Origin of the sequence: Cytobacillus gottheilii (assembly GCF_900166665.1) — a bacterium.
Classification (GTDB): domain Bacteria; phylum Bacillota; class Bacilli; order Bacillales; family Cytobacillaceae; genus Cytobacillus; species Cytobacillus gottheilii_A.
Window position 1 is genome coordinate 1,685,718 of record NZ_LT800494.1, and the last position, 57,671, is coordinate 1,743,388.

Genomic DNA, 57,671 nt, shown 5'->3' on the forward strand with positions numbered 1-57,671 from the left:
CAAGATTATTTCTTTATATTTGATCCAGATCGAGTTGAACAAGTTTTAACGAACTTAATTGATAATGCGATGCGGCACACGCCAGAAGCGGGTACGATCACGGTTACATCTGATGTGGATGAACGTGGTTTGTATATGGAGGTAGCAGATTCAGGATCAGGTATACCGGAAGAAGATTTGCCGTTTATCTTTGAAAGGTTTTATAAAGAAGACAAAGCCAGAACACGCGGAAGGTCTGGTACAGGTTTAGGCTTAGCTATTGCAAAAAATATAATTGATGCACACAAAGGTCATATAACCGTACAAAGCAGGCTTGGACACGGTACGACATTTTCTATTTTTATTCCGCGAAATATTGAATAAATGCTAAAAATATGCCGATTGTTCTTGATTCACAAGAAACAATCGCATATGATAAATAGGAGAAAGGAAGGATATGGAACTGCAATCCTTCCTTTTTTTTATGACAAATACTATATTTATAGTGTAACTTTTTTTCTTTATATTACGACTATATTAATGAACGGGGAGGGGAATCGATGGACTCCGTTTTTGATGAATTATACAGTAAATATCATCATGACGTTTTTCAATTTTTATTTTATATGGTAAGAAACAAGGAATTGGCCGAGGATCTCGTGCAGGAAGTATATATTAGAGTGCTTAAATCGTATGATAAATTTGAGGGGAAAAGCAGTGAAAAAACGTGGCTCTTTTCAATTGCCCGTAACGTTGCAATCGACTCTTTCCGCAAGCAAAAAGGCTGGAAACAAAGATTGATTGACACCTTCGATTGGTCAGCACATCAAGTGAAGGATGATCAGCCTATTCCTGAAGATATCTTCATGCAAAAGGAAGAAGTGCGTGTGATGTATAAATGTTTAGGATATTGTACAGTGGACCAAAGATCGGTTATTGTGATGAGATATATACAAGAATTATCAATATCTGAAACTGCGGAGGCTTTGAACTGGACAGAAAGCAAAGTCAAAACTACACAGCATAGAGCGTTAAAAGTGCTAAAAAAGCACATGGAAGAAATATTGGCAAAGGAGGGTGTGGACATTGCGGAAGAATGATCATAATGATAGGGATATTGAAGAGTTATTAAAACAAATGCCAAAAATAAAAGATCAGCGTGGAAAACGGGAAGTATACCAGAACGTGATGATGAAGATGAATCGTCGTAAACGGCAAACTTGGCTTATTCCTAGTGCAGCTGCCGCTGCCGCACTGCTTCTCATGGTGATTCTTATTCCCGGTATGATGGGGGGACAGGACACGGCTGAAGATTCTTCAAGCGGCTCACAGGAATCGGCGCAATATAGTGCTGTCAGCGAAGAATCTGCAGAACGATCATCTGAAAACTCGCAAGATGACGCAGAGTCAACTTCTGACGATTCAGCAGTGCTCGACTCATCTGAAAAGAAAAATGAAAGCACTCAAAATGACTCATCTGATTCGGAAGCAGAAGTAGATATCCAAAATGATTTTACAACAGCTGTATATGAAGAAGATCTGCAGGAAAGTGAAGTGCTGACATATGTCATTCCTGATAAAAACATTAATAATATAGTTCCTGTTAGTGTAATAGTGCCTAAAGAAGAAGGTAAAACTAAATTTGATTTATACAAAGAAACAATGCCCAAATTAACAGAAGAACAGTGGGGATTATCTGAATTTTATCCGCTAAATGCAGATTTAACTTATGATCAGAATCAGAACATCTTAAACGTTGATATGCCTTCTGATCATCAATATCATTTTACTTCTGTTGCTGAGGTCATAAATAATTTCTTTATCAATATATTTAAAGAATTTAACCTTCAAGAAATAAAGTTAACTACAGATGGAAATCCTGGAGTTGACTTAGGGAATTACGGTGAAATCTCAGAATTTACTCCTAACAATTCATCTAATCAATATGCTTTCTATTTATTTTATCCAGATCAAGATATGGAAGAGCCATTTCTAGTTCCGTATACACACGACGAGAGGCCGCAATCCATAGAGGAAGCTTTTAATGCAATGAGACAGGAAATCGAGATTGACCCTCCATTGATGGCATCAATACCAGCAGATATTAATTTTCAGACAGATGTTCATGATCACACAGTGGTGATTACATTTAGTGATGAATCAGAAATAGAGGATAATGAAGAAACAGCATATATGATTGAGGCATTATTACTGACTGCTAAGGAATTTAATTATCAGGCTGTCAAACTTGAGAATGCAGATGTAGATACAGTGGGAAGATTTAACCTTACCCAGGAGCTTCACCCGCCTGTAGCACCAAATCAAAAAGAGTTGCCTTAAAGGCTGGGACATAAGTATTTAACACAACCACAGAGCCGAATGATTAGGAAGTAAATCTTTCTAATCATTCGGTTTTTTATTTGTTATTAATATTTCTAAACATGAGTGAAATGGGCGGAGGGCCCTCGACTCCTGTGGGCCATAGAGGAAAGGGTGAGACCCCGCAGGAGCGAGAGCGACGAGGAGGCTCAGCTTCCTCCCACGGAAAGCGAGGGGGTCTGTAGCGCAGGTGGAACGGGCTTGTGTATACACCCAAACCTTGAAAAAGAACATTCGTATTTTAGAAAGATTATTTTCGTTTTGTCCCAGCCACTTTATTTTAAAAAAAGTTTGTATAGTCATCCCTAAAAGGGACACATACTAATTCACGTGTCTTCGCTGTGAGTCTCTTAATGCTAGGTTCTAAATTGGTACATGCCATCATAGGCTGTGAAAGAGAGTTTTAGAATAAAAGGCTGCTGCACATAAATAAATATTTGGTTTGAAATTTTGTGCGTAAAGCTTTCTGAATAAGCTGCAGTCAAAATTAGGAGGAAAAAACATTGAAGGATTATATAAAGCGTTTATTAATCGCTGGGGGTTTGGCGCTTTGTGTTAGTTTGCTGTTTCTTGGAGGAAAGACAATAAAAGCTGAAACATTTAATATTGCGAATGAAACTTCCCACTGGATTTGGCCAGCTGATGGGATTATAACAGATACTTTTGGGACAAGAAACGGAAAGCATAAAGGAATTGACATAGCAGCTGAGTCTGGAGCGCCAATATATGCTGTTGATTCAGGTACGATCACAAGGTCCTATTATTCAGGTTCTTACGGCCATGTTATTTTTATAAAGCATGGGAATGGCACAGAAACGGTTTATGCTCATTTACAAGAGCGTTTAGGGATAGAAGGAAGCGAAGTAGAACAGGGAGAAGTAATTGGCAAGATGGGCAGTACCGGAAATTCTTCTGGTGTACATTTACATTTCGAAGTACATAAAAATGAATGGACCTATGAAAAACAGAATGCACTTGATCCCTTTTTAGCTTATGGTCATGAATCATTAGGTGACTCAGTCGAAGTTTTTGGAAGAGAGGACAATTCTTCCGATACAAGGACAGCAGCTGTTCTAAATGAATTTGGTTCAAGAGGTCAAAATTATAGTGAAAATGAAGTAAAAGAAGATGAGGAAAAAGAGGAAAAAACTGAAAGCGATGAAACGATGATCCATAAGGTCCGCAGTGGAGAAACGCTTTGGGATATCGCTGTTCAGTATAAAATTGATGTAGAGTCTATTCAAGAAGCAAACAAGCTTGTTTCAGATCATATTGTGCCTGAACAGAGTTTAACGATCCCTAAAATTGATGCTGCAAGGGTTTACTTGGTGAAGAAAGGCGACACGTTGTCTTCGATAGCTGAAGAGACGAGTCTTACAGTTCAAGAGTTAAAAGAAATGAATAAGTTAAACAGCGACACGATTCAAATAAATGAAAGAATTATTATCTCTAATTAAACATCTATCCTCCTGCTCGCTGTCTGTTTTTAAACAGAGCAGGAGTTTTTTTAGTGAGAAAATGATCTTCCTCGTTGCCTGATTTTTCTGATAAGCGTATAATGATGTCTAAATTAAGGGGGAGATTGGATGCTCACGGATTATCACAATCATTTGGAAAACGGTACACTATCATTAGACTATTTAACAAAGTTTACGGATCAGGCTAAAGAACTTGGAATAGAAAGCTTTGGTATATCAGAACATGCCTATCATTTTTATCAGACAGCAGATATTCTGCAGAATCCATGGGTGAATGAAAGACGGTATTATGATATGAAAGACTATGTATCGTTATTTCAGCAAGCGTGGAACAAAGGAATAGACGTAAAAATGTCAATTGAAATGGACTATACTCCAGGAAAGCATAAAGAAATGGAGCAATTTATCAAAAGTTATGATTTTGATTATGTGATTGGCTCCATTCATTGGGTAGGAGATTTCGGCATTGATTTAGCTGAGTACAGAAAAGAATGGGACAGAAGGGACGTTGCACAAGTCTATAGAGGTTATTTTGACCAGGTTATAACATTGGCAGAGTCGAATTTATTTGATATCGTCGGTCATCTGGATCTGGTGAAAATATTTAAATATGTACCAGATGATGAAGAATTTTTACTGCAGCAATATGAACGGGCCACAGATGCATTAGCCAATTCAAAGACATGTGTGGAAATCAGTACTGCTGGATTAAGAAAACCTGTTGGCGAATTATACCCAGATCCAAGGCTCTTGAAAAAATGCTTTGAGAAAAACATCCCGATTGTTTTATCTTCAGATGCTCATTTTCCTGAACATGTTGGCAGTAACTTTGACCAAGCCCTTAAGCTTGCAAAAGAGACAGGCTATACATCTATAATGACTTTTTCCAAAGGAGAAAGAAAAGAATATCCAATAGGGTGAGGAAAGTATATTGGAAAATATGGCTGATGAAATACCGAAACAAGTTATAATTATGTATAAATTTTAATGCAAGTACGCTCAATACATTGAACATTCTACAACTCTTTTTGAAATCCTCAAATCAGCTGATGGAAAAGAATTAACCTATTCATTGGAAATAATTGAGAATGATTTGGAGATTAGAAATGCAATTTACAATAGGTAATTGCAAAGAGAAGTTATTTGAAAAATTAGTTAATTATGGTTTTTATGATAAAATGGTTGTATAGGAGGTGAGTATTGTGAATAAAAGGAATAAAAAGTTAATGATGATATTTCTGATGGGGGTCCTTGCAACTGCATTTGTATTACCATTGCTAAGTTCATTAGGTGTTCCTTCATACAGTGTTGTATTAGTGGCACTATTTGAGGAAGGAAGTATGTGGGCGTTAGCTCTTTCGCTAGTACTAATCCTCTCGACTACTCTAGGTGTAATGAAGGGTATTAAAAATTATGCCTAAAACGGCTAAACTAAATAGGTCAGAAAAAAACGCTAAAATAATACATTTTAGCGTTTTTTTTTATGTTAATCGTATGAGTTATTTATCTTGCATATTTCAATAAGATTTGTAACGGTATTTCTTTTTTCTGCATCAAAACTGAATCATTTTTACACAAGGTGGTTCTAAATTTGTACTCAAATATAAATATGTGTTCCTTAATTATCAATTGTATATCAGCTATTGCAGCAAAATAGAATTGATGGAAACAATGTCCTCTAATTGAGTTAAGGCTGATAATGTTTGTTCCTCGATTGGTTTGTCAAAAGATAATACCATGATCGCTTCTCCTCCAGCCTGTTTCCGGCCCACTTGCATCGTGGCAATATTGATTGATAGGTCACCGAGTATTTTACCAACAGAGCCAATGACACCTGGTCGGTCCATATGCTGAATATACAGCAGATTTCCTTCTGGTAGAAAGTCGATATTAAAGCCATTCAGAAACACAATACGGGGACCATAATGATCAATATAAGTCCCTCTGACAGTAAAGGTGAAATGATCTCCTTTTGCAGTTACAGTTATACAGTTTGAATAGCCAAAAGCGTCCGCTGAAATCTTCTCTCCGATTGTTATGCCCCGTTCCTTCGCCGTTAAAAGTGCATTTACTTCATTTACGTACGCATCAATTCTATTCTTGAAAAAACCAGCAATTAAAGCTTTCGATAAGTATGGAGTTTCTAGGTCAGTGGCGGAGCCTGAATAGGTAATAGACAGTTCATGAATACCGGTTTTTACACATTGTGACAGAATTGTGCCCATTTGTTTGGCAAGTTGATGAAATGGCTGCAGTTTATTGTATAAATCCTTTGAGATGGCCGGCAGGTTGATTGAATTAGAAACAGGCATATCTTCAAGGAACATTCGAACTTCTTTGGCGACTTGAGTTGCTACATTCAATTGTGCCTCTTTTGTTGACGCCCCGAGGTGAGGGGTGGCAATGACTTGATCATATTTCAGGAGAGGATGTTCACCAGGCGGCTCTAATTCAAAAACATCAAGCGCGGCACCTGCTACATGCCCATTGCCGATATATTCAGCAAGTGCAAGTTCGTCGATAATGCCTCCGCGGGCACAATTTAAGATATATACTCCTTTTTTCGTCGACGCTAAGCTTTCACGGTTAATAAGTCCTTTTGTCTCTTGAGTGAGCGGTGTATGAACGGTGATAATATCAGATGATTGAAGTAAGGTCTCTAGTGGTGCGGATTCAACGCCAAGCTTAGCAGCTCGATCCTTTGTTAAAAAAGGGTCAAAAACAGTTACAGTCATCCCAAATGCTTTTGCACGTCTGGCAATCTCGGTTCCAATTCTGCCTAACCCGACAATTCCTAATGTTTTTCCATATAGCTCAGTTCCTACAAAAGTATTGCGTTTCCATTCCTTATTTTTTACTGATGCATAGGCTTGTGGAATATTTCTCATTAAGGAGGCCATCATGGCAAATGTATGCTCTGCAGTTGAGATGGTATTTCCATCAGGTGCATTCACCACGACGATCCCTTTTTTTGTTGCAGCGGGGACGTCAATATTATCAACGCCAACTCCAGCACGGGCGATGATTTTCAAGTTTGTCATCTGACTCAATAGCTGTTCAGTAACTTTTGTAGCGCTCCTAACGAGTAAGGCATCAACTTTTTGGAGGTTAACGGATGGGTCATCTGTTTTCTTTTGAATAATTTCAAGACCAGGCATATCTAAAAGCGGTTTGAGTCCTTCTTCACTTATTGCATCTGATACTAATACGGTGTACATAAGCTCCCCCTGCATCGTGCGATTTTTTTGACTATTTTACAAGATAGCTAATAGTCTGTCAATTTATATTATGTACCGATGTAAAAAGGAAACGCTTTAAAGAGTTAAAATATTTTGAACTGAGATTTATTCCTTCACAACTACAATATTTTTCAGTATAATGTACCTGTATAACAAATTAATATGGTCTATCTTCGGGGCAGGGTGAAATTCCCGACCGGCGGTGATAAGCGAAATGCTTTAAGCCCGCGAGCCTGATTGTATCAGTATGCTGCATTCTAACGCACGCATAGCTAGTACGCTAAATTGGGCAGGATTTGGTGTGAATCCAAAGCCGACAGTACAGTCTGGATGGGAGAAGATGGAGGTTCTGCAAGCGTTCAAAAAATGCAGGTGTTTTGAACGTTTATTAAAGCGTGCCTTTTCTCCCTCAAGTATATACTTGGGGGTTATTTATTGCCGCTTGTTTTGCTGAACCTTTCTTCTTTAGGAGAGATAGCCTAAAAAGGAGAGAGGAAAAAATGAAAAAATTGAATGTAAAAGCTTTTGTAGCTATTGGAATGCTGAGCAGCATCGCATATGTATTAATGCTGCTGAACTTCCCGCTGCCGCCATTTCCAAACTTTCTAATGATTGATTTCAGTGATATACCTGCACTAATCGCTGCATTAATCTTTGGTCCACTGGCAGGTATTTTGGTTGAATTGTTTAAAAATATCTTAGACTATTTTATGACTGGAAGTGCAACAGGAGTACCTGTTGGTCATATTTCAAATTTCTTAGCAGGAATATTATTTGTTCTTCCGGCCTACTATATTTTCAATCGTCTTAAATCGAAAAAAGGAATGACGATCGGACTTATCTCAGGTTCTATTATCATGGCAATCATGATGAGTGTTCTCAATTATTTAGTGATACTGCCAGCGTACACATTCTTTTTAAACGCTCCTGCCATGTCTGCTCCTGAAATGCGGACGATGATTGTCACGGGGATCTTGCCTTTTAATATCGTTAAAGGATTATTAATAGCAGCCGTATTTATGCTGATCTACTCTAAAATGAGTGTATGGATAACCAAGCAAAATCAAAATGCGCTTAAAAGTGCGGTTTAAATAATACAAAAAAAAGCAGCCATAGCTGCTTTTTTTATTTTTTGGAAAAGAAAAATCCCCTTTCAAAAGAAAGGAGATCTTTCAAAAATATTCTATTCGTATTTTAACGGATCTCCCTCAAAGGAATCATCCGCCACTTTAATCGAATCAGTTGGGCATCCTTCAAAAGCATCCATCATATCGTCCATTAGAACATCGGGAACTTCAACTGTTCCTTGGTTATCATCTAATGTAACAAAGGCAATGCCTTCATCATCATAATCATAAATATCTGGAGCAGCTGCTCCACAAGCTCCGCATGCGATACATGTATCTTTGTCAACGATTGTATACTTAGCCATAAAAAAAACCTCCTGAATAAATTAAAAAAAGAAATAAATCTTGTGCTTCTGCTCGCTGCAGAATCTCGTCCCTCATTCCTATTGTAAAACTGAAACATCAACTTTTCAATAAAAAGATGTTGAGAATACTTATCACAGAAGGGTTTTCCTGATTTATAAACGAATAAAACGCTTACATTGAACAAGCCATTTTCTTTCATGATACAATGAACTTAAACGGTAAAGATAGAACTGTTCACTTTTTAATCTATACGAATTTGAAAAGGGGATACAATACAATGTTTGGGTGTTATAAAAAATATGTGATTCTATATTGTCTTCAGCGAATAGCAGATGAGCGTACAATCTATTCTGTTTTTCATTTATTAAATGGCAAAAAATCCTCCCAAACCATTCAAGATGCCTTTCTTTTTCAGCTTACACCCTTTTTTCGTGTCTACCCTGCTATGACAAGGCAGCAATTCGATCAGCACCTTGCAGAAATGAGAAAAGAAAAATGGATTTTAGAATATGAGCCTTCTCAGTATCGTCTTACGGATCAAGGTATAGACACTTTAAAAGAACAATTAACAAAACAGCCTCTGCCTCAAAATTTAAACGGCTGGAAATTTCATCAACTTTCTGTAGTGTTTTGGGAAAGGTTATCCTTGCTTGTTCAAGTTGTATCAAATCTCATGTCCAACAACTTAAGCTATTTGCCAATTCAGCGCAAAAAGGAGACACATGTATGGCTTAAACAGTTTTTACAAGAAACCAAAATGGATAGACATATCCTTGCCCAAAAAGTTTATGATGAATTAGTTGACTGTTTAGAAAACAGCTCGAATATTCGGCCACAGCTATTGATCAGCAGACTGACTGGCACTGATGCGATTGGTCTTACGAAGGAACAAGCAGCAGTCCGGTTTTCAATGGATCAGGATTATTTTGATCTCCATTTTCAAAGTATCCTGCATTCTATGCTTGCTGTGATAAAAGAGAAACCTGTACCATTTCCGTTATTAAATAAAGTAATCCAATATACAGAAACAGAATTTACGATGACCCATTCAGCGCAAAAAACGGAAGAGCTTTTGCAAAATGGATTTACTCTTGAAGAGATAGCGCTGTATAGAAAATTAAAAAAGAACACAATAGAGGATCATGTTGTCGAACTTGCACTGAGTAAACCACAATTTGAAATAGAAAGCTTTGTTTCTGCTGATATTGTGGATGACATACTGGAGGCGGTAAAGAAGGTGAACACAAAACAACTAAAGCATATTAAATCCATTGTTCCGCACGCACAGTATTTTGAAATACGATTAGTGCTTGCGGTATATGGAGATGCACAATGAAGCTCGAGGAGATCTTAAAAGAGCGTTTTGGATACAGCAATTTTAGAAGCGGGCAGAAGGAAGTCATTTCATCCCTTTTGGCTGGGAAGAATACGCTGGCCATGCTGCCGACAGGAACAGGTAAATCACTTTGTTATCAGCTCCCTGGGTATATGCTAGAAGGGCAAGTTCTAATCGTTTCCCCGTTGCTATCTTTGATGCAGGATCAGGTTGACCAGCTGAAAGTAAATGGAGAAAAAAGTGTCATCGCCATTAATTCATTTTTATCTTTTGATGAAAAGCTAACCGCAATGAAACAGCTAAGCAGGTTTAAGTTTATTTTTATCTCACCGGAAATGATGCTCACCGAGCAGGTTTTGGCTAGGTTAAAGAGTTTAAAGATTGCCCTGTTTGTGATTGATGAGGCTCATTGTATTTCGCAATGGGGTCATGATTTCAGACCGGATTACTTAAAGCTTGGCTACGTCCGCAAGCAGCTGCAAAACCCGCTGACGATCGCTTTGACAGCAACGGCCACAAGTGAAGTACGTGGGGATATCATTCGGACACTTTCTATTCAGGAAAGCGAACAGATTATTTATTCTGTAAATAGACCTAATATTACAATGGCAGTTGAACACTTTCACCATTATCGGGAGAAGAGGGACCGTTTAATCCAACTGGTGACAAAATTAGAAGGTCCCGGGATTATTTATTTTTCAAGTAAAAAAATGGCAGAACAAATGGCCGCTGATTTAAGATTGCAAGGCATAGGGAATGTTATGCCATACCATGGGGGTCTAGAGCAGGAGACAAGAATGCTTATTCAGCAGCAATTCCTCCATGGACAGCTGGATCTTATTTGTGCGACAAGTGCCTTTGGAATGGGGATCAATAAAGAAAATATCCGGTATGTCATTCATTTTCATATGCCAATGCAGTTTGAATCATATGTACAGGAGATTGGCCGAGCTGGGAGGGATGGTCAACCTTCTATTGCATTTATGCTCTATACTTCTGGAGATGAAACGCTTCAGCACCAGCTCATTGAAGGGGAACTTCCCGATGAACCTCAAATAACTCTTCTTGAAAACTGGCTGCAAGAACATAAGACAAATCCTCAGAACCTAGCAGGATTAGAAGAAGAATTATCATTGATTTGCGGGTTTAATGAGATTCAATTAAGACTGACCTTTGATTATCTAAAGAATTATTCGCTTGGAAAGAACATTTCTTCCGTCTGTGATGAATTCAAACTTTATATAAAAAAACGTCTAGAGAGTAAAAGAAGGAAAATTGAAGAAATGGTCCGTTGGATTTCATCGGAAAAATGCAGAAGAATACAGCTTCTTGAGTATTTTGAAGAAATGCCGAAAATACAAAACAGTGATTGCTGTGATCACTGCGGCTTTTCTATCACAACGTTTGAGCGAACAAACTTCCCCCTTCATAAGCAAAGAGATAATGAAGAACAAAGCTGGAAGGAAAGATTGGCAGAAATATTGCTAAGGAAACGAGAGGAAGAACGTTGAAAAATCGCCAAAAAGATATATTAGAGGAAATTACAGACCGTGAACTTATTTTTCACCTCTATTTAACGCAAATCATTTTGTTTGTCATATCCGTAGTATTAGCATGGCTATTTTTTGATCATTACAGTGAAATAACCGCCCTTTTTAAATGGGATTTTAAAGAAATTGTTTTGTTTGGCGGTGGTGCAGGTGTTCTTGTTGTACTTATTGATTCAATACTTATGAAAATTCTTCCACAATCTTATTATAATGACGGAGGATTGAATGAGAAAATTTTTCGCGGACGTTCCGTTTTGCATATCGCCTTCATTTCACTTGTTGTGGCAATTAGCGAAGAAATTCTATTCAGGGGTGTTATACAAACTAATTTTGGATGGATCGTCTCAAGTGTTGTTTTTGCACTCATTCATTTTCGCTATTTATTTCACTGGTATTTATTTTTAAATATTGTGGCACTTAGTTTTTTTATTGGGTATATTTATGTTATAACAGAAAATTTATTTGTGACTATTTTCATGCATTTTTTGATTGATTTTCTTCTTGGGGTCATTATTAAGTATGGAAAAAAACATGAATAATTCAGTATAGGCAGGGATGATTTATGAATAGAGAGGGTCCATATAGAGATCAGGCAGAACGCCTCCGAAAAAAGATTACTAAAAAAGCTGGCAATCATACAAATGCATTAAAAGAAGAACTTCCGCCGCGCAGCAGGGTGCATAGAAACAAAAAAGCCAACAAAGGTTTAAAATTAAAGTATCCGGTGATTCGATTGCTCGCCTTATTCTTTATATTACTTCCAATCATTATTTTTACCGTTTACACATATGTGAATGGCGGAGATACCGAAACAACAACTGCTTCAACAGGCTATGAGATGGTTGGTTACGGAAATAATGACGAAAATGAAAATGATGTGGTTTATGAAATAGACGAACAAATAAATGAAAGCAATGATGAACAAACGGAGGCAGACAAGCCGCAAGATGAGAATCCGGTTGAGGAAGAAGAGCCGGTTGAACAACCTTCAGAATCTGTTCCTGCCAATGAGGCGGAACAAGAACAAAAAACAAATCAAAATAATAATTCCGCAGCAAAGACCAATGAGCCAAAAAATGAAGGCGCAGAGGACGAAAATAAGCAAAATAGTGAACAGGCTGAAGGGAAAATTGTGTATCACACAGTCAAGGCAAAAGAAACATTATATCGAGTCAGTATGAATTATTATTCTTCAGCTGATGGTGTAGAAATTATTAAGCAGGCAAATGGCCTTTCAAGTAATGAGATTCAAGCAGGGCAGGTCTTGAAAATTCCTCTTAATCAATAAGCAATGCTCCCCTCTTATTTTCATCATATTTAATCGTACAAGCTCATATGATGTACGGATGATAGGGAGGGGTAGGGATGGAAACTGCAATAATAGAACTGGATCATAGGACAGATCAGGCTACTAGACAAATGCTGCAGAAAGTCGTTGATAAAAAAAGGAAATTTGATAAGTTAAAGCTTTGGCATTTATATGTAATGTGGGCAGTTGTCTTCAGTTCATTTCTATACATGCTGTTATTATATAAGAATGTAGTGGAGCCTTACTCATATTCCTTTTCAGCCATGTTTTCTGCTTTTGTTCATTTGCCCTTTAATATGTATCTGCTGGTCTTTATTGTTGCTTCGTATGGTTTTATGAACGTTCTAAAAGAGAAGCGCGAAAAGGCCGATAAAGAATTTAATGCTCTAAGATGCGAAATTATTGATAAAAGCAAGGATCTATGGAAGAAAGAAGAAGAGTGGAAAAATCGTCATACTGTTTATGAAATGATGAAAGACACCTATGATATTAATCTATATCATGAAAATAAATAGCAAAGAGGCTGAGACACACTAATAGGTTTCTCAGCCTCAAAAGACAAATTGCGTTATAATTACGTTCCATTTCGTTGCAGAACCTCGCTATTAGCTTTATTCTACCTGTTTTAAAATGATAAAAACCGAAAAATTAAAGAGTGATTCACACTAACTATCTTAGGTTATCATTAGCTGAAATTCCTATCTCTCAGGCTCTTGTTTTTACAAAAATTCTCTCTATCTAAGAATTCTTCAGAAAAATATTTTTCGATCACGTTCTTCTTTTAAAATTTCAACTGCTTCTCTAAAACGCTGGGAATGTACAATTTCTCTTTCTCTTAGGAAGCGTAAGCTGTCATTTAAATCAGGATCATCACTCATGTTAATAATCCACTGATAAGTTGCTCTTGCTTTTTCTTCTGCAGCAATATCCTCATATAAATCAGCAATCGGATCTCCCTTCGCCTGAATATATGTGGCGGTAAATGGAACACCGCCTGCATTTTCATAAAATAGAGCACTATCATGATTCACATAATGTGCATCGAGACCTGCAGCCTTTAACTGATCTGGTGTTGCATCTTTTGTTAGTTTATAAATCATTGTTGCAATCATCTCTAAATGAGCAAATTCTTCTGTTCCAATATCTGTGAGTAATCCGATAACTTTATCAGGGATTGTATAGCGCTGATTTAGATAACGCAGTGCAGCCGCCAGTTCACCGTCTGCGCCTCCATACTGTTCAACAAGAAATTTGGCAAGCATCGGATTACAAGTGCTTACTTTAACTGGATATTGCAACTTCTTTTCATAAACCCACATCTAAATAATCCCCCTTTACTCTTGCACTTCTAAACCTGCCATGGCCAAGGAGCGTCGTCCCAATTCCACGGATTGCCAGAATAACTATTGCCATATTGCATGAGTGGACCAAACTTACTTTCTATCGCTTTTTTCAGTTTCTTTCTCTCACCTGCATAATGGTTAAATTGCTTAATAGCATCTACGTCACCATTATGAGTATCTAAGTATAGAGTGAGTTCAACAAGCACAAAATCGACTGCCTGAAGATTTTCGAGCAATTGGTAGTATTCCTGAGGCAATTGCTTCATTCCTCACTGCCTCCCTTTGCTCTTTCATAAGGACTGTAATATGGATCATAAAACGCCTTCCACAATGTACCTGCTCTTAATGCTTCCATGGGTGTAAACTGCGGCAAGTTTGGAGGCTGGAAACCCATAAACAAGTTGGGTGGTGTTGAGTAAGTTTTGACGGTTATAGGCTTACATGGGTCGAAGGGGCTGACATATGGGTACCAGCTTCTTTGAAATTTATTCATCAATATCCCTCCTTTGAATGTGTCGTTCAATTTTATGAAAAAAAAGTGAACTTCATGTTAGTTTGCTTAATAAAAGAGGTATTTTCATGAATATGTAGAAATATAGGTATATACTGAAAAGATTGGTGAGGTGATTTCGTTGTTTGTAAAAAACATTATGATTCCAAAGCATGAATGTATAACTATTCAGGAAAGTGAAAATTTACAAGCTGCCTTGAAGAAGCTGGAAGAGCACAAAATAGATGCCCTGCCAGTATTAACAGGTGATCAATATGCTGGGATTATTACGAGATACCATATTTATGAATCATTTTTCTCAAAGGGCGGCTCAAAAGAAGAATATTTAAATAATACGTTAGCAAAAGAAATTGTTACCTTTGTTGACAAGTATTTAGAGGGAACTGAAGTGTTTGAAAATACTTTATTGGAATTAAAAGATTTTCCGCTTCTGGCTGTTGTCGGAACCAATCAGAAATTTTTAGGGATTGTGACTAGATTTGATGTACTTGCCCAATTTCAATCAGCGTTTGGGACAAATCGCCCGGGAGTAAGGATTGCCTTTACATCGGTAGAATCTGAGGGCAGGATTGCACGTCTAGCAGAAATTGCTCATCAATTCCATGAACATATTATTTCTTTAGTCACATTTGACGAAACAGATAAGCTTGTAAGGCGGATTGTTATGAAGGTTGAACAAAATGATAATATCGATCGATTCACAAAGAAATTGGAAAGCTCAGGCTTCAGAATCATAAGCATTCAGGAAATGTAAAAACATGCCCTCTCGCAATAGGTGAGAGGGCATGTTTTTATGCCAAATTACAGTTGTCTTTAAAGTTAACTGTTGTCTTGAAGAAATCCTCATTGAAACTATTAAAACTAATTCTCCAATAAAATTGAACTTCCATGTTTTGATATACATATACTAATGAGAAATATTCTTTCATGGCAGTCTTTGCGATTTGCTGTTTTCCGGTAACGAGTTTCTTTATATTTATAAAAGTTGTGTGATAAAATCAAAACATTCGTCAATACGAGTATCATTTGAAATGTCAAGTGCTCGTTTCTCGGGCTTTTGGAGGTATATATGGTTTATTTTATAATTGCAATCATGGTATTAATGGCAGTTATGCTTCTTTATATGGTAAAAGAAGCATTTGCTAATCGAATGCTTTTTCAGGAATTATGCTTTGAAGATTTTCCAATTGGCTTTGGTGAAGTAAAGATCTTTTTTATTTCGGATATTCATAAGAGAAGAATTCATGAAGATATCATTCATGAAGCGTCTAAGGCAAAACCGGATATGGTTATCATAGGCGGAGACTTGCTTGAAAAAAAAGTACCGCTCTCACGAGTGAAAGAAAATCTTCGAAAACTTATGAATATTGCGCCAGTATATTTCATTTGGGGAAATAATGACTTTGAAGTGGATTCACAGAAATTTAATGCATTGCTTCTTGAGTGCGGAGTTAAAATATTGGATAACAACGCTGTTAGGTTTGAATCTCCGTCAAAGGAAACGTATGCATTATTAGGCATTAATGATATTAGCAAAAAAAAGGATCGTCTTGATTTAGCCCTAAAAAATGCAGGCGAAGTTGACTTTAAGATTCTTGTCAGTCATGAGCCTAGAGTGATGAGCATGCTGAAGAAAGAAGATCATATTCAATTGGTACTAAGCGGACATACACATGGCGGCCAAATTCATTTCTTAGGATTTGGCTTATACGAAAAGGGGAAGATAAAAAAAACAGAGACATGTACTCTTTTGGTTAGCAATGGATATGGAACAACCGCTTTGCCGCTCCGGCTTGGTGCTAAAGCTGAAACCCACTTGATCACTATTAAAAACGCTCAGCTTTCAGATTAAACACCAGATCAGCTGCTAACATTGGCATCCCCTGTTTGCCACGAGCTATATGAAATGTTAAATATGGAAAAATGGACTAATCACCATCTCAGGTTTCTTTCATACACTATCGCAAGAGTTGGTTCAGCAGGGGGCATAAATATGCGCTTAGAACGTTTGAATTATAACAAAATAAAAATTTTCCTTTCATTGGACGATTTAATAGACAAAGGTTTAACGAAAGAGGATATATGGAAAGATTCTTTGAAATGGCACCAGTTATTTCATGAAATGCTTGAAGAGGCAAGTGAGACCTTTGGATTTGAAATACATGGTTCAGTTGCAGTTGAAATCTTTTCGGTTCAGGCCCAAGGGATGATTATGATTGTGACCTTGGAAGAGCACAGTGAGGAAGAAGAGGAACTGCTTCAAGATGGTTTCGTTGAAATGCAAGTAACATTAGACAGCACCGATGAGAGTGTCTACGAATTTCATGATTTTGAGGATATTATTATGCTTTCCGGCACGTTGTATAGAAATGGTTTTTTTGGCGGAAGCATCTATTTTTGGAACAATAAATATTACTGTATTTTAAAAGCTGATCATTCACAAACTGCTAAGCGGATTTTTGCTATAACAGAAGAGTATGGGAGTTTAAGTAATCTTACTAATCATTATTTACAAGAGTATGGCAAGGCGGTTATAAAAGAAAATGCTGTTCTAAATATGCATCATTATTTTCCTGTCTAACATGAATGAGTATAGCCCTTGGCAGAGTTTATCTTTAAGCCTTCGCTTTGCAATTAAGAGGAGGCTTAAAGGTTTAAGGGGGTTTTTACTCGTATTTTTCTGATGAAAAGGACAGGTTCGGTTAAAATAGAAGAAATGAAATGGTTTTGCAGATCAGAATGACTTCAAAGTGAAGGGGGAAAACAAGCTTAAATCGTTAGTGGAATCATGTGAATATACTGACAATTATCCTTTCATAACAACTTTGGTAGCGTTTACATAAAATGATCGAAAAATGCGCAAAATTAGTTTTTTCTTCTTGCATAAATCAACCAAAAGTGTATACTATGTCATGAAAGCGGACAACTAAAGAAAGTGATTTTTCTAGGAGGTTTACAAATGGTAGCCGATAAAGGTACTGATCATAAAAACAATGAAGACAAACATGACGTTTTAAAATCAACTCAAACAGTCATTCATAAAGCATTGGAAAAACTGGGGTATCCTGATGAAGTATATGAGCTCTTAAAAGAGCCTATGCGACTAATGACGGTAAAAATCCCTGTTCGTATGGATGACGGAAATGTTAAAGTCTTTACTGGCTACCGGGCGCAGCATAATGATTCCGTCGGCCCTACAAAAGGCGGAATACGTTTTCACCCTAATGTTACGGAAAAAGAAGTAAAAGCATTATCAATCTGGATGAGTTTAAAATGTGGTATTGTTGATTTGCCGTACGGCGGTGGAAAAGGTGGAATTGTTTGCGATCCACGAGATATGTCTTTTCGGGAACTTGAGAGACTAAGCCGTGGATATGTTCGTGCGATTAGCCAAATTGTTGGACCTACAAAAGATATTCCTGCCCCTGATGTATTTACAAATTCACAGATTATGGCATGGATGATGGATGAATACAGCCGAATTGATGAATACAACTCACCTGGATTTATTACTGGGAAACCGTTAGTGCTTGGAGGCTCACATGGTCGCGAATCAGCTACAGCTAAAGGTGTAACGATCTGTATTCATGAAGCTGCCAGAAAAAAAGGGATTGACCTTAAAGGTGCGAGAGTAGTTGTCCAGGGATTCGGAAATGCAGGAAGCTTCCTATCTAAATTTATGCATGATGCTGGTGCTAAAGTTGTTGGGATATCAGATGCCTATGGAGGATTATATGATCCAGAAGGTCTTGATATAGATTATTTACTAGATCGCCGCGATAGCTTTGGAACTGTTACAAAATTATTTAATGATACTATAACAAATAAAGAATTACTGGAATTGGACTGTGATATTTTAGTTCCAGCAGCAATTGAAAACCAAATCACAGAGGAAAATGCTCATAAAATTCAGGCTAGCATTGTTGTTGAAGCAGCTAATGGTCCAACGACACTTGAAGCAACTGAAATTTTAACAGAACGTGGCATTCTATTAGTCCCTGATGTGCTTGCATCTGCAGGCGGTGTTACGGTTTCTTACTTTGAATGGGTACAGAATAACCAAGGTTATTATTGGACGGAAGAAGAAGTGGAAGAAAAGCTTGAAAAAATATTAAGTAAATCTTTTAATAATATTTATGATCTTGCTCAAACCCGCCGTGTAAACATGCGTCTTGCTGCATATATGGTTGGTGTCCGGAAAATGGCTGAAGCCTCAAGATTCCGTGGCTGGATATAATTTCTACAATAATGTGAATTCATTGTATCAATTGAAAAAATCTCCTATCATAGATGGATAGGAGATTTTTTGTATAGTCGTATATGAACCACCTGCAATCAGGAGTAAGTATAGATAAAAAGGAATGAAGAAGGTTAAAAATGTCTTTAACACATGCGAAGCTATAAGAAGACGATTATGAATTTAGTCTCCATACATACTATTTAATACTGATAAAACATTGGGAGCTGATTACTTTGAAAAATCAAGAAGCAATTATTATAGGCGGGGGCCCCTGTGGACTGGCAGCTGCTATTGCCCTTCAGGATGTCGGTATAAGACCACTTGTTATTGAAAAAGGGAACATCGTAAATGCCATTTATCATTATCCGACACACCAAACTTTCTTTAGTTCCAGCCAAAAGCTCGAAATCGGTGATGTACCTTTTATTACCGTTGAACATAAACCTACTCGCAATCAAGCGTTAACTTATTACCGGGAAGTAGTAAAGAGAAAAAACCTTGTTATTCATGCATATGAAAAAGTATTATCTGTTACCAAGAATGAAGAAGGGCAGTTTATTGTTACGAGCGATAAACAGAATTATATGACTCCATATGTGATTATAGCTACAGGCTACTATGATCATCCTAATTATATGGGGATACCGGGAGAAGACTTGCCGAAGGTTTTCCATTATTTCAAAGAAGCGCATCCTTATTTTGATAAAGATGTGGTGGTTATTGGCGGCAAAAATTCAAGTGTTGACGCTGCTATTGAACTGGTGAAAGCTGGGGCGAGAGTAACTGTTTTATATAGAGGAGAAACATATTCCCAAAGCGTGAAGCCATGGATTCTTCCCGAATTTGATTCTCTTGTTCGGTCTGGTGCTATCACAATGGTTTTTCAATCTCATGTTCAGGTGATTAAGGATGATACACTCGTCTATGCAGTTAATGGTGAGGCACACGAAATAGCTAATGACTTTGTATTTGCTATGACTGGTTATCATCCGGATCACCAATTTTTAAAAAGCATTGGTATAGGAATAGATGAAAGTACTGGAAGGCCGATATATACAGAAGAAACAAAGGAAACGAATATAGAAAATGTATTTATCGCAGGGGTGATTGCTGCCGGCAATAATGCCAATGAGATATTTATTGAAAATGGCAGATTTCACGGAGCTGAAATCGCTGCTGCCATCGTCAATAAATCAAAAGAAAAAGGCTGGGACAAAACGAAATAAATCTTTCTAAAACACGAACTTTCAATATCTTGATTTGGGTATTTAAACAAGTCCGTTCCACCTGCGCTGCGGACCCTCGCTTTCCGTGGGGAGGAAAGTGAGCCTCCTCGGAGCAAGCTCCTGCGGGGTCTCACCTTTTCCTCTATTGCCCACAGGAGTCGAGGTCCTCCGCTCCATTTCACTCATGCTAATAAAACACATTTTATAATCGTAAAAAAACCGAATGATGAGAAAGATGACTTTCTAACCATTCGGTTCTATGAGAGTGTTAAATACTTATGTCCCAGCCTCTTTGGTATTTCATTAGCAGACAAGTGCCTCCGCTTTTCTAGATGTCCAGCTCCGGCGGATAGCCCCTCGAGGTCTTAAGTCAATCCAGCCAAAAGGTCAAAGAACGACCTTCCGTCTGGCTTGTCTTAAGCTTGTCGGGGCTGGTCAAGCCGCTCCACCTTTCTAGTTCTAGCTCCAGGCGCTAGGGGCTCGAGGTCATAAGTCGATCCGTCCAGAAGGTTAAAGAGCAACCTTCCGGCCGGCTCGCCTTATGCATGTGGCCCACAGGATGTGGGTCATGCAGACGTAGCCACAGGATGTGGCGAACTTAGTCTGCGTTCATTAAATGGGCAAGCGCCTTCCGCTTTTCTTAATGTCTAGCTCCGGCGGCTAGCCCCTCGAGGTCTTAAGTCAATCCAGCCAAAAGGTCAAAGAACGACCTTCCGTCTGGCTTGTCTTAAGCTTGTCGGGGCTGGTCAAGCCGCTCCACCTTTCTAGTTGTCTAGCTCCAGGCGCTAGGGGCTCGAGGTCATAAGTCGATCCGTCCAGAAGGTTAAAGAGCAACCTTCCGGCCGGCTCGCCTTATGCTTGTCGCCCCTGGGCAAGCGCCTTCCGTTTTTCTTATAACCCGAACATTTTTTCTATTTCGGGTTTGGTTTGTTGGTTGGCGAGGCCGATCATTAGTTTTAGGCGTGCTTTTTGGCCGTTTAATCCGTTGGAGAAGATGACACCTAGTTCCTTTAAGTGTTTGCCTCCGCCTTCATAACCGTACACATCCTGGGCGATTCCGTTGAAGCATCGTGAAACAATGACAACGGGAATGTGGGCAGCTGTCATTTCTTTAATCCCGTCTATAGCTGCAGGTGGCAGGTTACCTTGTCCAAGTGCCTCAATAACTACCCCATCATAATTAAGTTCTTTAATGGCGTGAAGAAGGGTAGAGTCCATACCGGCATGTGCCTTCATTAGTGCGACCTTTTGGTTTAAATCCTTTATTTCATAAAGTTCTTTTTTGGTTGGCATATGGTGAAAAAGAATGCCTCGTTTTGTTACGATTCCAATTGGTCCATATTGGGGACTTTGGAAGGTTGAGACATTACTCGTGTGTGTTTTTGTTACATTTTTAGCTGTATGTATCTCGTCGTTTAGGACAACTAGAACACCTTTGTAGTGAGCCTCTTCACTCATTGCCACTCTTATAGAAGAAATGAGGTTATAAAGTCCATCAGAACCTATTTCATTGCTTGAACGCATTGCACCGGTAAGAACCACTGGCAATTGAACATCTACAGTTAAATCCAGAAAGTAAGCAGTTTCTTCCAAGGTGTCTGTACCATGCGTGATAACAACTCCGGAAATATCTTTCTTTTTTACATGATCTTCAATCAAGTTCTTTAATATGTTCATTTCTCTGACAGTAATATGTGGTGAAGGTAAATTAAAGGGTTCCTCCACTATAAGGTCTGCAAGTGCATGTAATTCATTTGTTTTATCTGTCAATGGGTTTTTGTCATTGGTTGAGACTGCACCTGTTGAGCTGTCTTCACTCATTGAAATCGTGCCGCCTGTATGTATAAGCAGAATTTTTTTTCGATTCAAAGCTTTGTCCTCCCTAATTTGAAAAATATAGAATATAATTAAATATGCTGTTATGCATTTTAAAACCAATATGATCATGTTACGATTATAGAGACTATTTGGAAAGGAGAGTGGCTCATGTTTGGGATATTATCTGCGGGAATTGCCCCAGGTCTAGCTTTATTAAGCTATTTTTACTTAAAAGATCAATATGAGTCAGAGCCCTTTTCAATGGTATTTAAAACGTTCATGTCTGGTGCTTTACTTGTGTTTCCCATCATGTTTATCCAGCATGTCATGGAAACGGAGCATATGATTGATTCTACTTTCATTAGCGCTTTTCTCTCATCTGGAATGCTGGAAGAGTTTTTTAAATGGTTTATTTTATTTTACACAGTATATCAGCATGTGAATTTTGATGAGCCATATGATGGTATTGTTTATGGTGTATCTGTCTCACTGGGCTTTGCTACAGTTGAGAACATCTTATACCTTTTTGCACTTGGAATTGAACATGCTGTAGGGAGAGCTCTTCTTCCTGTTTCAAGCCATGCCTTATTTGGAGTAATTATGGGTTATTATATAGGAAAAGTGAAATTTTCAGCAACCTCCCGCGGAAAATGGCTATTATTATCTTTGTTTGTTCCGTTTCTTTTGCATGGGATGTATGATTACATTTTATTATCCTTCAAATATTGGCCGTATTTCATGGTACCTTTTATGATTTTCCTTTGGTGGCTGGGCATGAGAAAAGTAAAAAAAGCGAGAATGTTAAGTATACGGCAAAATCAGGATCCCTACAATTTGCAGCATCCATTGAACATGTAAATGTATATGTTTAACATATTGAATAAGGTGGTAAAAACCATCATTAATTATACTCAAAAGCACTGATGACGATCCTGTTGTCAGTGCTTTTTTATGTTCATTTACAAATAAATTTAATCATCCGCCTGCTTGCCAATCGTTAAGTTTTTTTGTTGGTAAAATGACCCATCCATTCTATGCCTAGTTTTTTGTATAAAAATCCAGACGCTACAGAAAATAGGGTTAATGTAATAAAGAATTACTTTTGGAGGTTATTATACATGAATAAAAAGTTTCTTCTATCAAAGATAATGATCATAATCTCCTTCATTGTGCTGGTGATTCCGTTGGTTGGAAATGGTGAAAAAGCAACCGCATTTTCTGATCAAATCATACAGCAAGGAGCTGTGGGAGATGATGTCATTGAACTTCAATCAAGGCTGCAATATCTTGGTTTTTACAATGGGAAAATTGATGGTGTGTTTGGCTGGGGAACCTATTGGGCATTAAGGAATTTTCAATATGAATTTGGATTGCCGATTGATGGTCTTGCAGGTCAAAAAACAAAAGACAAGTTAGCTAAAGCTTCAAACTATAATGAACAATTTGTGAAAGAGCAAATTAACAAAGGTAATAAATTTACTCATTATGGCGGAGTAGATTTAAATAAACAGAAAAAGCCATCTTCTTCAGGCGGTGGCGGGGGTGGAACACAACAAAAGAAGCAGCCTGCTAATCAAGGTCAGACAGGCGGTGGCCAGACTGGCGGAGGACAAACAGGCGGGGGCGGTCAGGCTAGCGGTGGACAAAGCGGCGGCAATCAAGGTCAGACGGGCGGCGGTGGAGCGACTAATCAGCCTGCACAGCAAAAACCTTCAGCAGCTAATATGCCAAATGGATATTCTGAAAATGATATTCAGTTAATGGCTAATGCGGTGTATGGAGAAGCGCGTGGAGAGCCGTATACAGGGCAGGTAGCTGTTGCAGCAGTTATTTTGAATCGATTAGAGAGCGCAACATTCCCGAATACCATTTCTGGTGTCATATTTGAACCTAGAGCATTTACAGCTGTAGCAGATGGACAAATATGGCTAACTCCAAACGAAGGAGCGCGCGAAGCTGTATTAGACGCGATCAATGGCTGGGATCCTACTGGAAATGCCTTATATTATTTTAATCCAGACACTGCCACAAGCGGATGGATTTGGACACGGCCGCAAATTAAGAGAATAGGGAAGCACATATTCTGTAAATAGAAGGGGTGAAAGCATGCTAAGAGGCGTTTTAATTGGTGTACTAACATTAGGAGTCGCGGGAACAGCCTTCTGGGGGTATCAGGAGCATAGAGAGAAAAATGCAATCCTGATTAACGCTGAAAATAACTATCAAAGAGCATTTCATGATTTAACATATCAGATTGATTTGCTTCACGATAAAATTGGTACAACATTAGCGATGAATTCAAGAGAATCATTGTCTCCAGCTCTGGCAGAGGTATGGAGGGTTACTTCAGAAGCACATACAGATGTCGGGCAGCTCCCGCTTTCTTTACTGCCGTTTAATAAAACGGAAGAATTCCTGGCGAAAATCGGTGACTTTAGCTATCAGACAGCAGTTAGAGATTTAGATAAGGAACCGCTATCTGACAAAGAATATGAATCGTTAAAACAGCTGTATACTCAGGCTGCTGATGTCCAGGAAGACTTGAGACAAGTTCAGCATACGGTATTGGAAAATAACCTTCGCTGGATGGATGTTGAAATGGCTCTGGCAGCAGGAGATGAGGCTGGAGACAATACAATCATCGATGGCTTCCAAACGGTTGAAAAGACTGTCGATGGATACGGAGAAACCGACTTTGGTCCCGCTTTTGTTAATATGCAAAAGAAAGATGAGAATTTTAAATACTTAGAAGGTCAAGAGATCACAGAACAAGAGGCTATAAAAGAAGCGAAGGAGTATGCCGGCTTAGGAAACAACGTAAATGTAAAAGTAACAGAAAATGGAGAAGGCTCTGATTACGGTTTCTATAGCGTGACACTTCAAGATAAAAAATCAAAGCAAGAAGCCAATATGGATATTACAAAAAAAGGCGGATATCCGATTTGGTATCTTATGGCCAGAGAAGTAAGTGACCAAAAGATAAGCTTAAATGAAGCGAGCAACCAGGCTGTTGATTTCTTAAAGAAGAATAAATTTGAGAGCCTAGACTTATTCGAAAGTGCTCAATATGACAATATGGGTGTTTTTACTTTCGTTTCAAACCAAGACGGTGTACGAATTTATCCTGATTCTATAAAGATGAAGATGGCTTTGGATAACGGTAAAATATTAGGTTTTTCTGCAGAAGACTATTTAAAATCACATCATGCAAGAGAAATCCCTGATCCAGGAATCACAGTTGATGAAGCCAGAGAGAACATTAACCCAGCGGTAGAGGTAATGGAAAACCGGCTGGCGATCATCATCAATGATATAAGTGAAGAAGTACTGTGTTATGAATTCATGGGTACTTTAGGAGATGATACCTATCGTATTTATATTAATGCAGATACCGGCATTGAGGAAAAGGTTGATAAACTTAAGAATGCAGAACCTGTTTATGAAGATGTTGTATAGGAAAAGCGAACTATGCTTTTCCTTTTTTTTCTATAAAACAAGTCTAAATTCCTGTTTTTTTCCTAAAATAAACTTGCCACATATATGAATCACATGTCATAATAAAATGACAAGTTTATCCTTTCGGACAGGGGAAGTGCGGAAATTGATTAAGATAGGGGATACAATTATACTGGAAACGAAATATTCTGAAAGTGGGGAAAGGTATAAAAGCAAGGTTATAGATCAAACAGAACACTATATTTACATAGATTATCCAAAAAATATGGAAACCGATAAAACGGCATTTCTATTAGATGGCACACAATTAAAAGCTTCATTTGTTGCGAATGCTGGTGCTGTTTACTTGTTTGACAGTGAAGTTGCCGGCAAGGTTAAACGCAATATTCCAATGATCATGCTTACATATCCGGGTGATGAACAGCTGATGAAAATACAGAGGCGTCAGTATGTCAGAGTAGAAACGACCGTAGATGCAGCAGTGCATTCTCCTAATGAATATTTTCCTCCATTAGTTTGTGTAACAGAGGATATTAGTGCTGGTGGAGCATCACTTTCAACAAAATCACTGATTCATTTAGAACCAGAGATGGATGTAAACCTTTGGCTTGTCCTCCTGATGCATGGTGGAGAATATCATTATTTAAACTTAAAAAGCAAGGTAGTTCGAATTATAAATAATGATGACAGCAAACGGAAAATCTCTGTTCAGTTTTCAAATATTAACCCAAACGAGCGGCAATTATTGCTTCGCTTCTGCTTTGACCGCCAGCTGGCCTTAAAAAAGCGTGGAATTGAGGCATAAAATCATTTGGAATTTCTCATACTTGGAATATTAATACAAGTATGAGAGGGTCAAATATGAAAACATTTGAAAGAATTCTAATAAAACTAATTGCCGTTCAATTTTTATTTTTGCTGTGTTCACAGCTTTTTTTTCACAAATGGAATGTATTTCCTGAATTAAAACAGCTAACTCAATATGAAGGTGTAACAGATCAGAATTTTACTGAACTGCTTGAAACCTTTAATGCCAAAAAGTAAGCATATATTTGCTTGCTTTTTTACTTTTAGTTGAATTATTCATTAAAGCTATCCCTAAAATTAAATAATTTGCAATAAGCCATGCATAATAGCAAATGATAGTCATTTTAATAAAAATAGGGAATGCTACTTTTTAAGAGATTATAGCTCGAAATGAACACCGATGATCTTATTTCTGTGTTAAAATATATTCGATATTATTGTTTTCAGGAGGAACTATGAAGAAAATTTCAATTGCAATTGATGGTCCTGCTGCTGCGGGCAAAAGTACAGTAGCAAAGATCGTTGCCGAAAAACTATCATACATATATATAGATACAGGTGCCATGTATAGAGCGCTCACATATAAAGCGATCCAACATGCTGCTGATATTGAAAACGAAGAGGAACTGCTGGCGATCCTGCAGAATACAAGAATTGAGCTTATGCCTGGAGAAGAAGGTCAAATCATTATACTAGATGGTGTTAACGTTACAAACGATATACGTTCATCTCAAGTTACAAATTCTGTTTCAGCCGTAGCAAAACACCGTTTAATCCGGGAAGAGATGGTGGCCAGACAGCAGGGATTTGGAGCTGAAGGCGGTATTGTCATGGATGGCAGGGACATTGGTACACACGTATTGCCAAACGCTGAAGTAAAAGTTTTTCTGCTGGCTTCAGTAGATGAGCGAGCTGAACGTCGTCATGCAGAGAATAAATCAAAAGGTTTCCCTTCTGATTTAGAACAGTTAAAAAAAGAAATTGCAACCCGTGACAAATTGGATTCTGAACGGGAAGTTGCACCTTTAATGAAGGCAGATGATGCTGAAGAGATTGACACTACATCTATGTCTATTGGAGAAGTAGTGGAACGTATTTTAGCTTTAGCTGCTGAAAGGAATCATTGAATATGACTTTATACGGATTTGCAAGGTCGGTTGTAAATGCAATATTAAAACCTATATATCGCTATGAGGTAATTGGCAGAGAACACTTTCCGAAAGATGGCGGGGTCCTGCTTTGTGCCAATCATATTGATAATCTTGATCCGCCTGTAGTAGGAATAACCGCACCTCGCCCTGTTTATTTTATGGCGAAGGAAGAGTTATTCAATGTGCCGGTTCTTGGAAAACTTCTTCCCAAAATTCATGCTTTCCCTGTGAAAAGAGGCATGAGCGATCGGGAAGCATTAAGAAATGGATTGAAAATTATAAAAGAAGGCAATGTTTTAGGACTCTTTCCTGAGGGAACAAGAAGTAAAAATGGTGAACTTGGAAAAGGATTGGCTGGAGCAGGTTTTTTTGCTCTCCGCTCGAGTGCCAAAGTGGTTCCTTGTGCTATAATTGGCCCATATAAAGTATTTGGAAAAATTAAGGTTGTTTATGGGGAGCCGATTGACATCCAGGAGCTGCGGGATCGAAAGGCATCTGCGGAGGAAACGACAGACACAATAATGAATGAAATCCGCACTTTAATTGATCGTTATCGCTAAGTCTTCTTGCTTGACAAAAACAGCCATTTATAAGAAGTTTAATAAAAGGCGTTTTTTGTATGGCATTTGAATACAATGTTTTCTGAAAATAGTCTTTAATCATATTTTAGGCTATAGCTGCAGTAGCTGTGCGGTGATGAATCGCTGCATTGAATATACGGCACAACCTTAGCGGGGCGTGTCACAGTATAAAAACCATTTTGCTTCAATTTACAACTAAATGTTGCGGATGGATTTCCAGCATAAAATCTGAAGCAGCCATTGGATTAAGGAGGATTACATATGTCAGAAGAAATGAATAATGTAGAAGTAAAAACCTTTGAAGTTGGAGAAAAAGTTACAGGCCAAGTGACGAAAGTTGAGGAAAAACAAGTCAGTGTGCATATTCCAGACAGCAAACTTGACGGTATTATTCCGATCAGCGAGCTTTCAAGCCTGCATATTGAAAAAGCTAGTGATGCTGTAGCTGAAGGCGATGAGCTTGAGTTAGAAGTGTTAAAAGTAGAAGAAGAAGCGCTTATTTTATCAAAACGCAAAGTAGACGCTGAAAAATCTTGGGAAGAACTTGAAAAGAAATATAATGATGGTGAAGTTTTTGAAGCAGAAATTAAGGATGTTGTAAAAGGCGGCCTTGTTGTCGACCTAGGCGTGCGTGGCTTTGTACCGGCATCGTTAGTAGAAGCATTCTTTGTCGAAGATTTCTCTGATTATAAAGGCAAAACAATGACTTTTAAAATTGTGGAGCTGGATAAAGAAAAAAATCGCTTAATTCTATCTCACAAAGCAGTTGTTGAAGAAGAAAAAGGAAAACAAAAAAATGAATTACTTGATGCTTTAAAAGCTGGCGAAGTGCTTGATGGCACAGTTCAAAGAATAACTGATTTCGGTGCATTTGTTGATATTGGCGGCATTGACGGATTAGTTCATATTTCTCAGCTTTCATATGAGCATGTTGAGAAGCCATCCGATGTTGTTTCAGAAGGTCAGCAAGTAAAAGTGAAAGTGCTAAGTGTTGATCGCGACAATGAGCGCATTTCGCTTTCTATTAAAGAAACGCTTCCTGGACCATGGGATCAAATTGGAGAGAAAGCTCCAAAAGGCACAGTATTAGAAGGTACGGTTAGAAGACTTGTTTCTTACGGTGCATTTGTAGAAGTATTCCCTGGTGTTGAAGGACTTGTTCATATCTCTCAAATTGCTCATAAACACATTAGTACTCCACATGAAGAACTTAAAGAAGGACAGCAAGTAAAAGTAAAAGTACTTGAAGCAAACGAAGAAGAACAAAGATTGTCTTTAAGCATTAAAGATCTTCTGGAAAAAGAGGATGAAGTTCCAACGGATTATGAATTGCCAGAAGAATCAAAAGGATTTCAGCTTGGAGAAATGATTGGCGATCAATTAAAAAAATTAAATAAATAATGGTGATGAATAGTGTCTAGAGCTAAAAGGAAATGGGATCACATACAACACGCCCTTTCAACCGGGCAGAAATCACTAACCGGATTTCAGGATGTTGCTTTTATCCATCAAAGCCTTCCGGACACAAGTCTTGGTCACACATCATTAGCAACGGAAATTGGCGAACTATCAATGAGTTCGCCAATTTTTATCAATGCGATGACCGGAGGCGGAGGAGAAAGAACCTACCAGATCAATCGTGATTTAGCTATTGCTGCAAGAGCCACAGGGATTGCTATTGCGGTGGGTTCGCAAATGTCAGCTTTAAAGGACCAAAGCGAAGCCAAATCTTATTCTGTTGTGCGTAAGGAAAACCCCAAAGGTCTTATATTTGCAAACCTTGGAAGTGAAGCAACCCTTGAACAAGCCAAAGCTGCCGTTGAAATGGTAGAAGCGAATGCACTGCAAATTCATTTAAATGTTGTTCAAGAGCTCGTAATGCCTGAAGGGGATCGAGATTTTACCGGTGCGCTTAGAAGGATTGAGCAGATTATTCATCATATAAAAGTCCCAGTGATTGTAAAAGAAGTGGGCTTTGGGATGAGCCGGGAAACCATCCGTAAGCTTACAGAAGCGGGAGCATCTATTGTAGATGTTGGAGGATTTGGAGGCACAAATTTTTCGAAAATTGAAAATGAACGCAGGCAAAGACATATCCCTTTCTTTAATCATTGGGGGATACCAACAGCTGTTTCCATTTCGGAAGCGACATCTCACAAAGGGAATCTTACTATTTTAGCATCAGGTGGAATTCAAACGAGCACAGAAGCAGCAAAGGCGATTGCACTAGGAGCTGATGCTGTAGGCATGGCTGGTGCCCTTTTAAAGGTGCTTGTAGAAGAGAACTTAGAGAGTCTAATTGATGAGATCCATGCTCTGCATCACGAGCTAAAATTAATTATGACAGCAGTAGGCGCCACAAGTGTAAAGCAATTGCAGCAGGCTCCTCTCATTCTTAGTGGAGATGTATATCACTGGCTTCAACAAAGGGGTATTAATACTTGTTCCTATAGTCAAAGATCAATACAGCGTTCATAGTTATGTAATTTACATACTTAAAAAGCAAGCGGAGAAAAACTCTCTGCTTGCTTTTTTTATTTGAAAATTACTCGCTTTAGGTCCTGGTCTATAGCTTTTGGGGCTTACGGCTGGACAAGCCGCCTCCGCTTTTCTTATTGTCTAGCTGCAGGCGCTAGGGACTCGAGGTCTTAAGCCAATCCAGTCAAAAGGTCAAAGTGCGACCTTCCGCCTGGCTTGTCTTAAGCTTGTCGTCCCTGAGCAAGCGCCTTCCGCTTTTCTTATTGTCTAGCTCTGGCGGCTAGCCGCTCGAGGTCATAAGTCAATCTGTCCAAAAGGTTAAAGAACAACCTTCCGGCCAGCTTGCCTTATGCTTGTCGCGGCTGGACAAGCCGCCTCCGCTTTTCTNGCATAAAATCTGAAGCAGCCATTGGATTAAGGAGGATTACATATGTCAGAAGAAATGAATAATGTAGAAGTAAAAACCTTTGAAGTTGGAGAAAAAGTTACAGGCCAAGTGACGAAAGTTGAGGAAAAACAAGTCAGTGTGCATATTCCAGACAGCAAACTTGACGGTATTATTCCGATCAGCGAGCTTTCAAGCCTGCATATTGAAAAAGCTAGTGATGCTGTAGCTGAAGGCGATGAGCTTGAGTTAGAAGTGTTAAAAGTAGAAGAAGAAGCGCTTATTTTATCAAAACGCAAAGTAGACGCTGAAAAATCTTGGGAAGAACTTGAAAAGAAATATAATGATGGTGAAGTTTTTGAAGCAGAAATTAAGGATGTTGTAAAAGGCGGCCTTGTTGTCGACCTAGGCGTGCGTGGCTTTGTACCGGCATCGTTAGTAGAAGCATTCTTTGTCGAAGATTTCTCTGATTATAAAGGCAAAACAATGACTTTTAAAATTGTGGAGCTGGATAAAGAAAAAAATCGCTTAATTCTATCTCACAAAGCAGTTGTTGAAGAAGAAAAAGGAAAACAAAAAAATGAATTACTTGATGCTTTAAAAGCTGGCGAAGTGCTTGATGGCACAGTTCAAAGAATAACTGATTTCGGTGCATTTGTTGATATTGGCGGCATTGACGGATTAGTTCATATTTCTCAGCTTTCATATGAGCATGTTGAGAAGCCATCCGATGTTGTTTCAGAAGGTCAGCAAGTAAAAGTGAAAGTGCTAAGTGTTGATCGCGACAATGAGCGCATTTCGCTTTCTATTAAAGAAACGCTTCCTGGACCATGGGATCAAATTGGAGAGAAAGCTCCAAAAGGCACAGTATTAGAAGGTACGGTTAGAAGACTTGTTTCTTACGGTGCATTTGTAGAAGTATTCCCTGGTGTTGAAGGACTTGTTCATATCTCTCAAATTGCTCATAAACACATTAGTACTCCACATGAAGAACTTAAAGAAGGACAGCAAGTAAAAGTAAAAGTACTTGAAGCAAACGAAGAAGAACAAAGATTGTCTTTAAGCATTAAAGATCTTCTGGAAAAAGAGGATGAAGTTCCAACGGATTATGAATTGCCAGAAGAATCAAAAGGATTTCAGCTTGGAGAAATGATTGGCGATCAATTAAAAAAATTAAATAAATAATGGTGATGAATAGTGTCTAGAGCTAAAAGGAAATGGGATCACATACAACACGCCCTTTCAACCGGGCAGAAATCACTAACCGGATTTCAGGATGTTGCTTTTATCCATCAAAGCCTTCCGGACACAAGTCTTGGTCACACATCATTAGCAACGGAAATTGGCGAACTATCAATGAGTTCGCCAATTTTTATCAATGCGATGACCGGAGGCGGAGGAGAAAGAACCTACCAGATCAATCGTGATTTAGCTATTGCTGCAAGAGCCACAGGGATTGCTATTGCGGTGGGTTCGCAAATGTCAGCTTTAAAGGACCAAAGCGAAGCCAAATCTTATTCTGTTGTGCGTAAGGAAAACCCCAAAGGTCTTATATTTGCAAACCTTGGAAGTGAAGCAACCCTTGAACAAGCCAAAGCTGCCGTTGAAATGGTAGAAGCGAATGCACTGCAAATTCATTTAAATGTTGTTCAAGAGCTCGTAATGCCTGAAGGGGATCGAGATTTTACCGGTGCGCTTAGAAGGATTGAGCAGATTATTCATCATATAAAAGTCCCAGTGATTGTAAAAGAAGTGGGCTTTGGGATGAGCCGGGAAACCATCCGTAAGCTTACAGAAGCGGGAGCATCTATTGTAGATGTTGGAGGATTTGGAGGCACAAATTTTTCGAAAATTGAAAATGAACGCAGGCAAAGACATATCCCTTTCTTTAATCATTGGGGGATACCAACAGCTGTTTCCATTTCGGAAGCGACATCTCACAAAGGGAATCTTACTATTTTAGCATCAGGTGGAATTCAAACGAGCACAGAAGCAGCAAAGGCGATTGCACTAGGAGCTGATGCTGTAGGCATGGCTGGTGCCCTTTTAAAGGTGCTTGTAGAAGAGAACTTAGAGAGTCTAATTGATGAGATCCATGCTCTGCATCACGAGCTAAAATTAATTATGACAGCAGTAGGCGCCACAAGTGTAAAGCAATTGCAGCAGGCTCCTCTCATTCTTAGTGGAGATGTATATCACTGGCTTCAACAAAGGGGTATTAATACTTGTTCCTATAGTCAAAGATCAATACAGCGTTCATAGTTATGTAATTTACATACTTAAAAAGCAAGCGGAGAAAAACTCTCTGCTTGCTTTTTTTATTTGAAAATTACTCGCTTTAGGTCCTGGTCTATAGCTTTTGGGGCTTACGGCTGGACAAGCCGCCTCCGCTTTTCTTATTGTCTAGCTGCAGGCGCTAGGGACTCGAGGTCTTAAGCCAATCCAGTCAAAAGGTCAAAGTGCGACCTTCCGCCTGGCTTGTCTTAAGCTTGTCGTCCCTGAGCAAGCGCCTTCCGCTTTTCTTATTGTCTAGCTCTGGCGGCTAGCCGCTCGAGGTCATAAGTCAATCTGTCCAAAAGGTTAAAGAACAACCTTCCGGCCAGCTTGCCTTATGCTTGTCGCGGCTGGACAAGCCGCCTCCGCTTTTCTATTAATGCTGTGTTTTTCTGTTGTCGTTTAGGGATCTTGCTTCTTCTGGGCTTTGTAATTTTGTCGCTCCGGGGTAGTGTAGGGCCTGGTCTCGATCGGATTTAACTCTCCCGCTGTTTTTTAGTTTTTTCTCTTGACGATCTCTTCCCATGTTAAACACCTCCTATAGTTAAGATGAAGCTTTCCTGAAAGTTTATACCGTAAAGATTAAAATACATATGATTTAGTCATAATGGAAATGATAGGAGGGGTCAGGTTGGACGGAATATTGTTTTATTTTACAGCGTGGGGGATTTGGATTCTAACCACCTTTTTCATAGATAAGAAACAGCCTTATAGGCTAGGGCTTTCGGTATGGATATTGCTGCTCATCATTTTTTCTGCCCGTGAGCTGACATTGGGTACCATATCAGTTTCTTTTTCTGCTATTTTTATCGTTCTAACCATTTACGTATTATTAGCGAAATACAAGTTTAAAAAGCTTTGTTACTTTTTGGTGTGCCAATTAATTGGAATCTCTGCATATGCAAGTTTTCATTTATTTGAAATGTTTGACCCTGTGTGGGTAATCATAGGCAGGGAGTGGATGCTTTCGGCCATCTTGGTGATATTATCCAGTATATTAATGAAAGCTAAATTTGAGCGTTTCATTCTTCTTGCATCTGCCGCTATACATGGAGAAGTGGTTAATGGAATTATTTTTCATTCGTTTTCTTTTCCATATCATATTGGCTCTTTTGTATATTTGGATATTTTATCTATATCCACTCTAGTTCTTCTTATATGGAATGGAGTTGAATATATGACAGCCTATTTAGGAACTTACTTTAACCAGCTTGAAAAAGAGAGGGGAAGAACATCGTGAGTGAATATACATATCCCATATTATTGGGTTTAGTTATTGGGACAGCAACAAGAATGTATATGCTGCGCACAGATTACCGCCAATATCCAACTTATTTGCATGGCAAAATCATTCATGTTGCTCTGGGGTTTATTGCAGCGGGGCTAGGTACAGTTGCGATTCCATCTATTATGGAAGAGGATTTTACAGCCATTACCTTTTTAACTTTAGCGGCCTCACAGTTTCGTGAGGTCAGGAATATGGAAAGGAACACCTTAACGGAGCTAGATAGTTATGAGATGGTACCAAGAGGCAAGACGTATATTGAAGGAATTGCAATTGCATTTGAAAGCCGGAATTATCTTGTGATCTTTACTTCTTTAGTCAGTACACTGGTCTATTTATTAGTAAATATTTGGGCTGCACTTCTAGCTGCGGTGATCTGTGTCATCATCGCTAAAGTGCTTATGTCTGGAGGTCGCTTAAAGGATATTGTAGAGATTGAATATGTAGAGCCTCGTTTTGATGGTCCTGGACTTTATGTCGACAATATTTATATTATGAATATCGGTTTGCCTCAGCGGCAGGAAGAAGTTCTTCGGTATGGGATGGGGTTCATTTTAAAGCCGAAAAATTTTAATTCCAGATCCACAATTGCCAATTTAGGACAGCGCCAGGCGATTTTACATGATGTTTCAACTGCACTTGGTGTTTATAGGGATTCGGGTACACCAGCGCTTGTTCCGCTGGCTAAGCGTGATTTAGATGACGGGCGTGTAGGGGTATTCGTGCTTCCGCAGGAAAAAAATATCCAGCGTGCCATTAAAATTATCGGAGCTGTTCCTACCCTTGAAAATGCGATTAGAATGCCGAGCGAACGTCATGTAGAAGGCGAGGGGAAATAAAGAATGGTATTAGAAAAGTATATATTGGCAGCTATTACGACCAATTCTTCCAAAATTCCTGGCGGGACGGCTGTTTTTTATTGCGACAGCAAACAGGAAATGGAGACAATTGCGGCAAATTTAGAGGCCATTTTAGATGGAATTGCACACATGTTAACGGAAGAATTATATGTGATTGTAAAGCACTGATGCTAAAAATATAATTGAATATAGCTTGGAGTTTATCCAAATGTTGCCTCTATCGAAAAGCTCTGATAAAATAGTGAAGTTAGACCCTTCTTTTCAATAGAAGGGTTATTTTTGAGATATGAATGATTTTAATTGTATTCTGCAGATAACTCGTCATATTGCTCAGGAATATAAACCTTGAAGGGGTGATATTATGGCAAAACCAGTAGTGGCTATTGTCGGACGTCCGAATGTTGGTAAATCAACTATTTTTAACAGAATTGTAGGAGAAAGAATATCCATTGTAGAAGATATTCCCGGTGTCACCAGGGATCGTATATATAGCTCAGCTGAATGGCTTACACACGATTTTAATATTATTGATACAGGCGGTATTGATATAGGGGACGAGCCTTTCTTGGAACAAATTAGACAGCAGGCAGAGATCGCCATTGAAGAGGCTGATGTTATTGTATTTCTTGTAAACGGCCGCGAAGGTGTGACAAGTGCTGATGAAGAAGTTGCCAAGATATTATACAAGGCAAAGAAACCAGTTGTGCTTGGTGTGAATAAAATTGATAACCCGGAAATGCGTGATCAAATCTATGACTTCTATGCTTTAGGATTTGGAGAGCCATTTCCGATCTCAGGTTCACATGGACTAGGCTTAGGTGACCTTTTAGATGAGGCTGCCAAGCATTTTCCGAAGCATGGCGGAAATGAATATGATGACGATGTGATTAAATTCTCTTTAATTGGCCGTCCAAATGTCGGCAAGTCGTCTCTTGTAAATGCAATATTAGGGGAAGATCGCGTTATTGTCAGCAATGTGGCTGGCACAACCAGAGATGCCATCGACTCCCAAATGACATACAACGGTGAAAAATATGTCATCATTGATACAGCTGGAATGAGGAAAAAAGGAAAAGTTTATGAAACAACTGAAAAATACAGTGTCTTGAGAGCTCTTCGTGCGATTGAACGCTCTGACGTTGTTCTTGTTGTCATTGATGGAGAAGAAGGAATCATTGAACAGGATAAGCGTATTGCAGGATATGCACATGAAGCTGGCCGTGCAGTGGTTATTGTTGTGAATAAATGGGATGCTGTGGAAAAAGACGAAAAAACGATGAAAGCGTTCGAAACGAATATTAGAGAGCACTTTTTATTCCTCGACTATGCACCAATTGTCTTTTTATCAGCTAAAACGAAAAAACGAATTCATACATTGATTCCAATGATCAATACTGCAAGTGAAAATCATGCCTTGCGTGTTGAAACAAGTATACTGAACGATGTCATCATGGATGCGGTTGCTATGAACCCAACACCTACCGACAAAGGGAAGCGACTGCGCATTTATTATGCAACACAAGTAGCAGTTAAACCGCCAAGCTTTGTTGTATTCGTAAATGATCCTGAGCTTATGCATTTCTCCTATGAACGCTTCCTGGAAAATCGAATTCGTGACGCATTTGGGTTTGAAGGAACCCCGATCAGAATTTTTTCAAGGGAACGGAAATAAGTACTGCTAAAGTTGCTGTGAAACAGTATTTTAATCAATCATTTTATAATTGCGGATTGTAATATTGGTCTATGATTCAAGGGTGATTCTAATTCGTTAAAGCAGAACAAACTGATAAAAAGCGGTGATGTTAATGAAAAATGTTGAATCAATTGCTGTTATTGGCGCTGGAAGCTGGGGCACTGCCTTGGCTATGGTATTAGCTGATAACGGTCATGATGTTAGGCTTTGGGGACATAAACCGGATCAGATTGATGAGATAAATACAAAGCATACAAATCATAAGTATTTGCCGGATATCACACTGCCTGGCAATATTGTTGGTCATGTATCCCTCGAACAAGCACTAACAGGTGCAGAAGTGCTTGTTCTCGCGGTTCCAACCAAAGCTATACGAGAAGTTGTTAATAAAATTGCTGCGATCAGAAAAGATCCGATGACGATTGTGCATGTGAGTAAAGGAATCGAACCTAATAGCTTAATGCGCATATCAGAAATGATTGAAGAAGAGGCTCCAGCTCATCTTTTAAAGAGTGTAGTCGTGCTTTCAGGTCCTAGTCATGCTGAAGAGGTAAGTTTGAGACAGCCGACAACAGTTACCGTTTCCTCGAAAGATTTAGAGGAAGCAGAAAGAATTCAGGATCTATTTATTAACCAGCATTTTCGAGTTTATACGAATCCTGACATTATTGGGGTGGAAATTGGCGGTGCGTTAAAAAATATTATTGCACTCGCTGCGGGGATTACAGATGGGTTGGGCTATGGTGACAATGCCAAGGCAGCTCTCATCACAAGAGGTCTCGCTGAAATTGCCCGTCTGGGAGTTAAAATGGGTGCGAGCCCCCTTACGTTCTCAGGGCTAACTGGTATAGGAGACTTAATTGTTACTTGTACGAGTGTTCATTCACGAAACTGGAGAGCGGGAAATCTACTTGGAAAAGGCCAAAATTTACAGGAAGTTCTTGATAATATGGGCATGGTCGTTGAAGGGGTACGAACAACGAAAGCTGCTCATCAGCTGGCTGAAAAGTTCGAGGTGACGATGCCAATTACAGACGTTCTTTATAGTGTTCTTTTTGAAAATGTCAGTGCAAAGGATGCTGTAGATTTGCTTATGGCTCGCGTGAAAACGCATGAAATGGAAGACCTCGCGAATTTACTTGGCGGGCAATAACAGATTAAAAAACTGACATGCATGGGCAATCCTAATTCATTCGATCATTTAGTTATCTTTGAAATGGATTACTTCGGTAAATAATTCGAAAATATAGGCATTTAAACGATACATGATGAATGGGATTTGCATACAATGCAACGAAGCAAACTGGTAACATGATCAGGGTGTAGGGTAATTTAGTCATATTGCCGAGAAATGGGAATGCCCCTTCCATTTTCTCGGCTATTTTTATATGAGGAAGATAAAACAAATAAACAGTACTTATAGAGATGAAAACGTTTGTGTACAGCCTATATTTCCTCCTTTTTCTATGTTATAATACTTTTCGGAAAAAGGAGTGAAATAAATGTCAGTTTCTTTAATGAAAATGTGGATTTCTCTATCATCCATGGGCTTTATGTTTATATCTATTTTGTTAATATACTTAAGCCGCTTTAAATTTAAAAATAAAACGCTAAAATTAATTACTGCTCTTATTGCGTATATTCTTATGATCATTAGCGGTATTATTATATTCCTGATTGTATTTGGAGGACCAACACCTGAGTAATTTGCTGCTACCTTCAGAGGCAGTACCGAGTCTTCAGAAATGAGTCTTTTGTAAAACACTAGATTTACATACTAAAGGGTTGATAATCATGAAAAAGAGCTTGCTGCGTATACTGGCTGCAGCCATTGTGTTAATGAGTTTGTCTGGCTGTGCCTATCCACAGGAGCGCCTGGCACAGAATCAAATTCCGTATGAAGACCAGATTTCTGCTGTTCAAAATGCAGTTGACCAATTTAGGGAAGCAAATTCTGGACTTCTGCCAATTAAGACAAAGGATATGGAAACACCAATCTATCAAAAATATTTAATTGATTTTAACAAACTTACACCGGCTTTTATGGCTGAACCACCAGGAAACTCATTTGAAATGGGTGGTGTTTTTCAATATGTGATCGTTAATGCAGAAACAGAGCCGACTGTCAAAATCTTTGATTTGCGCATGGCTGAGACAATTCGCGAAATTAAAATCCGTTTAAAAGGGCATGAGTATCCTCCTTTCAAGGAGCAAATTGAATCACATGTATTTACGCTTGATTTTGAAAAACTCGGCTATAAAGAGAATCCTGCAGCTATTAGCCCGTACTCAGGGAGAGAGCTTCCTTTTGTGATTACCGGTGACGGCGAGATTTATGTTGATTATCGCAGTGATTTATTTGAAACAGTTGAGAAAACGGACCTTCCTTTAAAGCAGGGAGAAGATATTCGGGATATTCTGGTGAAGGACTCGCTGTTTGTTCCTTCCTATTCATTGCCGTACACCGTAAATGAAAACAATGAACCAATCTTTTTGGTGAAATAGTCATAACCTTTCTTTTACAAAATATATTGTAAGAGAAAGGTTTTTTTTGTTTACTATAATGCCATGCATTCAGCAATACTCCTATGTTAACAATCTTACTTTGAAAGCTGTTGACCTTTAATAGGTCTTAGGTTCCTGGTGATGACCGTGTTGACAAGGGATAAGAGATATAGAAAAGAAACTTTAATTTGGGGTGAGGGGAAAAATTTATTAAAAAAGTGGCATAACAATGTAGGACAACATCATACACATATAGTGTCCAGATATACTTAATAGGATAATATTTCCCACTAACTCGGAGATTCAGGAGGGGATCACTTGGAAAAGGTAGATGTGTTTAAAGATATTGCCGAAAGAACTGGTGGTGATATCTATTTCGGAGTAGTAGGTGCTGTTCGTACAGGAAAATCAACATTTATTAAAAAATTTATGGAACTAGTTGTATTGCCAAGCATGGAAAACGAAGCTGAGCGTGCACGTACGCAGGATGAACTTCCTCAAAGTGCTGCCGGAAAAACAATCATGACGACAGAGCCGAAATTTGTTCCAAATCAGGCAGCATCTGTTCATGTTGATGAAGGACTCAATGTGAATATTCGCCTTGTTGATTGTGTTGGTTACACAGTGCCTGGGGCAATGGGCTATGAAGATGAAAATGGTCCAAGAATGATCAATACTCCTTGGTATGAAGAGCCAATTCCGTTTCATGAAGCTGCTGAAATTGGCACAAGAAAAGTTATTCAGGAGCATTCTACAATTGGAGTGGTTATTACTACGGACGGTACAATTGGAGAGATCCCAAGATCCAGTTATTTAGAGGCAGAAGCTAGAGTAATTGACGAGCTGAAGGAAGTTGGGAAGCCATTTATTATGGTGATCAACAGCGTGCAGCCTCATCACCCGAATACAGAAGCATTAAGAGAGCAATTAGCTGAACAGTACGACATTCCAGTCCTTGCAATGAGCGTGGAAGGAATGAGAGAATCAGATGTTCTAAATGTCATGAGAGAGGCTCTGTATGAGTTCCCAGTCCTTGAAGTGAATGTTAACTTGCCTAGCTGGGTCATGGTTCTCCGCGAAGATCATTGGCTGCGTGAGAGTTATCAGGAGGCAGTAAAGGAAACGGTTAAGGATATCAAAAGATTGAGAGATGTAGATCGTGTGGTCCACCAATTCGGAGACTTTGAGTTTATTGAACGGGCAGGATTAGCAGGAATCGAGATGGGGCAAGGGATCGCGGAGATTGATTTATTTGCTCCAGATGATTTGTATGATGATGTTCTGAAAGAAATTGTTGGTGTAGAGATAAGAGGGAAAGATCACCTTTTAGAGCTTATGCAGGAATTTTCCCATGCGAAAGCAGAGTATGACCAAATTTCTGATGCGCTTACAATGGTCAAACAGACGGGATATGGAATTGCTGCTCCATCGTTAGCGGATATGAGCTTAGATGAGCCGGAAATCACTCGTCATGGCTCGAGATTTGGGGTCCGATTAAAAGCAGTGGCACCATCCATCCATATGATTAAAGTGGATGTAGAATCTGAATTTTCACCGATCATCGGTACAGAGAAGCAAAGTGAAGAGTTGGTTCGCTACTTAATGCAAGACTTTGAGGATGATCCGCTTTCCATTTGGAATTCAGATATATTCGGCAGAAGCCTGAGTTCCATTGTTAGAGAAGGGATTCAAGCGAAGCTTTCGCTTATGCCAGAAAATGCCCGCTATAAACTAAAAGAAACGCTAGAAAGAATTATTAATGAAGGATCAGGCGGACTGATCGCCATTATCCTGTAAGTATATGGATGCATAACAACGGACTCCTTTAAGGGGTCTTTTTTTTGTTTAGCTTCTTTCTGAATGATTGTTGTTTTAATAATCACTGTTAAAGGGGTTATAGTTCAATACTTGTTGATTAAACGAAAGAGTGCGAGACTCGGGCGGGACGTGAACTCGGCCGCCGCTAGGCAGGAAAGCAAGTGGTCTGAAATTGCAATTTCTGTACATTGAAAAACAAATATGTCTGCAAAAAACCGGCGATTAAAACAGAGTGTAGTTTTTAATTTTCTTTCATCTTTTTGGTTTGCTGATGTGGAAGAAGGGGAAACATCTTTCTAGTTGGCGTGTTACAGTTATATTTCAAAAAAGAAAAGATTCCCATTAAATCGTGAAATATTCTTGATATGCATAAATGATTGTGATAATCTTTTAACAGAATTACTGTTGTGATGCTTAAACCCTTATCACAAAAGGATTTTTTGCTTTATTGATTGAAAAATTCCGCGAGTTGATATATGATAAGGCATGCTTAAACAAATATACGTCACAACGTATAGAATTCAGTAATTTTGTTTACAAATGAATGTAAGAATCTATTTACTGAGTTAGATTGTTTTTTTGGGAGGAGGTGAAAGTAATGAACAAGACAGAACTAATCAACGCAGTTGCTGAAGCTAGCGAACTTTCCAAAAAGGATGCTACTAAAGCAGTCGATGCTGTTTTCGATACAATTTTAGAAGCGCTTAAAAACGGTGATAAAATTCAACTTATCGGTTTCGGAAACTTTGAAGTACGCGAGCGTGCAGCACGTAAAGGCCGCAACCCGCAAACTGGCGAAGAAATCGAAATCGCTGCAAGCAAAGTTCCTGCTTTCAAACCAGGAAAAGCGCTTAAAGATGCAGTAAAATAATTAGTACATATATGTGCGATAGAAACCGCGAGATGATTCTCGCGGTTTTTGTTTTGTACCATAAAAAGAATAAACGAGCAGCATAGCAGGAGACCTTAGATAGTGAAGTAAGATGTCTTTGCTAGTCAGTCATAGAGTATGCTAATATGAAAGTTATGAGCTAGAAGAACCAGTGTTGATTAGGAGGAACCCATCATGACATCAGTTAATACGGCGCAGATAGAAGAAGCGGTGCGACTCATATTAGAAGCAATAGGTGAAAATCCTAACAGAGAGGGATTATTGGATACACCAAAGCGAGTGGCGAAAATGTATGAAGAGGTCTTTATGGGCTTGAATCAAGACCCTAAAGAATATTTTCAAACTGTATTTGGCGAAGATCACGAAGAACTCGTGTTAGTGAAAGATATCCCTTTTTATTCAATGTGTGAACATCATCTAGTTCCATTCTTCGGTGTGGCACATGTTGCATATATTCCGAAAAACGGAAAGGTAACAGGCTTAAGCAAGCTGGCGCGAGCGGTAGAAGCAGTTGCTAAACGGCCACAGCTTCAAGAGCGAATTACATCAACAGTTGCAGACTCTATACTTGAAACATTAGAACCACATGGTGTTATGGTCGTTGTCGAAGCTGAACATATGTGCATGACAATGCGAGGTGTAAAAAAGCCTGGTTCTAAAACGATTACATCTGCTGTCAGAGGTGTCTTTGCAGAGGATGCGATTTCAAGATCAGAAGTACTTGCTCTCATTGGGAAAAAATAATTATATGATGGCAGAGTCGCGGGAGATAGCTTATCTGAATGGCTATTAACACCTCTGCCTTTAATACGTATAGATAAGGGTGATCGTGATGGAAAGAAACGGCAGCGATTATATTGTCATTAAAGCTAAAGAAGATGGCGTAAATGTTATTGGGCTTACTAGAGGGTCTGATACGAAATTTCATCATTCTGAAAAGCTTGATGAAGGAGAGGTGCTGATCGCTCAATTTACGGAGCATACATCGGCTATTAAAATTAGAGGGAATGCCATTATCAATACCTCCTATGGAGAAATAGAAAGTGAAGCGAAAAAATAAGTATCTTCTAACCTGTGGCAGCATGCGAAATCCTTATATATTCCTCTAACATGGCAATGTTTTTTATGGTATAATTGTCTCTGCCTTAAAGGAAGTATGTTCAGTGAAAAATAATGAACTAAAAGTTGCACTGCATATGCCTATTTTATAGAAATAAAATAAGGTTGTTTTGTTTGATGATAGAAAAACACTAATTGTCTTTGTTTTTATATATACATATTATTTTATTTGCGAAATTGAAAAACATAATAGATAGATCTGTTTGCCAACGGAGAGTATTGCTGATTCTTTAAGTAACGATTTAGGATTGGCAGTCTGTTCTAAATGGAAGATGGGTGAAAAACTTTTTGGATCAAGGGTGATTGCATGCAAGATCTAACCACTAATTTAGCAGATGTGAAATCACAAATAAATGAGCATGTCAAACACTCATACTTATTTAAATATATTAAAGAACCAGTTATTGATGAAGATAAACTTCTTTTATTTACTTCTATTTTTTCTGATTATGACTTGCCAAAATCCAAAGCTGAGCAATACATTGTAACAGCAATGCTTGTCCAAATTGCTTTGGATACTCATGAACTCGTGGAAAATGGAGAGTTAGACGGCGAATTCCATAAAAGCAGACAGTTGACCATATTAGCGGGAACCTATTATAGCGGACTTTATTATAAAATTTTATCTGCTCTCGAAGATGTTGGAATGATTCGTACGCTTGCCGAAGGAATAAAAGAGGTTAATGAGCATAAAATTTCCGTTTACCGCAAAGACAGTAAACGTATAGATAATTTAATGGAATCGGTAAAAAAAATAGAGTCAGCCCTTTATGAAAGAGTTCTCACTCATTACAATAGTGATACGATCTTGCCTTTTACAGCAAACGTTTTATTTTACAGGAGGCTTCTAAAAGAACGAGAGCTTTTCAATAATGAGGAACCATCGCTTTTGTTTGAAGCATTAGGAGATCTCATATTTTCAAAAACACACCTAAATAAAAGTTCAATGACAGTTAGAAGTGAATTATTGTCAGTTGTGGATTCATATATAGACCATGCACGGCGGGAAATTTCTCAGGAGCTTAACCAGATCCCTTATATGAACAACTTGCTAAACAAAAGAATTCAAGAAATGATTCAATTTGATCAATATAAGGTTAAATCATATGCGGAGGAAGGGTAAGTATGCAACAATCTAAAGAAGAACGCGTCCATAAGGTGTTTGAAAAAATATATGGAAACTATGACAAAATGAATTCTGTTATTAGCTTTCAGCAGCATGTAAGATGGCGCAAAGATGTCATGAAACGCATGAATGTTCCTAAAGGCGCAAAAGCGCTGGATGTTTGCTGCGGGACTGCTGATTGGACGATTTCCCTTGCTGATGCGGTTGGAGAACAAGGTCAAGTGGTCGGGCTGGACTTCAGCAAGAATATGCTGAAAATAGGAGAACAAAAAGTAAAAGAATTGCAATTGAATCAAGTGAAGCTGGTTCATGGAAATGCAATGGAACTCCCTTTCCCGGATCATTCATTTGATTTTGTAACCATTGGTTTTGGTCTTCGCAATGTTCCAGACTATTTGCAGGTTCTAAAAGAAATGCATCGCGTAGTGAAACCAGGCGGCAAGGTCGTTTGTCTTGAAACATCACAGCCGACAATGCCGGGATACAAACAGCTGTTTTATTTATACTTTCGTCATATTATGCCGTTCTTTGGCAAATTGTTTGCAAAGAGCTTTGATGAGTATGCATGGCTGCATGAATCGGCTAAGGATTTCCCCGGTATGAAAGAACTAGCGCAGCTATTTAAAGAAGCTGGACTGACGAATGTTACCTATAAACCGTACAGTGGCGGAGCAGCTGCTGTTCACTTTGGGATGAAGGAAAAATAATATTGGATCTGAATGCTTTGTTCATTACTACGTGTATGATGCATTAGGGATTTATAAGCTAGGTGAGATGAAGATATGAAATTAAAAATGATGTACTCATTTTTGAATTCAGATATAAACGTGATAGAAGAAGCATTGGAAAACGCCATTCAAGCCCAGTCACCGCTGCTTCACCAAGCTTCTCTGCATTTGCTTCAGGCAGGGGGGAAAAGGCTGCGTCCTGTATTTGTTTTGCTTTCGGGCAAGTTTGGGGATTATGACATCGATAAAATGAAAAATGTAGCTGTCGCGCTTGAGCTTATTCATATGGCATCACTTGTGCATGATGACGTTATTGATGATGCAGAGCTGCGGAGAGGGCAGCTGACGATAAAAGCAAAGTGGGACAACCGAATTGCTATGTATACGGGTGATTACATATTTGCGCGTGCACTAGAATTAATGGCGAATATTGAAAAGCCGTATGCACATCAAATATTATCTAATACACTAGTGGAACTTTGCATTGGTGAAATTGAGCAAATAAAGGATAAATATAACTTTAATCAGAACATGCGGAGCTATTTGCGCCGTATTAAAAGAAAAACAGCGATTTTAATTGCTGTCAGCTGTCAGCTTGGAGCCATTACAGCTGATGTAGAGGAAGAATTGCATAAGAAATTATACAAAATTGGTTATTATATTGGCATGTCCTATCAAATAATTGATGATGTGCTTGATTTTAGCGGAACAGAACAAGAACTTGGCAAACCTGCTGGCGGTGATCTTCTTCAAGGGAATATAACGCTTCCTGCCCTATTTGCCATAGAAAATAAAGAAATATATGAAAAGATGGTTCTGGTTTCGGAGCATACATCACGCGAGCAAATCCAAGACATCATTACACTTATTAAAAGTTCAGGAGCCATTGAACGCTCTTTAAAGGTAAGTGACCAATACTTACAAAAGGCGCTGATCTTAATAGACGAACTGCCGCAAAACCGTTCAAAGCGAGCATTTCGAGATTTAGTAAGAGTCATCGGCAAAAGACGTTTTTAAATGGATTCATATTCTAAGTTATTTCATTTGACAGAAAAATTCGAAGTTGAATAATTGTCAAATAAATGTTAACATTTCTATGGATTGTCCTTTGACAGCCATATACATATAACTTAGGAGTGGAGTCTATGCAAAAGACGTTTTTGATGGTCAAGCCTGATGGGGTGCAGCGCAATTTAATTGGTGAAATTGTATCACGCTTTGAAAAGAAAGGCTTCCAATTAGCTGGAGCAAAATTAATGAGTATTCCAAAAGAGCTTGCCGAAGAGCATTACGGTGAACATAAAGAACGTCCATTTTTCGGTGAGCTTGTTGACTTTATCACTTCTGGTCCTGTTTTTGCGATGGTATGGGAAGGTGAAAATGTAATTGCAACTGCTCGTCAAATGATGGGTTCTACAAATCCGAAGGACGCGGTCCCAGGTACTGTGCGCGGTGACTTTGGTGTCATTGTAGGGAAAAACATTATTCATGGATCAGATTCACCTGAAAGTGCTGAGCGTGAAATTGGCTTATTCTTTAAACAGGAAGAGCTGGTTGAATACAATAAAGTAATGAATGAATGGATTAATTAAGAAGAATGTCCTTTTAAAGGTGTTGTCTCATTTAGGTTCTTTAACGGAGTCCAAATACCTTTATATTAAAAATCAACTATATTACGACAAACCTTTTCAAAAAACACTTGCTTTTGCAAGTGTTTTTTTGTAACCGCATTCAGTCTCTGTGGGAAATATAAGTGATTCTATTTTTATCTATTTTCCGTTATACTCTTAAATAGGACTATAGATAGAGGAGAATACAAATGGTTCAAGAATATCAGGAATTTATAATGAATATCAAGAAAAAGACAGGAATTGACCTCGGAGCTTATAAAGAAGCACAGATGAAAAGGCGGCTTGAGTCCTTATATGATAAAAAAGGATTTACTTCTTTTCGTGATTTTTTTCATGCGATCAATCAGGATAAGAATTTGCTCGATGATTTCTTGGACCGAATGACCATAAATGTGTCAGAGTTTTATCGGAACGCCAAACGATGGGAAGTGCTGGAAAATAAAGTACTGCCGCAGATTTATGCCAAAACAAAGCAGGTAAGAGTCTGGAGCGCAGCTTGTTCAACTGGTGAAGAACCCTATACTATTGCGATGATTATGTCTAAAGTACTTCCGCTCTCACAAATTAACATTCTCGCTACAGATCTGGATGAAAAGGTGATTGAACGTGCCCAGATAGGAATTTATCCTGAAAGATCATTAAATGAAGTTCCGGCTGATATGAAACAGAAATACTTTCATAAAGAAGGCAGCTTATACAAAGTTTCAGATGAAATAAAAAAAACGGTGACATTTAAAAATCAAAATCTGCTTTCCGATTCATTTGGTGGTCCTTTTGATTTAATTGTATGCCGAAATGTTCTCATCTATTTTACTGAAGAAGCCAAAGATGGCCTTTATTATAAATTTAGCCAGGCATTAAAGCCAGAAGGATTCTTTTTTGTCGGCAGTACAGAACAGATCTTCAATCCAGGCAAGTATGGCTTTCAAACAGAAGATACATTCTTTTATAAGAAAAGCTGAAATAGTCTGGGGACATATTGAATACGACCGTAGAACCGAATGATTAGGGGGATCTTACTAATCATTCGGTTTTTTTATTTGTTATTTTCAATATATCTTTTTACATAAGTGTAATGGAGCTTGCGGACACTTGACTCCTGCGGGCAATAGAGGAGGCTCAGCTTCCTCCCCACGGAAAGCAGGTGTCTGCAGCACAGGTGGAACGGACGAGTTTAAGTACCAAACCATGAGGTTTTAGAAATATTATTTTAGCTTTGTCCCCGTTATTCTTATCAAAGTGCATCACCACTCTGCTTTTCTCCTTCAATTCTTCATGGTAAAATGACTGCAATCACTCAAACAAGAAATTTTTCAGAAATTCAAAAATTTTTCTATGTTTACATAAAGGCATATGTTATATTGATACATAATCCTTTAACAAGTTGAAGGGGGAAAGAGTTTTGAGATATTTAACATCCGGGGAATCACATGGACCACAGCTGACAACAATCATTGAAGGATTACCAGCTGGGATGCCATTGATCGATTCTGATATTAACGAAGAATTATCAAGACGTCAAAAAGGCCATGGAAGAGGCCGGCGCATGCAAATTGAAAAAGATACAGTCAATATTACAAGCGGAGTACGCCATGGCTATACGCTCGGCTCACCTGTCTGTCTTGTCGTAGAAAATAATGATTGGAAGCATTGGACGAAAATTATGGGTGCTGAGCCGTTAAACGAGGACGAATTGGCTGAAATGAAAAGGGTCATTTCAAGACCAAGACCGGGTCATGCTGATTTAAATGGTGCCTTAAAATATGGGCACAGAGATATGAGGAATGTACTGGAACGCTCTTCAGCACGTGAAACGACAGTGCGGGTTGCTGCTGGTTCAGTTGCCAAAAAACTTCTTTCATTATTAGGCATAAAAATTACTTCTCACGTAAAAGAAATTGGCGGAATTATCGCAGACATTAAAGAATATCCGTCGATTGATGAAATGATTCATATATCGGAAGCCTCACCCGTTCGCTGTCTTGACGAAGTGGCAGGTCAAAAAATGATGAACCTGATCGATGAAGCAAAGCAAAATGGAGATTCGATCGGTGGGGTTGTTGAAGTAATTGTAGAAGGCATGCCTCCTGGAGTCGGTAGTTATGTCCATTATGATCGGAAGCTTGATGCAAAGCTTGCCTCAGCAATTGTCAGTATTAATGCCTTTAAAGGTGTTGAATTTGGCATTGGTTTTCAGGCTGCAAGAAAACCAGGCAGTGAAGTGCATGATGAAATTGCCTGGAACGAAAATGATGGATACTATCGTAAATCCAATAACCTTGGTGGTTTTGAAGGCGGAATGACGACAGGAATGCCAATCGTAGTCCGCGGTGTGATGAAGCCTATACCCACACTATATAAACCATTGCAAAGTGTGGATGTTGAAACAAAAGAACCATTTACAGCCAGTATTGAAAGATCTGATAGCTGCGCTGTTCCTGCAGCAGCTGTTTTGGCAGAGCACGCAGTAGCATGGGAGCTTGCCTCAGCACTTGTGAGCCAATTTTATGGAGACCGCTTTGAAACGCTTTTGGAAACAGTAGAGCTGCAAAGAACATATGCGAGGGAATTTTAATGAAAACCGTTCCTGTTCAAACTTCATCTAAAGAGTATCCAGTTTTAATTGGATCTCAGATCATTCATGAACTTCCGCTATTTTTACATAAGGACTTTCCTCAGCTGACAAAGCTGATGATTATTACAGATGAAAACATTGGCAGATTATATTTACAAGAACTGCTTAAAGTTCTTTCAAACTTTGAGACTAGTCATATCATCGTTCCGAATGGGGAAAGTGCAAAAACGTTTGATGTATACCATGAATGCTTGACATTTGCTCTAAACCAGCAGCTAGATCGCAAATCACTCGTACTTGCATTTGGGGGAGGAGCAGTAGGTGACTTAAGCGGCTTTGTTGCTTCAACCTATATGCGCGGCATTCCTTTTATCCAGATCCCTACTACGATATTGGCACACGATAGTGCTGTCGGTGGAAAAGTAGCGATTAACCATGAGCTCGGGAAGAACATGGTTGGAGCTTTTTATCAGCCAGAAGCTGTTTTTTATGATTTAGCGTATTTGCGTTCATTGCCTGAAAGAGAAATGAGATCTGGATTTGCAGAGGTCATCAAACATGCATTGATTTATGATCTCTCGTTATATGAAGAACTCAAAGAAAAAATCAACTCCATTGAAGACATTAATGCACAGATTATAGAGCCTTATTTGGCCAGAGGCATTGAAATTAAAGCGAATATTGTTGGCGAAGATGAGAAAGAAACGGGAAAACGTGCCTATTTAAATTTTGGCCACACACTTGGTCATGCTATTGAAGCAGAGATGGGCTATGGCGGCTGGTCACATGGAGAAGCAATTATTGTTGGTATGAGGTATGCGATCCAATTGAGTAAGAAGTATTATGATCTTGCTTTTAACGATCACGAATTTGCTAGTTGGCTTCATTCATTAGGTTATGAAACTAGACTTCCTGAAGAAGTATCATTTGAAAAGCTTCTGCAGCGGATGAAGCAAGATAAAAAAACAATTGGTTCATCGATTACATTTGTATTGCTTGAACAAATAGGCAAACCAATACTGCAGAAAATAGATGATCAAGATTTACTATCGGAACTAAAGCATTTTACAAGATAGAGATAACACATCAGCGTACATACTAATGCAGGTTTGTAAGGGAGGAAGAAAAGTGATCAGAGGGATTAGAGGAGCAACCACGGTTGATGAAAACAATGAAAAGCTCATTTTAGAAGAAACGGAAATTCTGCTGAAAGAAATGATTAAAGAGAATAATCTCAAAGCAGAGCAAGTTGCTTCTGTACTCTTTTCAGTCACAGAAGATCTAACTGCGTGTTTTCCTGCAAAAGCAATGAGAGCGGTTGAAGGCTGGAAGTACGTTCCTGTCATGTGTACACGAGAAATTCCGGTGCCAGAATCCTTGTCTCTATGTGTGCGAGTGATGATGCATGTGAATACAAACACATCACAGCAGGAAATTAAACATGTCTACTTGCGTAATGCCGTTGCATTGCGTCCAGATTTGGCGGAAATCGGAAAAGAATAAACAGTAAAATGAGTTTTAAATTAAAGGTGGGGATAACGTTGAAATGGAAGCAACAGCTTTTAAGCTTAACACCATACCAGCCAGGAAAATCTATTGAAGAAGTAAAAAAGCAATATGGATTAACAGAAATTACAAAGCTGGCATCAAATGAGAACCCATTTGGCTGCTCTCAAGCAGCGTCTGACGCCATGCAGAAGGACCTTGCCTATTATGCCTTATATCCAGATGGCTACGCACAGGAGCTTCGTGATACGCTTTCAAGCTCTTTAAATGTGAAACCAACTCAGTTGATCTTTGGGAACGGGTCCGATGAGATTATTCTAATGATTGCAAGAGCATTGCTGAGCCCTGGAATGAATACAATCACATCTGCTCCAACATTCCCTCAATATAAGCATAATGCAATTGTTGAAGGAGCAGAAATGAGAGAAGCTCCCCTTAAGGATGGGGGCTTTGACTTAGATAAGATGCTCGAGCTGATTGATGAGAATACAGCAGTCGTATGGATTTGTACACCAAACAATCCTACTGGTGTGTATATTCCTGAACAAGAGCTTACTGCATTTATAGAGAAAGTATCTGAGGATATTTTAGTTGTCATCGATGAAGCTTATTGTGAATATACCACTGCAGAAGATTACCATGATTCTGTGAAACTTGTAGAGCGTTATCCAAATGTGATTGCATTAAGAACTTTTTCCAAAATATATGGCTTGGCCAGTCTCCGAATTGGCTATGGAATTGCAAATGAACATATTATTCGCGGCCTTGAGCCTGTACGTGAGCCTTTTAATGCAAATAGATTTGCGCAGGCTGCAGCAATTGCAGGGGTTGGAGACCAATCATTTATTGAAAGCTGTAAAAAAGCTAACCGTGAAGGTTTAGAACAGTTTTATTCTTTTTGCAAAAGCAGGAATTTAAAGTATTACCCTTCTCAAGCGAACTTTATTTTAATCGATTTTGCTGCAGATGCAGATGAAGTTTTTCAATATTTATTAGAAAAAGGCTATATTGTTCGTTCCGGCAAAGCGCTCGGATTCCCTCATGCAGTGAGGGTAACGATTGGTTCAGAACAGCAGAATGCAGGAGTCATCTCTGCAATGGAGCAGTATCTCAAAAATCAGCCAGCACTTAATTAATTATAGTTTCAGAGGTGATTGATCTGCCTCTGAATTTTTTTCAATTTCACCATCTTTTAGGTATTTTAAGCCCTCGCTTGAGAATGAAAACAAATGGTAGAGTGTAAGGCTCGCTTCAAAGGGAGAGATCAATTCATGCAAGGAAGAGTATTGATGATTGGATTAGGGCTGATTGGCGGATCTCTTGCCCTTTCAATAAAGAAAGCACATAAACAAGCTTTTATAGTTGGTTATGATGTTAATGAAGAACAAGGAAGATTAGCAAAAATGCTGGCTGTTGTGGATGAAATAACAGCCTCAGTAGAAGAAGAAGCAGTGAAAGCCGACCTAATATTAATTGCCGCTCCAGTGATCGAAACAGAGCGTATCCTTACCCATTTATTGCGTCTCCCGCTTCAGGAAAATGTCATTATTTCAGATGCTGGAAGTACAAAGCAGGAGATCGTTCGTATTGGAGCTAAATTTAAAGAAAAGAATATTACGTTTATAGGCGGTCATCCAATGGCTGGTTCCCATAAAAGCGGAGTATGTGCAGCACGTCCGCTGCTCTTTGAAAATGCCTTTTACTTGCTTACACCAGAAGAGCATATTGAGGAAAATAAGATTCATCACCTGCAGATATGGCTTTCAGGCACGAATGCAAGATTTTTGATTGTCAGTCCGAAAGAACATGACCAATTAACAGGGATTATCAGTCATTTTCCCCATATTATTGCTGCTTCTCTTGTCCATCAGGCAAAAAGATCGGGAGAAGTGCATGAATTAGTTCCGCGTTTAGCTGCTGGAGGCTTTAGGGATATAACGAGAATTGCCTCAAGCAATCCAAATATGTGGAGAGACATTCTAATACATAATAAATCGGTATTGCTTGAACTTTTGGATGACTGGCAGCTTGAGATGGAAAAAGTCAAAAATATGCTTATTTCTGCCAGTGGTTCAGAAATCCATCACTATTTTTCTGATGCTAAGCATTACCGTGATGATTTGCCCCAAAAACAAAAAGGCGCCATACCCGCTTTTTATGATTTATTTGTAGATGTTCCTGACTATCCTGGTGTAATTTCCGAAATTACGGGATACTTAGCTAAAGAAGATATTAGTATTACCAATATCAGTATACGTGAAACAAGGGAAGACATTATGGGTGTGCTCGTTATCAGTTTTCAAACAGATGAAGATCGCAATCGAGCCATTTCTTGTATAGAGCATCATACAAATTATGACACAACAATCGGTTTATAGGAGGAAAAACCATGAAGCTTGTTCATGACATTCCTGGATTAAAAGGAATAGTAGAAGTGCCTGGTGATAAATCAATTTCACATCGCTCCATCATGTTTGGTGCAATCTCTAAAGGAGAAACAAGAGTTACGAATTTTCTTCAAGGAGACGATTGTTTAAGTACGATTGCCTGTTTTAAAAAGCTTGGTGTGCAAATAGAATTGCATGATGATGAGGTGGTCATTAAGGGATCGGGCTTTGATGGTCTAAAAGAGCCAGAAGACATTTTACATGTTGGCAATTCAGGCACTACCATTCGATTAATGATGGGGATACTGGCCGGCAGAGGTTTTCATTCTGTTCTAATCGGCGATGAATCGATCGCAAAAAGACCGATGACAAGAGTGACAAAGCCGCTTCAGCAATTTGGTGCAAGCATCCAAGGAAGAAAAAATGGCGAATTCACACCTATTTCTTTAAAGGGCGGTTCTTTACAGGGGATTACATATGAAATGCCAATGGCAAGTGCGCAAGTAAAATCAGCACTTCTATTTGCCGGCCTGCAGGCAGAAGGAACGACAACAATTATCGAACAAGCCAGAACAAGAGATCATACAGAGAAAATGATCATGGCATTTGGCGGTAAAGTGGAGGTAGATGGTTTAAAGGTCAGTCTGCAAGGCGGTCAGGAGTTAAAAGCAACAACCGTCCATGTTCCGGGTGATATATCGTCAGCAGCATTTTTCCTTGCAGCAGGCGCCATTGTGCCAAACAGTAAAATTACCTTGAAGAATGTCGGTTTAAATCCGACACGTACAGGTATACTCGATGTTTTGTCAGCTATGGGGGCAAATTTACAAGTGGCTCCATATGAAAACGGGCAGGCGGAGCCAGCTGGAGATCTCACCATTCAGACTTCGGCTTTAAAAGGGACTGTGATTGATGGTGCATTAATCCCTCGGCTTATTGATGAAATTCCGATCATCGCTCTTCTGGCGAGCCAAGCAGAGGGCCAGACGATCATTAAAGATGCAGAGGAATTAAAGGTAAAAGAAACGAATCGCATAGATACTGTTGTCAATGAACTTCGTAAATTGGGTGTGAAGATTACTGCAACGGATGATGGCATGGTGGTTGAAGGGAAGTCAGAGCTTTCCGGCGGAAAAGTATCAAGCCACGGCGATCACCGGATTGGAATGATGCTGGCTATCGCTGCTGCCATCAGCAATGAAGAGGTTCATCTAGAAGAAGCAGAAGCGATTTCAGTCTCTTACCCGAATTTCTTTGAACACTTACACAGTTTGATTGCGGAATAATGATTTGATTTAAAAAGAGCAGCCTGATAACAAGGGGTAACGATCCCTGACGTTCAGGCTTTTTTAAATGTTAATGAGGCTGGGACATAAGTATTTAACACACTCATAGAACCGAATGGTTAGGAAGTTATCTTTCTAATCATTCGGTTTCTTTATTTATGATTATAAAATATATTTTATTAACAGGAGTGAAATGGAGCGGAGGACCCTCGACTCCTGTGGGCAATAGAGGAAAGGGTGAGACCCCGCAGCGCAGGTGGAACGGACCTGTTTAAATACCTAAATCAAGATTATAAATATTCATGTTTTAGAAATAGTATTTTCGTTTTGTCTCAGCTTCTTTATTGAAACATAAGTTATCGATTTCAATTTCGACAGTTTTCCCTTCTAAGAACGGCATTAGGGAAAAACTTGCAAAAAAATTCCCCTCTGCAAATTCAGGAGCATCACTAGCACTTAAAGAGAATTAGTCATGAATTTAAGATCACCTTCATAGCTTGTCTTAAGACCGTTAAGAGGGTGATTTGATGGCGTACATTATTGAAAATGCAAATATTGTTAGCGGAGAAACAATAAAGGAGTCTTCTCTTCTTGTTGAGAAAGGGAAGATTGCCACGGTGAAAAACTCATTTCAACGGTATAAGTATATGAGGATGGATGCCAATTCTTATTTGCTTACCCCTATCCATGTCATGTATGATTCACAATTTCCAAATCTGGGCTCGTATTCTAATCAAAAGAGCTATTTTACAGAGGAATATATTTTAAAAGGAGCAACTGTTATATTGACCTCCGTCTATGTTCACTTTGAAAAAGATTTAAAAGCCAATATAAAACGCATAAAAACAAATTTGCTTAACAGTCCGATTGACTATATAATCGGAGTGCGTATTCCTATGAGATTATTAACGCCTTCTTTTTTGTTAAAATCGAAACGGGAAAGGATTCCGGCTATATTTATAGAAATAGACAATATTGAAGAGCTGAACAATCTGCCTTGGGGGTGGATTCGCGAATCAATGTTCCCTTATAATAGCCCTCTGATTCCCGTTATTACGTGTGAGCATCCTGCCGAACGGGCATTAGCTTTAAAAACATGGAAAAAAATTATAAAGCGTGAAAAGATTCCTGCTATTTCTGAAGAACTGCCTGAGAAAACAACCCTAACAAGAAGTGTACTAGCCAAGATTGGCATCTACCCAATAAAAGCAGCTATTCAGATAGGAAGTGAAGTATCTTATAATTTCTATAGTCATGGCAGGGAAATCATAAAAATTGAAGAATTAGAGCTTAATGATTATCATAAAGACAGACTAGCGGTTACGGTTCATAAAGGAACGGTTATCCGTGCTGGTGACGAGGTCTTATACAGACCCGGATTTGGTGAACACATACTTATTAAAACTCCTTCTTATTTTACATTTGGAGATTAGAGAGCGAAAGGATAAATACATGGATAAAGTTAAGCAAATCATTTCTCTATTAGAAAACGGTCAGCATGAAGAAGCAATTATTAATTATAAAGATATTTTAAAAGATGGATCCCATGAAGAAAGATTTGTATTGGCGGAAGAACTCCTGCAATTCGGATTTCTAGAAGAAGCGAAGGCACTGTTTGAACGCTTATTACAAGCCTACCCTGAAGAGGGGGAGCTGCTCGTTTTACTGGCAGAAATAGAGATAGATCTTGGCAATGAAGAGGAAGCGATTCTTGTTCTTGAGAAAATAGATCACAATGATCCAAGTTACCCGCAAGCTCTTTTGCTCCTTGCTGATTTATACCAAATGCAAGGTTTATTCGAGGTAAGTGAACAAAAGTTATTACAGGCCAAGTCCATCTTGCCTGAGGAGAGAGTCATAGATTTTGCGCTGGGTGAATTATTTTCCGAAGAAGGCAAATTCCTTGAGGCAATCACGGCTTACCAGAAGGTCTTGAAGACAGATGAACTGATAGCCGGGGTAAATGTAAACGAAAGACTTGCCGACGTTTTAAGCGTTTCTGGAGCCTTTGAGGATGCACTGCCATACTTTGAAAAAGCGTTAGAGCATAAACTCGAAATTAACACTTTATTCAGCTATGCATTTACAGCCCTGCAAGCAGGTTTTAACCGTACAGCGATTGAAAAATTCAATGAGTTAAAAGAGCTGGATCACGAGTATCATTCTCTTTATTATCATCTTGCAAAAAGCTATGAGCGTGAAGAAGAGCTGGAGAATGCCTATAATAGTATTAAGACAGGCATTACTCAAGATGAGTTTAATAAGGAGTTATTTTTCTATGGAGGCAAGCTTGCGCTGAAAATTGGAAAAGAAGAGGAAGCTGTTGATTTATTCAGGCAGGCTTTAGCTCTTGATCCTGAATATACAGAAGCTGCTCTTACACTTAATAAAGTTTTTTTAAAGCAGGAACAATATGAAGATATGCTAGAGATTGTCACTTTAATGGAGCAGTTTGAAAATGAAGAGCCGCAGATTTTATGGGATGCTGCCGTAGCCTATCAGCATCTTGAACAATTTTCACAGGCATTAAACAAATATAAGCATGCATATACTTATTTTAAACAGCAGCCGGATTTTCTTTCTGATTATGGTTATTTTCTTATTGAAGAAGGAAAAAGGGAGGAAGCTGCAGAAATCTTTAAGCAATTAATAAAGCTCGATCCGGAAAATGGGGAGTATGCGGATGTATTGGAACGTATTACAGACGAATACATGTAAAGGATCGTTCTAAAATCTGGCTGTTAGCAGAGGAGGGAATCACATTGACGGCCCCTGTATCTGTCAACGAAAAAAAAGATTTTATTCGCTGGTTTTTGAATCATTATCAACTGAAAAGACGGGAATGTGTCTGGATTTTAAATTATCTGATGAGTCATGATGGTTTAATGGAGAAGGTTCATTTTGTGGACCAGGCACAATATTGTCCGCGAGGTTTAATCATGTCAGCACATTGTGTAGATGAAGCGCCTTTTCGCTTTTATAAAGGCAATGTGATGACAACTGATGCAGAAAAATCGTTTCATGATATCCGGCTAAACAGAGAAGAAGAGATTTATATTCAATTGAACTTCCATGCATCCAACCAAGCGCATCAATATGCAGCTGTACTTGAAGAAAATCCATTCATGCCAAAAAAACTGCAAATAAGCGATAAGGATCGGATTATTGCAGAAAGATTTCTTACTGAGAGCATTGAGAAATTTCAAAAAGAAAAACTGCTGTCCCTTATTGATGATGCTTTAGATCGGAATGACAAGGAAGCATTTGCATCCTTAACAACACAATTA

Annotated in this window: 60 protein-coding genes and 1 riboswitch (2 of these 61 cut by a window edge); of the genes, 53 read left to right on the forward strand and 7 right to left on the reverse strand. The window is 38.7% G+C overall.

Features of this window, described 5'->3' with window-relative positions; all coding sequences use genetic code 11:
• The 6 genes from B7E07_RS08220 to B7E07_RS08245 all read left to right on the forward strand — a co-directional run.
• On the forward strand, positions 1-363 hold the final stretch of the coding sequence (locus B7E07_RS08220) for an ATP-binding protein (RefSeq protein WP_080845407.1). 1,419 nt of this gene lie to the left of the window's left edge; only the last 363 of its 1,782 coding nucleotides appear in the window; the start codon falls outside the window, past its left edge; its stop codon occupies positions 361-363.
• 176 nt (positions 364-539) lie between these two features.
• Positions 540-1,079: an RNA polymerase sigma factor SigX gene (gene sigX, locus B7E07_RS08225; protein WP_080845408.1), complete on the forward strand. Its 540-nt coding sequence runs from the start codon at positions 540-542 to the stop codon at positions 1,077-1,079.
• Positions 1,066-2,319, forward strand: coding sequence for a GerMN domain-containing protein (locus tag B7E07_RS08230; protein WP_080845409.1), 1,254 nt, complete (start codon positions 1,066-1,068; stop codon positions 2,317-2,319). The genes sigX and B7E07_RS08230 overlap by 14 nt, the downstream gene beginning before the upstream one ends.
• Positions 2,320-2,861: 542 nt before the next feature.
• A complete protein-coding gene (locus B7E07_RS08235; RefSeq protein ID WP_080845410.1) occupies positions 2,862-3,815 on the forward strand; it encodes a M23 family metallopeptidase in 954 nt (317 codons plus the stop codon).
• A 129-nt stretch (positions 3,816-3,944) separates the two neighbouring features.
• A complete protein-coding gene (locus B7E07_RS08240) occupies positions 3,945-4,757 on the forward strand; it encodes a histidinol-phosphatase (protein ID WP_080845411.1) in 813 nt (270 codons plus the stop codon).
• Positions 4,758-5,038: 281 nt separating this feature from the next.
• Entirely contained in the window at positions 5,039-5,257 is a 219-nt protein-coding gene (locus B7E07_RS08245; RefSeq protein ID WP_080845412.1) for a hypothetical protein, read from the forward strand.
• A 219-nt stretch (positions 5,258-5,476) separates the two neighbouring features.
• Here B7E07_RS08245 and serA read toward each other — a convergent pair whose 3' ends face one another.
• The gene (gene serA / locus B7E07_RS08250) at positions 5,477-7,054 is read right to left on the reverse strand and encodes a phosphoglycerate dehydrogenase (RefSeq protein ID WP_080845413.1); all 1,578 of its coding nucleotides are present in this window, start codon (positions 7,052-7,054) and stop codon (positions 5,477-5,479) included.
• Positions 7,055-7,240: 186 nt separating this feature from the next.
• Positions 7,241-7,421, forward strand: a riboswitch (FMN riboswitch).
• Between the two features lie 154 nt (positions 7,422-7,575).
• Here serA and B7E07_RS08255 point away from each other — a divergent pair.
• Positions 7,576-8,166: an ECF transporter S component gene (locus B7E07_RS08255; RefSeq protein WP_080845414.1), complete on the forward strand. Its 591-nt coding sequence runs from the start codon at positions 7,576-7,578 to the stop codon at positions 8,164-8,166.
• 92 nt (positions 8,167-8,258) lie between these two features.
• Here the strand turns inward: B7E07_RS08255 and B7E07_RS08260 are convergent, their stop codons facing one another.
• A complete protein-coding gene (locus B7E07_RS08260) occupies positions 8,259-8,507 on the reverse strand; it encodes a ferredoxin (RefSeq protein WP_066444059.1) in 249 nt (82 codons plus the stop codon).
• Between the two features lie 278 nt (positions 8,508-8,785).
• Here B7E07_RS08260 and B7E07_RS08265 point away from each other — a divergent pair, with 278 nt between their 5' ends.
• The 5 genes from B7E07_RS08265 to B7E07_RS08285 all read left to right on the forward strand — a co-directional run bounded on the left by B7E07_RS08265 (position 8,786) and on the right by B7E07_RS08285 (position 13,218).
• The gene (locus B7E07_RS08265; protein WP_176215131.1) at positions 8,786-9,844 is read left to right on the forward strand and encodes a YpbB family protein; all 1,059 of its coding nucleotides are present in this window, start codon (positions 8,786-8,788) and stop codon (positions 9,842-9,844) included.
• Entirely contained in the window at positions 9,841-11,355 is a 1,515-nt protein-coding gene (locus tag B7E07_RS08270) for a RecQ family ATP-dependent DNA helicase (protein ID WP_080845416.1), read from the forward strand. Before B7E07_RS08265 ends, B7E07_RS08270 begins: the two co-directional genes overlap by 4 nt.
• Positions 11,352-11,933, forward strand: coding sequence for a CPBP family intramembrane glutamic endopeptidase (locus B7E07_RS08275; protein ID WP_080845417.1), 582 nt, complete (start codon positions 11,352-11,354; stop codon positions 11,931-11,933). The genes B7E07_RS08270 and B7E07_RS08275 overlap by 4 nt, the downstream gene beginning before the upstream one ends.
• A gap of 23 nt (positions 11,934-11,956) precedes the next feature.
• The gene (locus B7E07_RS08280) at positions 11,957-12,682 is read left to right on the forward strand and encodes a LysM peptidoglycan-binding domain-containing protein (RefSeq protein ID WP_080845418.1); all 726 of its coding nucleotides are present in this window, start codon (positions 11,957-11,959) and stop codon (positions 12,680-12,682) included.
• 77 nt (positions 12,683-12,759) lie between these two features.
• Positions 12,760-13,218: a YpbF family protein gene (locus B7E07_RS08285; RefSeq protein ID WP_080845419.1), complete on the forward strand. Its 459-nt coding sequence runs from the start codon at positions 12,760-12,762 to the stop codon at positions 13,216-13,218.
• A gap of 234 nt (positions 13,219-13,452) precedes the next feature.
• Here the strand turns inward: B7E07_RS08285 and cotJC are convergent, their stop codons facing one another.
• Genes cotJC through B7E07_RS08300 form a run of 3 tightly spaced genes read right to left on the reverse strand, consistent with a single transcriptional unit; the run spans position 13,453 to position 14,539 of the window.
• Complete coding sequence (gene cotJC, locus B7E07_RS08290) at positions 13,453-14,022, reverse strand: spore coat protein CotJC (RefSeq protein WP_080845420.1); 570 nt, start codon at positions 14,020-14,022, stop codon at positions 13,453-13,455.
• Between the two features lie 29 nt (positions 14,023-14,051).
• Complete coding sequence (locus B7E07_RS08295; protein WP_080845421.1) at positions 14,052-14,312, reverse strand: spore coat protein CotJB; 261 nt, start codon at positions 14,310-14,312, stop codon at positions 14,052-14,054.
• Entirely contained in the window at positions 14,309-14,539 is a 231-nt protein-coding gene (locus B7E07_RS08300) for a spore coat associated protein CotJA (protein ID WP_080845422.1), read from the reverse strand. The genes B7E07_RS08295 and B7E07_RS08300 overlap by 4 nt, the downstream gene beginning before the upstream one ends.
• Positions 14,540-14,678: 139 nt before the next feature.
• Between B7E07_RS08300 and B7E07_RS08305 the strand changes: the two genes are divergently transcribed.
• The 5 genes from B7E07_RS08305 to B7E07_RS08325 all read left to right on the forward strand — a co-directional run bounded on the left by B7E07_RS08305 (position 14,679) and on the right by B7E07_RS08325 (position 20,023).
• Positions 14,679-15,311 (forward strand): CBS domain-containing protein, encoded by a 633-nt coding sequence (locus B7E07_RS08305; RefSeq protein WP_080845423.1) that lies wholly within the window; start codon positions 14,679-14,681, stop codon positions 15,309-15,311.
• A gap of 315 nt (positions 15,312-15,626) precedes the next feature.
• Positions 15,627-16,409: a metallophosphoesterase gene (locus B7E07_RS08310; RefSeq protein WP_080845424.1), complete on the forward strand. Its 783-nt coding sequence runs from the start codon at positions 15,627-15,629 to the stop codon at positions 16,407-16,409.
• A 141-nt stretch (positions 16,410-16,550) separates the two neighbouring features.
• Positions 16,551-17,138 (forward strand): genetic competence negative regulator, encoded by a 588-nt coding sequence (locus tag B7E07_RS08315; RefSeq protein WP_080845425.1) that lies wholly within the window; start codon positions 16,551-16,553, stop codon positions 17,136-17,138.
• Positions 17,139-17,516: 378 nt separating this feature from the next.
• The gene (locus tag B7E07_RS08320; protein ID WP_080845426.1) at positions 17,517-18,794 is read left to right on the forward strand and encodes a Glu/Leu/Phe/Val family dehydrogenase; all 1,278 of its coding nucleotides are present in this window, start codon (positions 17,517-17,519) and stop codon (positions 18,792-18,794) included.
• A 236-nt stretch (positions 18,795-19,030) separates the two neighbouring features.
• Positions 19,031-20,023, forward strand: coding sequence for a YpdA family putative bacillithiol disulfide reductase (locus B7E07_RS08325; RefSeq protein ID WP_080845427.1), 993 nt, complete (start codon positions 19,031-19,033; stop codon positions 20,021-20,023).
• A gap of 891 nt (positions 20,024-20,914) precedes the next feature.
• Here the strand turns inward: B7E07_RS08325 and B7E07_RS08330 are convergent.
• Entirely contained in the window at positions 20,915-21,892 is a 978-nt protein-coding gene (locus B7E07_RS08330; RefSeq protein ID WP_080845428.1) for an asparaginase, read from the reverse strand.
• Positions 21,893-22,009: 117 nt separating this feature from the next.
• On the opposite strand from B7E07_RS08330, the gene prsW reads away from it, so the two are divergent.
• From prsW to fni (B7E07_RS08385), 11 genes are all read left to right on the forward strand, one after another.
• Positions 22,010-22,699: a glutamic-type intramembrane protease PrsW gene (gene prsW / locus B7E07_RS08335; protein ID WP_080845429.1), complete on the forward strand. Its 690-nt coding sequence runs from the start codon at positions 22,010-22,012 to the stop codon at positions 22,697-22,699.
• Between the two features lie 260 nt (positions 22,700-22,959).
• Positions 22,960-23,934: a spore cortex-lytic enzyme gene (gene sleB, locus B7E07_RS08340; RefSeq protein ID WP_080845430.1), complete on the forward strand. Its 975-nt coding sequence runs from the start codon at positions 22,960-22,962 to the stop codon at positions 23,932-23,934.
• A gap of 13 nt (positions 23,935-23,947) precedes the next feature.
• Positions 23,948-25,297: a germination protein YpeB gene (gene ypeB, locus B7E07_RS08345; RefSeq protein ID WP_080845431.1), complete on the forward strand. Its 1,350-nt coding sequence runs from the start codon at positions 23,948-23,950 to the stop codon at positions 25,295-25,297.
• Between the two features lie 136 nt (positions 25,298-25,433).
• Positions 25,434-26,102, forward strand: a complete 669-nt coding sequence (locus B7E07_RS08350; RefSeq protein ID WP_306807550.1) for a flagellar brake protein — start codon at positions 25,434-25,436, stop codon at positions 26,100-26,102.
• A 56-nt stretch (positions 26,103-26,158) separates the two neighbouring features.
• Complete coding sequence (locus B7E07_RS08355; RefSeq protein WP_080845433.1) at positions 26,159-26,341, forward strand: YpfB family protein; 183 nt, start codon at positions 26,159-26,161, stop codon at positions 26,339-26,341.
• A 218-nt stretch (positions 26,342-26,559) separates the two neighbouring features.
• Positions 26,560-27,231 (forward strand): (d)CMP kinase, encoded by a 672-nt coding sequence (gene cmk, locus B7E07_RS08360; RefSeq protein ID WP_080845434.1) that lies wholly within the window; start codon positions 26,560-26,562, stop codon positions 27,229-27,231.
• 2 nt (positions 27,232-27,233) lie between these two features.
• The gene (locus B7E07_RS08365; protein ID WP_080845435.1) at positions 27,234-27,815 is read left to right on the forward strand and encodes a lysophospholipid acyltransferase family protein; all 582 of its coding nucleotides are present in this window, start codon (positions 27,234-27,236) and stop codon (positions 27,813-27,815) included.
• Between the two features lie 282 nt (positions 27,816-28,097).
• Positions 28,098-29,237 (forward strand): 30S ribosomal protein S1, encoded by a 1,140-nt coding sequence (gene rpsA / locus B7E07_RS08370; RefSeq protein ID WP_080845436.1) that lies wholly within the window; start codon positions 28,098-28,100, stop codon positions 29,235-29,237.
• A gap of 12 nt (positions 29,238-29,249) precedes the next feature.
• Positions 29,250-30,314, forward strand: coding sequence for a type 2 isopentenyl-diphosphate Delta-isomerase (gene fni, locus B7E07_RS08375; RefSeq protein ID WP_080845437.1), 1,065 nt, complete (start codon positions 29,250-29,252; stop codon positions 30,312-30,314).
• A gap of 430 nt (positions 30,315-30,744) precedes the next feature.
• Positions 30,745-31,884, forward strand: a complete 1,140-nt coding sequence (gene rpsA, locus B7E07_RS08380) for a 30S ribosomal protein S1 (RefSeq protein WP_080845436.1) — start codon at positions 30,745-30,747, stop codon at positions 31,882-31,884.
• 12 nt (positions 31,885-31,896) lie between these two features.
• On the forward strand, positions 31,897-32,961 hold the full coding sequence (gene fni / locus B7E07_RS08385) for a type 2 isopentenyl-diphosphate Delta-isomerase (protein WP_080845437.1): 1,065 nt from the start codon (positions 31,897-31,899) through the stop codon (positions 32,959-32,961).
• Between the two features lie 388 nt (positions 32,962-33,349).
• On the opposite strand, the gene B7E07_RS08390 is transcribed toward fni (B7E07_RS08385), so the two are convergent.
• The gene (locus tag B7E07_RS08390) at positions 33,350-33,499 is read right to left on the reverse strand and encodes a YpzI family protein (protein ID WP_080845438.1); all 150 of its coding nucleotides are present in this window, start codon (positions 33,497-33,499) and stop codon (positions 33,350-33,352) included.
• Between the two features lie 105 nt (positions 33,500-33,604).
• Between B7E07_RS08390 and B7E07_RS08395 the strand changes: the two genes are divergently transcribed.
• The 25 genes from B7E07_RS08395 to B7E07_RS08515 all read left to right on the forward strand — a co-directional run.
• Positions 33,605-34,213 carry a YphA family membrane protein gene (locus B7E07_RS08395; protein WP_080845439.1) on the forward strand — a complete coding sequence of 203 codons (609 nt, stop codon included), beginning with the start codon at positions 33,605-33,607 and terminating at the stop codon, positions 34,211-34,213.
• On the forward strand, positions 34,210-35,097 hold the full coding sequence (locus B7E07_RS08400; protein ID WP_080845440.1) for a YIEGIA family protein: 888 nt from the start codon (positions 34,210-34,212) through the stop codon (positions 35,095-35,097). Before B7E07_RS08395 ends, B7E07_RS08400 begins: the two co-directional genes overlap by 4 nt.
• 3 nt (positions 35,098-35,100) lie before the next feature.
• Complete coding sequence (locus tag B7E07_RS08405; RefSeq protein WP_066444128.1) at positions 35,101-35,286, forward strand: capping complex subunit for YIEGIA; 186 nt, start codon at positions 35,101-35,103, stop codon at positions 35,284-35,286.
• A gap of 193 nt (positions 35,287-35,479) precedes the next feature.
• The gene (gene der, locus B7E07_RS08410; RefSeq protein WP_080845441.1) at positions 35,480-36,790 is read left to right on the forward strand and encodes a ribosome biogenesis GTPase Der; all 1,311 of its coding nucleotides are present in this window, start codon (positions 35,480-35,482) and stop codon (positions 36,788-36,790) included.
• A 133-nt stretch (positions 36,791-36,923) separates the two neighbouring features.
• A complete protein-coding gene (locus B7E07_RS08415; RefSeq protein WP_139785595.1) occupies positions 36,924-37,964 on the forward strand; it encodes an NAD(P)H-dependent glycerol-3-phosphate dehydrogenase in 1,041 nt (346 codons plus the stop codon).
• A gap of 349 nt (positions 37,965-38,313) precedes the next feature.
• Positions 38,314-38,517: a DUF2768 domain-containing protein gene (locus B7E07_RS08420; protein WP_080845443.1), complete on the forward strand. Its 204-nt coding sequence runs from the start codon at positions 38,314-38,316 to the stop codon at positions 38,515-38,517.
• Positions 38,518-38,605: 88 nt separating this feature from the next.
• Positions 38,606-39,316: a hypothetical protein gene (locus B7E07_RS08425; protein WP_080845444.1), complete on the forward strand. Its 711-nt coding sequence runs from the start codon at positions 38,606-38,608 to the stop codon at positions 39,314-39,316.
• 318 nt (positions 39,317-39,634) lie between these two features.
• Positions 39,635-41,113 (forward strand): stage IV sporulation protein A, encoded by a 1,479-nt coding sequence (spoIVA, locus tag B7E07_RS08430; RefSeq protein ID WP_066444143.1) that lies wholly within the window; start codon positions 39,635-39,637, stop codon positions 41,111-41,113.
• A gap of 619 nt (positions 41,114-41,732) precedes the next feature.
• Entirely contained in the window at positions 41,733-42,005 is a 273-nt protein-coding gene (hbs, locus tag B7E07_RS08435; RefSeq protein WP_066444147.1) for a non-specific DNA-binding protein Hbs, read from the forward strand.
• A gap of 195 nt (positions 42,006-42,200) precedes the next feature.
• On the forward strand, positions 42,201-42,770 hold the full coding sequence (gene folE, locus B7E07_RS08440; RefSeq protein ID WP_080845445.1) for a GTP cyclohydrolase I FolE: 570 nt from the start codon (positions 42,201-42,203) through the stop codon (positions 42,768-42,770).
• Between the two features lie 88 nt (positions 42,771-42,858).
• Positions 42,859-43,086 carry a trp RNA-binding attenuation protein MtrB gene (gene mtrB, locus B7E07_RS08445; protein ID WP_080845446.1) on the forward strand — a complete coding sequence of 76 codons (228 nt, stop codon included), beginning with the start codon at positions 42,859-42,861 and terminating at the stop codon, positions 43,084-43,086.
• A gap of 366 nt (positions 43,087-43,452) precedes the next feature.
• Complete coding sequence (locus B7E07_RS08450) at positions 43,453-44,268, forward strand: heptaprenyl diphosphate synthase component 1 (RefSeq protein WP_080845447.1); 816 nt, start codon at positions 43,453-43,455, stop codon at positions 44,266-44,268.
• A gap of 2 nt (positions 44,269-44,270) precedes the next feature.
• Positions 44,271-44,978 carry a demethylmenaquinone methyltransferase gene (locus B7E07_RS08455; protein ID WP_080845448.1) on the forward strand — a complete coding sequence of 236 codons (708 nt, stop codon included), beginning with the start codon at positions 44,271-44,273 and terminating at the stop codon, positions 44,976-44,978.
• A gap of 75 nt (positions 44,979-45,053) precedes the next feature.
• Positions 45,054-46,016, forward strand: coding sequence for a heptaprenyl diphosphate synthase component II (gene hepT / locus B7E07_RS08460; RefSeq protein WP_080845449.1), 963 nt, complete (start codon positions 45,054-45,056; stop codon positions 46,014-46,016).
• 128 nt (positions 46,017-46,144) lie between these two features.
• The gene (gene ndk / locus B7E07_RS08465) at positions 46,145-46,591 is read left to right on the forward strand and encodes a nucleoside-diphosphate kinase (protein WP_080845450.1); all 447 of its coding nucleotides are present in this window, start codon (positions 46,145-46,147) and stop codon (positions 46,589-46,591) included.
• 227 nt (positions 46,592-46,818) lie between these two features.
• A complete protein-coding gene (locus tag B7E07_RS08470) occupies positions 46,819-47,592 on the forward strand; it encodes a CheR family methyltransferase (protein WP_080845451.1) in 774 nt (257 codons plus the stop codon).
• 440 nt (positions 47,593-48,032) lie between these two features.
• Positions 48,033-49,205, forward strand: a complete 1,173-nt coding sequence (aroC, locus tag B7E07_RS08475; RefSeq protein WP_080845452.1) for a chorismate synthase — start codon at positions 48,033-48,035, stop codon at positions 49,203-49,205.
• Positions 49,205-50,281, forward strand: a complete 1,077-nt coding sequence (gene aroB / locus B7E07_RS08480) for a 3-dehydroquinate synthase (protein ID WP_080845453.1) — start codon at positions 49,205-49,207, stop codon at positions 50,279-50,281. Before aroC ends, aroB begins: the two co-directional genes overlap by 1 nt.
• Positions 50,282-50,333: 52 nt before the next feature.
• The gene (aroH, locus tag B7E07_RS08485; RefSeq protein WP_080845454.1) at positions 50,334-50,708 is read left to right on the forward strand and encodes a chorismate mutase; all 375 of its coding nucleotides are present in this window, start codon (positions 50,334-50,336) and stop codon (positions 50,706-50,708) included.
• 38 nt (positions 50,709-50,746) lie between these two features.
• Positions 50,747-51,847, forward strand: coding sequence for a histidinol-phosphate transaminase (hisC, locus tag B7E07_RS08490; RefSeq protein WP_080845455.1), 1,101 nt, complete (start codon positions 50,747-50,749; stop codon positions 51,845-51,847).
• 135 nt (positions 51,848-51,982) lie between these two features.
• Positions 51,983-53,089, forward strand: a complete 1,107-nt coding sequence (locus B7E07_RS08495; protein WP_080845456.1) for a prephenate dehydrogenase — start codon at positions 51,983-51,985, stop codon at positions 53,087-53,089.
• Positions 53,090-53,100: 11 nt separating this feature from the next.
• The gene (gene aroA / locus B7E07_RS08500; protein ID WP_080845457.1) at positions 53,101-54,384 is read left to right on the forward strand and encodes a 3-phosphoshikimate 1-carboxyvinyltransferase; all 1,284 of its coding nucleotides are present in this window, start codon (positions 53,101-53,103) and stop codon (positions 54,382-54,384) included.
• A gap of 527 nt (positions 54,385-54,911) precedes the next feature.
• Entirely contained in the window at positions 54,912-55,817 is a 906-nt protein-coding gene (locus B7E07_RS08505; protein ID WP_080845458.1) for a hypothetical protein, read from the forward strand.
• Between the two features lie 19 nt (positions 55,818-55,836).
• Positions 55,837-57,102: a tetratricopeptide repeat protein gene (locus B7E07_RS08510; protein WP_080845459.1), complete on the forward strand. Its 1,266-nt coding sequence runs from the start codon at positions 55,837-55,839 to the stop codon at positions 57,100-57,102.
• A 44-nt stretch (positions 57,103-57,146) separates the two neighbouring features.
• On the forward strand, positions 57,147-57,671 hold the 5' portion of the coding sequence (locus tag B7E07_RS08515; protein ID WP_080845460.1) for a ReoY family proteolytic degradation factor. The gene runs 18 nt beyond the window's last position; the window shows 525 of its 543 coding nt (coding positions 1-525); the start codon lies at positions 57,147-57,149; its stop codon lies beyond the right edge, outside the window.

Excerpts from the sequence above, each read along its gene's own strand:
- ndk (WP_080845450.1), top strand. The coding sequence starts at position 46,145 with ATGCAAAAGACGTTTTTGATGGTCAAGCCTGATGGGGTGCAGCGCAAT.
- B7E07_RS08300 (WP_080845422.1), bottom strand. The coding sequence starts at position 14,539 with ATGAATAAATTTCAAAGAAGCTGGTACCCATATGTCAGCCCCTTCGAC.
- B7E07_RS08285 (WP_080845419.1), top strand. The coding sequence starts at position 12,760 with ATGGAAACTGCAATAATAGAACTGGATCATAGGACAGATCAGGCTACT.
- B7E07_RS08510 (WP_080845459.1), top strand. The coding sequence starts at position 55,837 with ATGGATAAAGTTAAGCAAATCATTTCTCTATTAGAAAACGGTCAGCAT.
- prsW (WP_080845429.1), top strand. The coding sequence starts at position 22,010 with ATGTTTGGGATATTATCTGCGGGAATTGCCCCAGGTCTAGCTTTATTA.
- B7E07_RS08405 (WP_066444128.1), top strand. The coding sequence starts at position 35,101 with ATGGTATTAGAAAAGTATATATTGGCAGCTATTACGACCAATTCTTCC.
- B7E07_RS08415 (WP_139785595.1), top strand. The coding sequence starts at position 36,924 with ATGAAAAATGTTGAATCAATTGCTGTTATTGGCGCTGGAAGCTGGGGC.
- hepT (WP_080845449.1), top strand. The coding sequence starts at position 45,054 with ATGAAATTAAAAATGATGTACTCATTTTTGAATTCAGATATAAACGTG.
- B7E07_RS08425 (WP_080845444.1), top strand. The coding sequence starts at position 38,606 with ATGAAAAAGAGCTTGCTGCGTATACTGGCTGCAGCCATTGTGTTAATG.
- B7E07_RS08455 (WP_080845448.1), top strand. The coding sequence starts at position 44,271 with ATGCAACAATCTAAAGAAGAACGCGTCCATAAGGTGTTTGAAAAAATA.
- B7E07_RS08280 (WP_080845418.1), top strand. The coding sequence starts at position 11,957 with ATGAATAGAGAGGGTCCATATAGAGATCAGGCAGAACGCCTCCGAAAA.
- B7E07_RS08505 (WP_080845458.1), top strand. The coding sequence starts at position 54,912 with ATGGCGTACATTATTGAAAATGCAAATATTGTTAGCGGAGAAACAATA.
- hbs (WP_066444147.1), top strand. The coding sequence starts at position 41,733 with ATGAACAAGACAGAACTAATCAACGCAGTTGCTGAAGCTAGCGAACTT.
- B7E07_RS08495 (WP_080845456.1), top strand. The coding sequence starts at position 51,983 with ATGCAAGGAAGAGTATTGATGATTGGATTAGGGCTGATTGGCGGATCT.
- B7E07_RS08315 (WP_080845425.1), top strand. The coding sequence starts at position 16,551 with ATGCGCTTAGAACGTTTGAATTATAACAAAATAAAAATTTTCCTTTCA.
- B7E07_RS08240 (WP_080845411.1), top strand. The coding sequence starts at position 3,945 with ATGCTCACGGATTATCACAATCATTTGGAAAACGGTACACTATCATTA.
- aroB (WP_080845453.1), top strand. The coding sequence starts at position 49,205 with ATGAAAACCGTTCCTGTTCAAACTTCATCTAAAGAGTATCCAGTTTTA.
- serA (WP_080845413.1), bottom strand. The coding sequence starts at position 7,054 with ATGTACACCGTATTAGTATCAGATGCAATAAGTGAAGAAGGACTCAAA.
- mtrB (WP_080845446.1), top strand. The coding sequence starts at position 42,859 with ATGGAAAGAAACGGCAGCGATTATATTGTCATTAAAGCTAAAGAAGAT.
- B7E07_RS08265 (WP_176215131.1), top strand. The coding sequence starts at position 8,786 with ATGTTTGGGTGTTATAAAAAATATGTGATTCTATATTGTCTTCAGCGA.
- B7E07_RS08320 (WP_080845426.1), top strand. The coding sequence starts at position 17,517 with ATGGTAGCCGATAAAGGTACTGATCATAAAAACAATGAAGACAAACAT.
- B7E07_RS08295 (WP_080845421.1), bottom strand. The coding sequence starts at position 14,312 with ATGAAGCAATTGCCTCAGGAATACTACCAATTGCTCGAAAATCTTCAG.
- B7E07_RS08270 (WP_080845416.1), top strand. The coding sequence starts at position 9,841 with ATGAAGCTCGAGGAGATCTTAAAAGAGCGTTTTGGATACAGCAATTTT.
- rpsA (WP_080845436.1), top strand. The coding sequence starts at position 30,745 with ATGTCAGAAGAAATGAATAATGTAGAAGTAAAAACCTTTGAAGTTGGA.
- B7E07_RS08310 (WP_080845424.1), top strand. The coding sequence starts at position 15,627 with ATGGTTTATTTTATAATTGCAATCATGGTATTAATGGCAGTTATGCTT.
- B7E07_RS08470 (WP_080845451.1), top strand. The coding sequence starts at position 46,819 with ATGGTTCAAGAATATCAGGAATTTATAATGAATATCAAGAAAAAGACA.
- ypeB (WP_080845431.1), top strand. The coding sequence starts at position 23,948 with ATGCTAAGAGGCGTTTTAATTGGTGTACTAACATTAGGAGTCGCGGGA.
- B7E07_RS08450 (WP_080845447.1), top strand. The coding sequence starts at position 43,453 with ATGCAAGATCTAACCACTAATTTAGCAGATGTGAAATCACAAATAAAT.
- der (WP_080845441.1), top strand. The coding sequence starts at position 35,480 with ATGGCAAAACCAGTAGTGGCTATTGTCGGACGTCCGAATGTTGGTAAA.
- sigX (WP_080845408.1), top strand. The coding sequence starts at position 540 with ATGGACTCCGTTTTTGATGAATTATACAGTAAATATCATCATGACGTT.
- cotJC (WP_080845420.1), bottom strand. The coding sequence starts at position 14,022 with ATGTGGGTTTATGAAAAGAAGTTGCAATATCCAGTTAAAGTAAGCACT.
- cmk (WP_080845434.1), top strand. The coding sequence starts at position 26,560 with ATGAAGAAAATTTCAATTGCAATTGATGGTCCTGCTGCTGCGGGCAAA.
- rpsA (WP_080845436.1), top strand. The coding sequence starts at position 28,098 with ATGTCAGAAGAAATGAATAATGTAGAAGTAAAAACCTTTGAAGTTGGA.
- B7E07_RS08390 (WP_080845438.1), bottom strand. The coding sequence starts at position 33,499 with ATGGGAAGAGATCGTCAAGAGAAAAAACTAAAAAACAGCGGGAGAGTT.
- B7E07_RS08355 (WP_080845433.1), top strand. The coding sequence starts at position 26,159 with ATGAAAACATTTGAAAGAATTCTAATAAAACTAATTGCCGTTCAATTT.
- B7E07_RS08255 (WP_080845414.1), top strand. The coding sequence starts at position 7,576 with ATGAAAAAATTGAATGTAAAAGCTTTTGTAGCTATTGGAATGCTGAGC.
- folE (WP_080845445.1), top strand. The coding sequence starts at position 42,201 with ATGACATCAGTTAATACGGCGCAGATAGAAGAAGCGGTGCGACTCATA.
- B7E07_RS08260 (WP_066444059.1), bottom strand. The coding sequence starts at position 8,507 with ATGGCTAAGTATACAATCGTTGACAAAGATACATGTATCGCATGCGGA.
- B7E07_RS08420 (WP_080845443.1), top strand. The coding sequence starts at position 38,314 with ATGTCAGTTTCTTTAATGAAAATGTGGATTTCTCTATCATCCATGGGC.
- aroA (WP_080845457.1), top strand. The coding sequence starts at position 53,101 with ATGAAGCTTGTTCATGACATTCCTGGATTAAAAGGAATAGTAGAAGTG.
- B7E07_RS08365 (WP_080845435.1), top strand. The coding sequence starts at position 27,234 with ATGACTTTATACGGATTTGCAAGGTCGGTTGTAAATGCAATATTAAAA.
- sleB (WP_080845430.1), top strand. The coding sequence starts at position 22,960 with ATGAATAAAAAGTTTCTTCTATCAAAGATAATGATCATAATCTCCTTC.